This window comes from Mycoplasma sp. 1573, from assembly GCF_053851775.1.
Map to the genome: position 1 here is coordinate 173,015 of NZ_JBSQBG010000001.1, position 57,671 is coordinate 230,685.

The window sequence follows — 57,671 nt, forward strand, 5'->3', positions numbered from 1 at the left end:
CAAGTTAACTTAGAGCAACAAGAACAACCGAATACTGATAATAACACTGAAAATCCAACACCGCCAACACACAACGATACTGATAATCAAGGTTCAAACACTGAAAACCCTGATGCAAATAATCCTCAACCAGCACCAAATCCAGAACAACAATTTAAAGCAAGTGAAACATGAAGAAATTTTGTTTCTTGATATTCAAATAAGGATAATTTCAAGACTGAGATTACTAATCAAGAAAAGCTAACTAGTGCAATAAAACGTAAATATCACTTCTTCTTAAATGCAGCAAGTAATACAATTGCTTGATCTTCATCTAAAACTCCAAAACAAACAACTTTAGATAAAAATAATGTTGTTAACTTATTAACAGCTCTTCCTGAAAATGTTTTAATCAAAAACGATTCAGATACTGATAACAAATGATTAAATACTGAATACAATGATGAAACTAAAGAGTTAACCATTCTATTCCATGCATATATTCAAAATGAAGGAACAGAATATAAAGATGAGAGTCAAGAACCTTTAAGAATTAAAATTTCACTACCTATTGACACAAATGAATTCGACACTTGAGCTGTAGGAGCTACAAACGGATTCCAAGTGATCGAAAACAAAAAAGATTTTTTGATTTCTGAACTTCAAAAAGAAGGCAAATTATTCTACAACGAAAACACTCAAAGTATTTTCATTGTAGGCAAAAAAGACAATCCAAATAGTGGAACTCTTGCAACAGACAATACAGTTCTTGAACTAAAAACTAAACTAGATCCAGCTAATGATAGATATCTAGTTGTTAATGGCGGTGCAAAACAGTACACTAAGAAAACAAATAAAGAAACTGGTGAAGTAACATATTCTCCAAACAAGTTTATAACTTATGAATACGATCAACGAGCCGCTAAATTAACAATTCACTACACAACAATGTTTATGTTGCCAGGTGATAGAGAACCTAAAGTTTCAGAACAAAAAACTACATACGAAATCAACCTTACCTCATCTTCTGAAACTCCAGCTTCAGATACAAACACCACACAACCTTCAAATGAAGGAAATGAAAATCAAAATATCGAGATAAACACATTTGATGATTTTAAAAACAGTCTAAAAATTAATGCTCTTAAATTAAAAGATGGTAAGTTAGATGCACTGAAAAAAGCAATCAAAGACAATAAATTAGACTTATATTACTACTACCGTTCAGGAACAATCGTTAACAAAACCGGTAAAAAATTTGATACAAGAAATACCATCTTTGAGCTAGTTAATAAACCAACAAACAGTTACCAACTTGCTTCTCCAGATTCAGAGCAAGGCACAACAGAAGCTAATGGAAAACTTGAAACTGAAGTGGCCAACAACGTACTAACTATTAAATTTAAAGCATTAGAATACAAAGGAAAACAAGGCCCTCACAATGTTTCTGATGAAGTTTATACATTTACATTTAATTTAGGACAAGATTCATCTAATACAGAAGATAATGATTCTTCTTCAGGTTCTTCAACTGCACCTGAAACTGAAACTCCTTTAAATGAACAAGCTTACGAAACTTGAGCTAGATCATTAACTAGTGAAGATTTCACCCTAACAAGTGATACTGAAAAACTTAACCAAGCGAAAGAATTACTAGCAAAAGAAAAAGGAACAAGTATCCACTACGATCCCGATGCCCAAACACTATATTTCACAGAAGGCGATAAACCTACTGCTAAAAAGGCAGAAAAAGCTAACGTTCTACTGTCACTAAAACCAGAAAAACAAAACCAGTCAGGATATGTTTTAGCAAATGATTCCAGACCTATAAATGGAAAGAAAAAGAAAGTTCCTAACTATTATCTTTCATCAACTTATGATGCTGCAAACAGTCAATTAACAGTATCATTTAAAGCATTGAGTTCTGAGTCTAATCCAGAAGCTTCACAAAACAGTTACTCGCTAACATTTACCATTTAGTTGTATTTAACGCCCAATTTAGGGCGTTTTTTTTACTGAAAAAGCACTCATAATAACACACTTTTTTGACTAAAATGGCAAATATAATATAATTTAATTATGGAGAATTGTTGTTCTTCATTCAAACACAAGGAGAAAAAAAGTCTAAATGAAAAAAACTAAAAAATTTTGAAGTTTGATTTCAACTGTTGCCATAGCATCAGTATCGCTATTATCAGTTCCTGCTATTGCAGCTCAATGCAAGAACACAACTGAAGATCCTAAAAAATCTGAAACACCAGCCAATCCAACTCCTGAAACACCTACTCCAGCAACACCATCCACTGATGCAACCACACCAGCAACTCCAGTAGAAGGTTCAAATACTCCCGCTACTCCGGTTGAAACTCCGACAGTAGAAAATATTACAACTGCAGAGGAATATGGTAAATATGTATCAGAAAAAGGATATAAAGTTAAAGACGAAGCTGCCGGAAAAACACTATATGAAAAACTAAATGCAAACAAAAAACTTTGATATGAAAGAAACTCAAGATCAATTATTTGATCAGATGGTGATACGCCTGTTTGAAAAACCGAAGCGAGCGCTAATGCTGTATTAGTTTTACCCGAAGACTCATCAGTAAATCTAAATCAAAATGTTCAACTTGCTAACCCTACAGATCCAACCTACACTAATAAAAGAAACCAAACAGCTATCTCATCTCAAATAACATATGAATTTACAGACAGCAAGTTAACACTAAAATTTAAAGGTGCTAAATTCATTCCGAACGCTGCTCCAGAAATTGGTCAAACTGAATATTCAGTAACAATCGATTTAAGTGCTTACAAACCACAAACCACTGAATCACAGCCTTCATCAGAAGCAGCCACTACAACACCTTCAGAAACAGCACCAGCAACTACAGAATCTACAACAACTGCTTAATACAAATCAAACTCATTATTAAAAATAAAAGATCCCAAATTTGAAGGGGGTCTTTTCATAAATTACTTAGGAAGATAAAAAAATGAAACTCGAAGACAAAACAGCCATTTATTTTTCAAAGACAGCAAACATTTCAAAGACTTTTTATAATAACCAAATTGTAACTTTGCAATTTTTTCAAAGGGAAGACGATGTAATCCTGTGTGGAATGACAGAAGTTCTAAATTTGCTTAAAAAACATACAAATATTAATAATTATGCAATCAAATATTTGCCCGAAGGAAGCCATCTACAAAGTAAGGAAGTTGTCCTAGAACTGATTGGACCTTATCATGAATTCGGACTTTATGAAGGAATTATCGATGGAATTTTAGCTAGACAAAGCTCAATTGCAACTAATGCTTATCGAGTTAAAAAAGCAGCAGGAGAAAAAATAGTAATTTCTATGGCCGACAGAGCTGATCACTACCGTAATATTCGTTCAGATGCTAAAGCTATAGAAATAGGTGGAATATATAACCATGCAACAAAAGCAAGCGCGGTATCAAAAAAATCAAAAGTGTTTGGATCAATGCCACATGCTTTAATTCAAATGTCTAAGGGTGATTTAGTAAAAGCTTGTCAGTACTATACTGAACTTTATCCAAATGATAATTTAGTTGCTCTTGTGGATTTTCACAATGATGTTATAACTGATAGTCTAAAGGTCTTAAAAGTATTTGGTAAAAAATTATTTGCAGTACGTGTCGACACGTCAAAAAATATGAAAGATAAAATGTTTCAAGATAACGAGCAAGAATATGGAGTAACTGTTAATCAAATTAAAAGACTTCGTGAAGCCTTGGACAAAAACAATGGACAGCACGTAAAAATATATGTTTCAAGTGGATTTAATGTTCAAAAGATTGCTGAATTTGAGTCTCAAAACGCTCCAGTGGACGGGTACGGAGTGGGTGCTTCACTACTTAAAATATGAGTAAATTTCAGTGCGGATGCAACAAAATTGAATGAAGAGTTGATAGCAAAGGCAGGAAGGGGATATAATCCCAATCCAAAGTTAAAAACTTTTCGCTTGAGAAAGTAAATCCTTTGGATTATAATTTTTATGGAAATGAAAGAAAAAAACACACAAAAGTTTGTAAATTGCAGAACCTTCGTGGCCAAGTGTGCCATTGTGTTTTTAGTAATCCAAACCCACTAATGACGGCATTTTTGCCGTTATTTTTTTATTAAAAAAAAGGAAAGAGAAAATGAAAAAAACGAGCAAAACTAGGCTTTTTAAAATCTTAGGTGTATTGTTGGGAACTTCAACATTAGCTATGCCTTTTGTTGCGGCTCAATGTAATAATGAAATTGCAAACCCAACTCCAAAGCTAGGACAGTCTAACGACAATGATACCAATAATACTCAGGCCTTTGAGGAATGAAGAAGCAAATTAAATAATGCTTTTAAATTAAAAAAAGAGGATATTAAATCATTCACTGAAGCTTTAAGTAGAAACAAACAAGCTATATATAATCCACAAACACACACAATTGACTTCGTAGATAATAATCAATCAATATTATCTATTTCTCTAAAATCTGAGCTACTACCTTCAAATTCAAATTTCACAATCATCAGCTCGACGGACGACAGTAACAAAATCTTGTACGACTTTGATGTTGATACAAAAACTGTAACCTTTAAATATCGAGCAAAAAACAATTTAAACAATACAGTTTCGGTGGAAATTTACACAACTCCTATTAATCTACTGGATTACATAACAGAAGATGATATTGATATAGCATTAAAATCACTTGAGGAAATATTGCTAAACACTAAGGCTTTCCAAATAGAAGAAAATAAAGAAAAGCTATTGATTCAAAAAGTAAATCAAGAAAAAAAATTACACTACAACTCAAAAACACAATCAATTTATTACAAGGACAATGAAAATGATACATTGACTGATGAACAAGAAGAAACCAATAAGGTTTTGATTGTAAATCCATTATATGTAGATCTTTTTAAAGATGTTAAAATAGTTGGAACTGATTCAACTGCTGAAAAAATGACTGACAACATTGGTGCAGTTATCAATGAAAATGTCTTAACAATCAAATTCACTATCGCTTTGCAACACAAAGATAAATTAATTTTATCTAACATTGAAATTTCGAACAGTTTCGTTTTAAGTGAAAGCGACAATGTTGTAAAACCGGAAACAAAACCCGAAGAACCTAAACAACCTCAACCAGTTCCCCGACCAGACAATGATAAAAATGAAGTAATTCATGCAGGATTTGAAGAATATCAAAAAGAAGACTTAAATAACGTTTTCGAATTCGTTAATGAAGAAACAAAACAAGAATTAATTCAAGGACTTCAAAGTAATGAACATGCTGCCCTACGTTACGATTTTAAAGAACAAAGAATAGTGTTCGCTCCTAATGGATGAGTTGATTGAAGAAAAGAAAATAAAACATATTTAACACTGAACAAAAAACCAAGTGTTACTAATATTCAGTATGTAAATAGCGATTCTCCATTACAGAGCAACGGAAAACCAAACAGCATCATTAAATATGAAATAAAAGATAACAAATTGATATTAACTTACAAAGTCGTGCTTTATGATGCTAAAAACCAAATTGCACAAGTTAGTCCTGAACAATGAACAACTACTTTCAATTTAGAAACCAAAACAAGCAATGAACAAGAAAAACCACAACCTGAAAAACCAGTTGTAAATGAAGAAGAAAATAAGGAAGAAACAAAAGAAACTCCAAAACAATTAATGGCAATCGAAAACTTCTTTGATTATCAAAAAAGTCTAGAAGAAGACGGTTTAAGAATCATTAAAGACAAAAAAGAATATTTTGTTAAAGCACTAAAAGAAGGCTACACACTTCGTTATGATTACGTAGCACAAGTAATTTTAGCTATTCCTCAAAATGAACAACCTGACTGAAATAATTCAAAAGAAAAATATGGAGTTCTTGAATTTGTAAATAAACCAAAAGATACAAAATATCAAATTGCTAACGCAATTGATTCTATTGGTAAAAAGAATTCTCCAAAAGCAACAATTGACTATACATTAGAAGGTAATATTGCTACTCTTGAATACAAAGCAGCTCAATATAATGGAAGAAAACAAAAACCTTTAATTGGTGAAAAAGTGTTAAAATCAACATTTGATTTAACAAATCTGCCTGAGTATGCATATCCTAAAGAAGAATCTAAGGAAGAAGATACAAATAACACATTACCAACTGAAGAAAACACAAACACCGAAAACGGCCTTTCTGTTGAAAATAAACCTTCATTACTAGGTGGTACCTTAGTCTATAACAATAAAGATGAGTACTATAAATCATTAAATGGATTAGCAGGACAAAATTTAGTAAGCAACTTAATAAAATTGCAAAGCGATATTATTAGAGATAAAATGCCTAATGTTATTTGAAAAAAGGCCATTACAAGACCAAATTTAGCAAAAATTTTCAGCGACACAATGTTTGATGACGACAAGTCGATAATTGACATTTATTCAGAAAATCCAACAGGGGCAGACGCATACAAGTATGTATTAAGTAGTGGAGTTGGGTCTAAAGGCGAAGCTGGTGGATGAAATAGAGAACACACAATTCCTAAATCGTGATTCGGTGAGTCAAATAAGTTAGCAGCAGATTATCAACAAGTATGACCTTCAGATACATACTTAAATGCTATGAGAAGCAATTTCATTTATGGTGAAGTAAAAGACGTTAAATATATATCAAAAAATGGAACTAAATTTGGAAAAGACAGTAAAGGAAGAACGGTTTTTGAACCTATTGATGCTTTTAAAGGTGATATTGCAAGAATCTATTTCTATGCAGTAGTTTCATATAGTTCACTAAACAAAACAAACGGTCACGGTGCTAGTGTATTCACTGACCAGTTCCCTTTCTTCCAAAAAGATTATCTAGAAATGATGACTAGATGAGCTGCTATGGATCCTGTTGACAAGTTTGACGTCATTAGAAACCAAAGAACTTATGATGTTACTAACACAACTAGAAATCCTTTCATCGATTATCCTGAGTTGGCAAAAATTTTCACCAATGCAGAAGGTATTAAATTTGAAAATAAAGGAACAGCAATAGACGTCAAATAATAGAAGACTGAAAAAGCACACAAAATGAGTAGTTTTTACTCATTTTTTTGTTGATTTTCACATACTGCTCTATATAATTAAATAGTGCCCTTATTTTGAAAGGTACATACTAAATTTTGTTTAAGGATGATATGAAAAAAGTAAATAAATTCAAAGTTTTTATTAGTTCATTAGCATTGACTTCACTAACTGCTTTAGTGACCGCTGTTACAATTTCATGTGTTAATAAAAATCCAGAGACTGATAAAACTCCAGTTAAAAATCCCGAAACTACTCCAAAAGTAGAAATGGATTCTTTTTTAACTCAAGGTCTTAAACCAACATATGCTGCAAGTGACTATTACGACTCACTAAAAGATAAAAGTGGTGAAAGCCTTCTAAACGCATTAATCACTTTACAGGAAGAAAAGACTAAAAATTTACCTGCGAACAAGACTATAAGCCAAGTTGTTACTTGAGACAAGGTTGCAAAGATTTTTGTTGACAAGTATTATGAAAAAGATAATACATTATTAGATATTTATTCAGAAAACCCAACAGGTTCAGACCCTTATGAATACCCACTAAATTTCAAAGATCACAGTACTGGCGGTAGTGAAGGTTTAGGATTTAATCGTGAGCACACAATTCCACAATTATGATTCAATAGACAAGCCCCACTAGTCTATGATTTCAACATGGTTTGACCTACAGATATTGAAGTAAATAAAGACAGAGCAAACTATCCTTATGGTGAAGTTGTTACAGTTATCAAAACTTTTAGAAATGGATCTAAATTAGGAAAAGATAAAAATGGTAACACAGTCTTCGAACCCATTGATGCTTTTAAAGGTGACATTGCTAGAATTTACCTATATACAGTGGTTTCATACAGTAAATTAACTAAAACAGTCGACAAAGAAAAAAATGGAATTAAGGTATTTAGAGAAGACAATGTTTACCCATTCTTTACTGAAGATTATTTGAAATTAATGGTTAAATGATCTAAGTCTGATCCAGTTGATAAATTTGATGTAGACAGAAATAATACAACATACGAAGTTAATGGGAACGCAATTAGAAATCCATTTATCGACTACCCTTCACTAGCAAACTTGTTTATTGAAGCAAACAAAGACAAAGTATCAATTGACGTACAAGGAATACTTAAAGAACTTAATTAAAAACTAAAAAAAGAGGCCAGCTATTATGTTTTAGCTAGTCTCTTTTTTAGTTAACTCTAGATATAGAGATTCATAATCTGACACGTTAATTTCTTGTGGGCGAACTGTCAATTTGTAATTATTTTTCTCTATCGCTGCAATTATTTTGTTTTTATCATAATAAATCATTAAGTTGTTAAGAAGTGTTTTTCTTCTAAAAGCAAACGATTTTTTAACAAAATCGAAAAATGGTTCAGTCTTTTCTCAGTCAATTTTATTGAAATCAAATTCCACGACACTCGAAAACACTTTTGGTGCAGGAACAAAACAAGTGGGTGAGACATCAAAAAGTTTTGTTACCTTTGATAAATATTGACAGCAAACACTAAGTTTTGAATACTCACTTGAACCTGGATTTGCAGTGATCCTTAATGCTACGTCTTTTTGCATCATAATAATTGCTTTTTCGAATTTTTCAACATTCTCGAAAACTTTAAACAAAATATCAGAAGTTATGTAATAAGGGATGTTAGCAACCAAGATATTATTGTTTCCTATTTGTTCAAGATTAGCTTTTAAAAAATCTTCATGTTTGAGAATAAAGTTATCATCATTTATTTTGTTTTGTAGAATTTCTATCATGTCCTTGTCAATTTCAAAAGCAGTCAACCTTGCTGCCTTTTTTACAATTAATTCAGTAATTGCGCCTTGACCTGGACCAATTTCTATGACTTGTTTATCTTTAAGATCAACAGCATTTACTATTTTTTGGATTATGTTGTTATCAATTAAAAAATTTTGCCCTAATGATTTTTTTGCTTTAACTTGCATGTACTTTAAAAACTTTCTCTATATTTTCTTCAATTTGTTTTAGTAAGGTGGTTTCACTCACATTTTTCATAGCAGCTATAAATTTAGTTGTATACATAACGTAAGGACTAATGTTATCTTTACCGCGCATTGGAGTTGGTGCAAGATAAGGTGTGTCAGTTTCAGTAAAAATTCTGTCTATTGGTATCATTTTTACTGCTTCTTGTAGTGACTTGGCATTTTTGAAAGTTACTACTCCAGAAATTGAAAAATATACATTGTTTAGTCTCAATAATCTTTCTGTTTCTTCTGCATTTCCACTGTACGAATGAAACACAAAAGTTAAATCCTTATATTGCTCTTGGGACACAAATTGGATGGCATCTTCCATAGCATCGCGGATGTGCAACATAACAACCAAATTGTGTTTTCTCGCAACTTCAACCTGACTTTTTAAAGACTCTAATTGTATTTCTTTTGATGGAGTGTTGTCATAGTGATAATCTAGACCGATTTCACCAATTGCAATAATTTTTTTAGTTAAAAGTTTTTCGATAATTTCACCATCAATTGCACCATGTGACTCGTTTGGATGAATGCCGATTATGCCTCAAAGATTGTCAAATTTTTCTATCATTTTCACAACTTCTTTTGAACTAGGTTCATCTACTCCTACAAAAAACATTAATTTCATATTTTCTTTAAATCACGAAGAAATTACTTGCTCTGGATCCTCATAATATTCTAAAAATGGGTGTGTATGGACATCAAAGTATTTCATGTCAACTCCTTTATTACAAATTGTAATAAAATTATAACAACATAGATAGAAAGGTCTAGATATGAACAAAATAATTCGTTACAAACAAACAGAAAAAGAATTCAAAGAAATGGTGCAACACATTGCAAACGTGTGCGCCATCCCTTCGATTTCAGTGGCTGATTTAACTAGTCAATACCCTTTTGGTAAAGAAGTTGATAAAGTTTTAGATTATGTTTTAAATTTATCAAAATCTTTTGGTTTTCAAACCCACAAAGATAGTAAAAATCGTTATGGTTATGCACAAATTGGTAATGGTGAAACTTTAATTGGCATCCTATGTCACCTTGATGTTGTTCCAAGTGGTGACAATAGTCAATGAGAAAGTGAAGCCTTTAAGCCACTAATAAAAGAAAATGAAATATTCGGAAGAGGAACTTTAGATGACAAAGGGCCAACAATTATCACTTTGTATACTCTAAAATACTTACTTGACAATAACTTGGTGAACAAAAAGTACTCAATACGAGTGATTTTTGGACTGAGTGAAGAAACAACAATGGAAAGCATGAAATTTTATTTACAAGATTTTGGCGCACCAGATCTAGGTTATACCCCAGATGGTGAATGACCTATTATTTTTGCTGAAAAGCTTATTTTTGATTATGACTTAATTTTTAGCCAATATGATGATTTTGTACTTGAAGCAGGTGAGGTTTACAACCAAATTCCTGACGCCTTAAAACTACATTCAAATAGAGCAAAAGAAATTGCTAATTATTTCGACAAAAAGGATGTTATTTTAAAAAGTGATACTGAGCTAATTGTCAAGGGTGTGGCAGGACATGGTTCTACTCCTTATGCGGGCGACAATGCAATATTAAAATTCGTTAAAGCAATAGTTAAAAACGAATCACAAGCTCTAAAAAATGATTTTTTTAAATTCATGTTCAACAACTTCCAAAATAGTGATTTTTCAATGTCGAACATTTTTCAAAATTATCGAGATGACAGCGGGCTTTTGACATCAAATCCTGCTTTTTTAAGAACTTCCAATGGCCATGTTTCAATCGGTTTTGACATGCGTGTACCCGCTACTATCAAAGCTGATCAAGTGCAAAAAGACTTGCTTGAATTTTTAGACAAAAATAATTATCAATGTGAATTTAAAATGGTCGGATCTAAAAATGCAAAATATATTCCTAAAGATTCTTGATTAATTCAAACACTAATTCAAACTTATCGCGACTTAACAGATGATAAAGGTGCAGAACCAATAGCGATTGGTGGCGGCACTTATGCAAGAACATTTGAAAATTGTGTTGCTTTTGGTGCTACTACTAAAATGGAGCTAATGCATGCACCAAACGAAGTCTTCACATATGACGAAATGAAACAAGATTTAGAGATTTACATTAATGCCTTGATTAGATTGCAAAAAGACTAATTTGTCTCTCAATCCCAAAGAAGCGATTCAATATCGCTTTTTTTATTTCATTCAATTCGTTGATTTTCAAACAAAGAAACAAAATTTTGAAGATGTTTTCTATCTGTTTCGTGTGTCAACATTTTTTTGGCTTTTTTAAAAGAAACAAACTTAGCAGCCAAAGATTCAGTTGGATTTCTTTTTGCTTTATTGCTGTTGCTGGTAGCTACAAATCAGTACACAAATTTCATAATATCTGGTTGAAGGTTGTATTGGCTGATCGCAAATTTTTCTATTAATTTAGCATCAATATTTGCCTCTTCTTTAGTTTCTCTTGTTGCTGCTTGATAAGCTTTTTCACTACCTTCTAGATGTCCTTTTGGAAATCCTCAGGCCTTATTTTTGTTTTTGACTAGTAGAATCTTAGGTTTTTTAGCCAAGAAAACACACAATGTACCAGCACTTTTTTCTATCTTCATTTTCTGTCCTTTGAGTTCATATTGTTATTTTAAAATATACACTCAATAAGTTGTTTTTTAACCAAAATAAGTTAAAATTTTATGTATGACAACAAATCAACACTTAATAAATGCCGGTGAAGTATTTGGTTGATTTGCAGCAGTTGTTACAGTCTTATTAGGAGTTCCCCAATTAATCAAACTTTTAAAAGAGAAAAGAACCGGAAATGTTAGTTTTGTTTCATTTTGAATCTTTTATTTCGGTTTATTTGCTTGAGTAGTTCTTGGTACATTTTTACCAGGATCACTTTTACAGACTGCTGTAGCAAACTTAATTTCAATCATTATTTATTCATTCACAGTTTTTTATTTATATTATTATCAATACGACCATAGTGGGTCGAAAAAACATTCAAAAGCAAAGTTGTTTAATGTTTCAACAATTCTAGGAGTTTTTGTTTTAGCCTCAATTGCAATAACTATCTTGTGTGTTCTAAACGATGAAAGAATTAACAAAATTGATGTTACAATCAAAAACACAGCAGTTTCAACAATTCTAGGTGCCATCGTACCAGTGTTTACAACCTTTGCTTTCATGCCACAACTTATTCTTAGCTTCAAAAATAGAGATTTTGGTGGTGTAAGTATTTATATGATCATGCTTTTTGTTTTCAATAACGTTTTTTGAATCATTTTCTGAGCTTCAAAAATACACATTTTACAAGTTGAAAACAAGTCAATTTTACCTATTGTTATAGCTACAGTGTGACAATCAGCATCACTAGTAATTTATGGAATTCAAATGATTTTCATGTTAATAGACAGATGAAAGAAACCTTTGGCAAAAAGTCATAATTAAATTTGTTATAATAATAAAGCCTAATTTTGAAAATATTTTTTAAAGGGCTGCCAGCAATGGCAGGCCTTTTTACACTTTTAAGGAGCGGTAATGATAGAAAAATTAAAACAAGAATTTGTTAATGTAGTAAGTAAAGTATATTGAGAAAATCGTGAGGGCCAAAAAGTGCTAAACATTGAGCTGAATGTGTCAGATTTTGAGCAGGTTCAAGAAATAAGTGCACAAATCAATACTTTTGTTGATGCTTTTGACTCAGAATCTTTTGTTTTAGATATTTTTTCAAGCGGAAATAATTTAACTATTACAAAAGATGACCTAGAAAAATACGTTGACCAAAAAATAGTTTTGTCATTGTCAAAGCCATACCTTAATGAGTATAAAATAGTCGTAAAATTAGTTGAAATTAAAGAAATGCAATTATTAGCAATTAAAAATAACAAAGGAAGAATGCAAAAAATTCTTATCGATAAAACTAACATTACAAACATTGAAAAGTTTATAGATATTAAAAAATAGGAGACCTTATGTCAAACAATTTTTATACAAAATTATCGGATTTGTCAAATATTAAAAACATTCCTGAATCTGAAATTCAAGAAATGGTAAAAGACTGTATTACCAAGATTTTTGAAAAGAATTTTGATGCAGATGCAGAACTTGAATTTATTTTCGACCAAAAAAATAAAGAATTTAAGTTAATCAACCACACAAAATACGTTGTTCCAAATGTTGATAAAAGTCACTTGAGTGAAGATGAAGAAGGTTATGAACCAAGTTGTGAAATTCCACTGTCTGAAGCTCGTTTAATCAATCCGAATGCACAAGTTGATGATATTATGAGTCAAGAAGTTGACTTTGATCGTTTTTCAGGAAAAACTTATACTCAAATTCGTTCACTATTTTTACAAAGCATTCGTGAATGAGAAAAACAAGCAGTATATCGTAAATACTTCCCAAAAATTGGTGAAATTATCAAAGCAAGATTGGAAACCAAGACATCCAAATCTTACTTATTTGTTTTGGAAGATGGGACTGAAGCGTTCATGCCTAAATCAGGAAATTACATTCACAACGTTCCAGTAGGAACTATTATGGATGTTGTAATTATTGATGTTTTAGAAGAGTCTAAGAACGCACAAGTAATCATCTCTGGTTCTGAAAGAGCAATCCTAGAAAAAATTCTACGTGAAGAAATTCCTGAACTATCACAAGGAATTGTTGAAATCGTGGACATTGCTAGAACATACGGAATTAGATCGAAAATTTCAGTGCGTGTGGCCGAAGGTCAAGATGCAAGCATTGATCCGGTAGGAACAATGATTGGACCAGATGGAAATAGAGTTCAAAGTATTGAATCAAAACTTAATGGTGAAAAAGTCGAAATCGTTGCTTGAAGTTCTGACATTAAAAAATACATCATTAATTCTTTGACACCAGCAAGAGTTATTGATGTTGTTAGAAATGAATCACTTGATACTGAAACAATGCAAGCTTTTGATGTAATTGTTCCAGATCGCCAACACACCCTTGCAATCGGAAGAAAAGGAAACAATGTTATTTTGGCTGTTGAATTAACTAAGTCAAAAATCAATGTTATTTCACAGAGTATAGCTATTGAAAATGGAATTCATTTTGAGTGAAACGGGAACATTACACAAGAAGAAGTTGAACAACTTGAAAGAGGACACAGATTGAAAGTTAGTGTTCCTACTAAAGCTTCTGTTCAAAAGAAATCACAAAGAAAATTCGAAAACTTCAACATTGACAAAATGTGAGAGTCTGAAATTGCTCAATTCCACTCAGAAATGGACAGCTACCAAAATGATGACTTTGAGAAAGCATTGATGGAAATGAATGCTAACACAGATTTCATTAGCGACGACATGATTAAAAACTATCTAGATGAAATGCAAAATGAAGAAGAATCAATGGTGCTAGATGAAAAAGAAGATAGTGATGTTTACTCAAAACAAAAACAACAACCTTCTGAAGATTATGAAAAAATTACCAAAACCAAAATGAAAGACTTTAAAGTTGACAAAGATTTAGCTAGTGGTCTTGAAAACATTAACTGAGACGACGAGGACTGAGATTAACATTGAAAAAAGACACAGTTTTACGCAAAAATTGCGTTGACAATAAAGTATATAGTGCAAACTCAATGTTAAGATTTGCCAAATTTAAAGATAATACGTTTCATTTTGATCCTGAACATAAATTAGGAGGTCGAGGAGGATATTGTTTAAACGACGAACAAACTATTAATACAATGTTTAGTCGTAAATACCTAAATCGCGCCTTTAGAATGAACATTCAACAAGAAATTTATAAACAACTAGAAGAAGAGGTGAAAATATGGCTTGCAAAACAAAAAGAAAATCAAATTTAGAAGACGTAAAAAGTCATTTAAAAAACGCTGAAATAAAGTTGCAAGATGGTGTTTTTTACTTTACTGGACCAATGACTATTTCGGACTTTAGTCAGTCAATATCAATCAAACCAAATGATGTTATTATGCACTTTTTCAAAAAGGGTATTGCTAAAACGCTGAACACATCATTAACTGAAGAAGAAATTGCTGAACTATGTTTAGAATTTGACTATGACTTTGTCAAAAGTGAAAATGTTAACGCCCAAAATGTTGTTGACTCATTGGTTATTAGTCATGAAGGGGCTAAACTTACACAACGCCCACCGGTTGTTACAATAATGGGGCACGTTGACCATGGGAAAACCACACTGATTGACAAAATTAGAAACTCAAATGTTATCTCAACTGAATTTGGGGGAATTACTCAACACACTGGAGCATACCAAGTAACACACAACAATTCAAAAATCACTTTCCTTGACACACCAGGACATGAAGCATTTACTGAGATGCGTTCAAGGGGTGCTAAAGTTACAGACATTGTAGTTTTAGTTGTTGCTGCAGACGATGGGGTAAAACCACAGACAAAAGAAGCGATAGCACACTCAAAAGCTGCTGGAGTTCCAATGATTGTTTTTGTTAACAAGATGGATAAGCCAAATGCTGATGGTGAAAAAGTTAAAGCACAACTTTCTGAAAATGATGTTGTTTCTGAAGAATGAGGAGGAGATGTTCAATTTGTGTATGGTTCTGCTCTTCAGGGTAAAGGAATTAACGAATTGTTTGATGCTATTTTTGTTTTAAGCGAAATGTTGGAATTAAAAGCTGATTTCGACCGTGAAGCAATTGGAACAATAGTTGAATCGCGTTTAGATAAAGGTAAGGGAGTGGTTGCAACAGTTATCGTTGAAAATGGTACATTGTTAACTCGTGATTTTATTGTTGCTGGTTCACAATATGGAAAAATTCGTTCAATGACAGACAGCGAAGGAAATGAAATTCAAAAAGCAACCCCTGGTATGCCTTGTGTTATTACTGGACTAAACAAAAACCCTTCAGCTGGGGACAAATTTGTTGGACTGAGCGACGAAAAATATGCTAAAAAACTAGCTGAAGAAAAAGCTTTTTTAGATAAGCAAAAAGAATTAAGCGAAAAAAATGTTGTTGTTGCTGATGGTGACAAAAAAATCGTTAACGTAATTATTAAAACTGACGTTCAAGGGGTGGCTGAAGCAATTAAAAGCGCTCTTTCAAAACTGGGAAATGATGAAGCAACTTTAAACATTATCCAAGCATCAAATGGGGATGTAACAAAAGCTGACGTAACACTTGCTTCAACATGTAACGGAATTATTTATGGTTTCAATGTGTCGATTAATGAAAGCGTTAAATCTCTTGCAGATCAAAAAGGTGTAGAAGTTAAATTACATAATGTTATTTACAAGATTGTTGATGAATTGGAAGCAAAACTAAAAGGGTTAAAAGAACCTGTCTATGAAGAAAAACAAATTGCTGAAGCAATTATTTTACAAATTTTCTACTACTCAAAAGTTGGAAACATAGCAGGATGTAAAGTGTTATCAGGGCAAGTAAAAGCAAATTCCAAAGTCGAAGTAATTAGAAATAATAAAGTTGTTTATAAAGGTGTAATTGACTCACTGAAAAAAGAAAAAAATGATGCAAAAACCGTTGATAATGGGTTTGAATTCGGTACCCATATCAAAGATTTTGATATGATTAAAGTAGATGATACATTAAAATTTTACGAGGACGTATTAGTTGAAGATGAATAAAATACAACACGAAAGAAAAGAGTCATTGCTAACTCAATTGGTAAGTAATGCTCTACTAGAACTTAAAGACTTTGATGTGACAAATGTTGCAATCAATGATGTGGTATTATCTAATGATGATCAACATGCAAAAGTGTATGTGACTTTGTTCAAAGACAAAGAAAGATACTATGAAAAATTGCAAGCAATGACACCTTTTATAAGAAGTGTCGTAGCTCAAAGTTGAAAATATTACAAAGTTCCACAGTTAATTTTTTCTTTAGATACAGTGGAACCTAAAGCACAAAGAATCGAAAAGATTTTGGCAGAAATCAAAAAAGAAAATGAATAACAAGTTTGATGCCATCGTTATTGGTGGCGGTCATGCAGGAATTGAAGCAACTTATGCGTTGGCAAAACGCAATCTAAAAGTTGCTTTAATTTCTTTAGATAGAACAAAATTGGCAATGATGCCTTGTAATCCTTCAATTGGTGGTTCAGCAAAAGGAATAATAACAAGAGAAATCGATGCCCTTGGAGGAATGCAAGGGTATTTTGCTGATATGGCAATGATACAAATCAAAATGCTTAACACATCAAAAGGTCCTGCTGTATGAAGCTTACGGGCACAAATTGACAAAGATAAATACTGCCAAATCATTTTAGAAGATATTCAAAATCAACCTAATATAACCTTGTTTGAAGATTTAGTAACTGACTTAGTAGTTGACAATGGTGTTTTAAAAGGTGTAATAACTCAAGAACATGGTGCTCTTTATGCAAACGCTGCTGTTATGACTACTGGTGTTTACATGAATAGTCGAATCTTGCAAGGAGATGATGTTAAACAATCAGGTCCTGACGGACAAAGAACTGATGTTAACTTGAGTCAAAATTTAGCAAAATATGGTTTCAGAATTCAAAGATTAAAAACTGGAACTCCTTGTCGTATTTACACAGATTCGATTGATTTTAGTCAAGTGGAAGAAGAACAATTAGAAGAAAATGAATTAAGTTTTTCAACAAGAAGTGGAATCAAGTTAAACAAGCAAACATCTTGTTGGCTGACACATACTACTGAGGAAACAAAAAAAATCGTTTTGGAAAATTTAGACAAATCAAGTATGTATTCAGGACTTATTGTTGGAACGGGACCAAGATATTGTCCTTCATTTGAAGATAAGATTGTTCGTTTTCCGGAAAAAATTGGACACCACATCTTTTTCGAACCCGAAACTAATCGCGGTGACATTATGTATATTAATGGACTTTCAACATCTATGCCAGTTGATGTACAAGATAGAATGATTAGAACAATACCTGGTCTAAAAGATGCTAGAGTGCAAAAATATGGGTATGCCATTGAATATGATGCAATTAACCCTTTAGATCTAAAAAGAAATCTTGAGACTAAACTAATACAAGGATTTTTTAGTGCTGGCCAACCTAATGGAACTAGCGGTTATGAAGAAGCAGCTGCGCAAGGTCTAATAGCTGGAATAAATGCTGCTAACTACATTCAAAATCGTGAACCTTTATATCTGGATCGTTCAGATTCATACATTGGAGTACTTATTGATGACTTGGTCACAAAGGGGACAGCTGAACCTTACCGTATGTTAACTTCTCGTGCTGAGTATCGCTTGTTACTAAGAAATGATAATGTTGATCAAAGGTTATCAAAATACGCTTATGAAAACTCAATGATTTCAGAACAAAGATATAAAGAAATAGTTAATAAATATCAGCTTATCGAGAATAAAATTCAAGAACTTAAAAATACGTTTGTAGGTTCAACTTCAGAACTAGGTAAAAAATACAATGTTGAACATGGACTTAGCTATTTAAAACTATTGGCACGTCCAGAAGTTGATCCTTATGATGTTGTTGGAAATTTCCCTTATATCAACGAATTAACTGTCAATGTGCGTTTGTTTGGATATATTGAAAAACAACAAACTCAAGCAGCAAAAATGAAACGTCTAGAAGAATTAAAAATACCTGAAGATATAGATTATTTTAAAGTTGAAAACTTGGCATACGAAGCAAAAGAAAAATTATCAAGGGTAAGACCAACAACCATTGGTCAAGCATCAAGAATAAGTGGAATTAATCCAGCAGATATTCAAATGTTAATGTTCCACATGGACCAAAAGAGAAAGAAAAATGAAGCTTAATTTGATTTGTGTAGGTTCTTTAACTGGAGATTTTCAAAATCTTTACGACTCTTATTTAAAAAAGTTAAAATTTTTTACAACTGTTAACTTGATTGAAATAAAAGAAGTTAAAGAAGATAATATTGAATTGAAAATTAAAAAAGAGACTGAAGCAATCTTGGCAAAAATTCCCAAGAATAGTGAGATATATTACTTTAGTTTACAAGGCAAACAATATAGTTCTGAGGAGTTTGCAAAAATAGTAACATCGAAAGATAATATAACCTACATAATAGGTGGCTCGAATGGAGTGGATGAGAGCTATTTTGACAAGAAAATAAACTTTTCTCCTATGACCTTTCCACATCAACTTTTTAGAGTAATGGCAATTGAACAAATTTATCGTTCTTTTGCTATAACAAACAACATTAAGTATCACAAATAATCGCGTGATACTTTTTTTATTTTCCGACTCAAATAATACTCATTTTGAGTACTTTTTTACCGGTAGAGTATAACATTAAAAATAGTGACAAAAGTCCATGTGAAACAGTTTGTATGTTGGTTGTGGTATAATTATGAAGCCATGAGAATGATAACCTTGTAACCTGGTCAGGATGGAAACATAGCAGCCATATCGAGAAGTGTTGTGTCTTGTGGTTTTTTATTTAAAAGGAGCAATATGTTTTTTATAAACAAAGCCTTAATTCCATTATTTAATAAACCACATCATTTTGTATTGCTTTATAAAAACCCGGAGATCGCAGTGTGAACTCAGTTGTATCGAAAAGACGCATTTGACAAAAAACCTGAGTGAACAACTCTTGAAGAATTTGTGCCTAATGCTAGTCAGTACGATAAAGAAAACTTTACCAATTTTTACATTGATCCTTCATTTTTCTTTGTAAGTGGCAGTGAAATTTTTGATAAAACTATTTATCCCGACAATGACTGAGACTTTAAAAAAGAAGAAAACAACTACATAGGTTCGCAATTAGTTGTAGAGTTAATGAGATCATTTTTAAACTCATTGGCTGAAAATGAACCAAGTGGATGCATAGTGTTTTATGAACAAGACGTTCAATCGAAACAATTTGAGATTAGACCATATTACATGTGTATAAATGTCGAATTAGCGCAAAGAGATCGTCAAGAAATAGAAAATCAAACTGAAGACAATAAAGAAATTTTTACTAAATTTTTAGACCAAGTTTTTGAAAAAGAAATTGTTTCAGCAAATGAAATTTGACAAACAAATCCTAACGTTCAAACATATAAGGCGAGATTGAAACTTTACACACAGCACTTTATAAAAATAGCTCAAAAAACAGTCAAATAATTTTATTAAATTAGACACCGTCGCTTATGCAAGTGTCTGATTTTTTTTTTTTTTTTTGCAGTGTAAGTTTAATAATAACTTGTATAAAAAAGATTTACGTAACCCCATTTGGTTAATAAAAAAGCATTTAGACACAATTGATTTCTAAATGCTTTTTGATCTGAATTTTACTTGAAATACAAATTACAGATTTCTAAGAATTTGTTTTTTTGCTCATCCTCTAATTTTGAATAACAAACAGAAAGAAGGAATTCTAGTTTTTCCTGGGCTGTTATCTCGCTTTTTCATTCATAATAATTTAGCTGATAGAAAACTAAAACAAAAAAGTCGAAAGTTCTAATTGACAATTTGGCTTTTGTTTGTTGTGAGTGAATCGAAAAATGCAAATTATTCATTGTTAGCTGTATTGTCTTTTGTTTTTTTCCTCATGATCAATTTGTTCTAAATAGAAAAGGTAGACTAGGATTTTCTTTGTTTAAAATTTTTTCATTCAAATCTCTAACATTATTGATATTTATTTTTGATATTACGTGATTTCTATTTATAAGTCTGTTCATTCTTAAAAAAATAAACAAGAGAATAAACCAGAATAAAGGAAACAGCAAAATATAGATTATCAATAAAGTATTTGTTAAGATTTCGCTTTCTTCAGAATTAAAGAATTTAATAGTTCAATAAACCAAAGGAATTTCTAAGATCAAAAGTAGAAAAGTAAACAATAAAAACTTCATAAGGCTTGCTTTTGCTATTTGTTTGCTAACTCAAAAACTTTTTCGTTTTGATAAATCTAACATTCTTCAGGTTGGTAGCTTATAAAAATTTATTCCTTGAATTATGAGTATGCAACCCAAAGCATAAAGTGTTATAAGATTATAATTCATTATTTTTTTCTTCCTTTTCGCAATTGATAAGATTTCTACCAATCATCTCAATCGGAACTTTTATATTTAAATAATTTAATATTGTTGGAGCAACATCGCATAGTGATCCATTACCAAGATTTATATTTTTGTCACTTGTAACAAACATGACAGGAAAAGTAGTGTGCTTTGTAGCTGGTTTATTGTTTTCGTCTTCAGTTAGTTCAGCATTTCCGTGATCTGCAGTTATAAATCAAGTGATATTTTTATTGTTTTCAACGTAATCCAAAATTCTAGCAAATTGAGTATCTAAAATTTCTATTGCTTTGATTGTGGATTGTAAGTTCCCTGTGTGTCCTACCATATCAGGATTGGCATAATTCATAACCACAAAATCAGTATTTTCTACATTTTCCAACAATCGATCTGTGATTTCTTTAGCTGACATTTGTGGGGCATTAGCATAAGATTCCACTTTTAATGAAGGAACCAAAATTCTTTGTTCTAGTGGGTATTCAACGTCTTTTCCACCATCAAAAAAGAAAGTAACGTGTGCATATTTTTGAGTTTCTGCTAGTCTTAATTGTTGTATTTTGTTCTTAGCTAAAACTTCACCTAAAGGAGAATTTACTATCATTTCTTCAAATGCAATTTGAGTATTCAAACCTTCGTATTTCATCATCGATACAAAATTGTCAATTTTTACTGCATTCTTTGGAATGTAATTGTAAAGATCTGAACCAATAAACATATGTGTTAATTGTCTTGCTCTATCTGGTCTAAAGTTAAAGAAAATTATTGAATCTGAATCACGTATGAACTTTCCATTTCTGTTTTGTGCAGGAATAAAAAATTCATCATAAATATTTTTACTATATTGTTGCTGAATATAGCTATTTACATCATCATAAGCATTACTGCATTCACCCACTAAAGCATCAAAAGCCTTTTGGTTGCGATCAAACATTTTGTCACGATCCATTGCATAAAAACGGCCACTAATTGAACTTATTGGATAACCAAATTGATTACTTAATTTTATTAGCGTGTCAAGTGAATTTTTTATTGACTGAGGTTTTGTGTCACGACCATCTCCAAAAATATGAATAGACACGTTTTTTAAACCTTTTTGGTGTACTAGTTTCATTAATTCAAACAAATGTGTGTCAAGTGAGTGAACTCCACCATTACTCAACATACCAATCAAATGCAGTGTTTTTTGTGTCTTTTTGACTGATTCAATGACATCCAAAAAGACTGAATTATTTTTAAATTCTCCTGTTTCTATTTGATTATTAATTAAAGAAAGTCCTGTGTAGACAATACGCCCGGCACCGATATTTAAATGTCCTACTTCACTATTACCAATTTGCCCTTCCGGCAAACCAACAAATTTTCCTGATGCTTGCAAGATCGAATTAGGATACTCACTTAGTAATTTATCAAAAGTAGGATGCTTAGCTAAAGCAAAAGCGTTACCTTGCTTTTCCTTTCTTATTCCTAGTCCATCAATTATTGTTAAAATGATTTTTTTATTGTTTTCCATATAAAAAATTATAATAATTAAAACATTGTAAGTAAAGGAATTTTTATGAATAAAACAATCAATATTTGTAACGAAGAAATAAATTATTTCATTGAAATTGATGACACAAAACCTTATGTTCTTTTTATTCACGGATTTGGCGATTCATTGAATATCATGCGTTCAATTGAAAGAATTCCTAATCGTGATTTCAATATTGTTGCTTTAGATATGCCTGGATGTGGTAAAAGTAGTTGAAACACTCGGCCTTTGACTTTAGAACACTATTTCGAAGTAGCCAAGACATTTATAAAAGAAGTTTTAACAGACAAAGAACTATACATTGTTGGACACTCGCTAGGTTGTTTGAGTACGTTATATTGTTTAAAACACACACATGCTAAATATGGATTATTAGTTGCTCCAGCACATTATGTTCTAACCAAAGCAAGAAAAGAGTTCGGATTGAAATTTTTAATCCCTAAAACAACAGAAGATGCAATAGAATCCTATCTATTACTGAGTCACAAATATCAGGAACAAATGAAAAGAAGTGCAAATATGTATGCTACTAGTGTGGTTGATAAAGATCAAACTCGCTACAAAAAATTTGGATGAATGATAGAAAACCAAATGTTAAATCTAGACTATACATATAATAACTATTTCAATCTTTTTGCTGGCGTTGATAATTACAAAATAGTAAGTGGTGATAAAGATTACTTTACTAACATATATGAAATTTCTTTAGTTGCTTACCAACAAAATAAAGAACTAACAATTCTAAAAGGTGCAGGTCACGCGGCCTTTTTAGACTCAGGACAAGAAATCTATGAGCAAATAGTAAAAATGACAAAAGAGCACTAAAGACTGGAAAAAAGACACAGAATTACCTTCTTTTGTTCTAGCTACAAACAATATAATCAAAAAAGATTTTCTTTTTATTATAATTTAAGTAAACAAGGGTGCTCGAAAGGGCTGAGATTATACCTATAGCTGATCAGGATAATACCTGCGTAGCTCGTTTCTCAATTTTATACAAGTATTGCACTCCTGTTATCAACGGGAGTTTTTTATTTCCTTGTTAGCAAAACTTGTTTGAGAAAAGGTAAATTTTTTTATCAATATTTTTAAAGGAATGCAAAATGACAAAATTCAAAAAGGCCATTTTTTCTCTACTACCTTTAGCTGCTTCAATAGCTGGAATTAGTGCCGTTTCAGCTGCGTGTGACAACACTGAAATTGACAAATGAGACAAAGACATTACTATCAATGTCAGTTGAATCAACGACGGATGGCAAGGAACAGAAGCAGAAAAAACTTATGTTTCAAAATTGACAGAAGAATTTAACAAGTTAAAAAATGCTGATGAGGAAACAAAACAGTTTCCAGACGTGAAATTCAAAGTTTCTCAAGGTGAAGTGGGGATTGATGACTTGAAAGCAAACAAGGCAAATGCTGACATTTTTGTTGCTTCTTATGCTAAATTTGCAGATTCACTATCAGATAAAAGCAATATTGACACAAACACCTTGCCTGTGGTGGGGCAAACAGCAACATGAAAATTCTCATGAACAATTGGTGATAATACTGCAAGATATACTGATGGTTCTGAATCTGACCCACTAAGAATTCAAGCTGAAAACGAAAACCAAATTCAATTAGCTAATAGTGATCTAGGTGAATATTACACTTGAGATGCTAATAATCCTAAGTACAAGTGAAATGGTTCAGTTTACAACATTTTCTACGACAAATCAAAAACTGACTTCACTTTCTACTACCGTGGTGCAATCTTAATGAGTGGAGATGATGCCCAATTAAAAGCAATTAAAGATGCTTGAGACACAAAAGACTTTAACAAATTTATGAGTTATGGTCTGGTAGTCGGAAAAACAAAAAGTGCTGGAAAATATAGATTCCAAGTAGCCTTGCTTGCAAAACACTTTGGTAAAACTACAGAAGAAGTAAACAAAACAATTCTGACACTGAAAGAAAACAACAAAGTTAAACAAGGTGATGCAAGTGATTTACTAGGTAAAAATGGATTTAATATTGCTTTTGATGATGAAGGTTCATTCAACTGAACAAAATCAGATGGTTCTAAATTTAAACCAAGTGATGCTAATGCTAAAATTCGTGTTTTAACATTGACTGAGGCAGCTCCATATGACATCATTTTAGGAAGAAAGAACTTGAATCCAGTACAAGCAAAACTAATTGCTAAAGCACTTTCTTCAATCAAAGGTGAAGAAAATACACTAGGAGTCTTCACAGGATACAACTACTTCATGAATCCAAAGAATTTAGACTTGTATAAAAAATTATTTGATATTTATTTAGCAGCCAGCGATCCAACTAAGACAATCACTGACATGCCATCTGTAAAAAGTTATGAGTAAAAACAACAAGTTTATCGAGTTCCAGAATGTTAGCTTAAAGTATCAAAATACTAATCAAACAATATTGCAAAACTTAAACTTCAGTATCGATGAAGGCGAAATGATAGCAATAATCGGTCACTCTGGTGTTGGTAAAAGTACTCTATTCAAAGCATTTGTCAAAGCAGTACAAATTACTGAAGGAGACATTTTCATCAACGGCAACTCATTTAATTCTTTCTCTAAAAAACAACTAAAAAGCTTCATTAAAAGTATTGGTTTTTTGACACAGAAAGCAAACTTGATAAACACAGACACCGTTTTTAATAATGTAAAAAAGTCAGCTGTGGATTTTAAAAATCCCTTCATGGCTTTTTTTAGTTTATTATCAAGAAAGCAAAAGGTTGAAATATTTTCAACTTTAGATAAATTAGATATTCTTGATAAAGCATTCTATCGTGTTAGTGATCTAAGTGGTGGGCAACAACAAAGAGTTGAAATTGCAAAACTTTTAATTCAACATGCAAAATTAATTCTTGCTGATGAACCAACATCTAGTTTGGATAATGCTACATCTAATGAAGTCTTAACAATGCTAAAAGAAATCAATCAAAAAAATAAAACTACAATTCTGGTGAATATTCATGATTTGAGTATGGTAAAAAAATATTTCACTAAACTTATTGTTTTACAAAAAGGAAAACTAGTTCTATGAGACTCAACAACCAACATCAGTCTAAGCGAAATGAAACAACTAGTAAACAAAACTACTTAAAATTTGTCTATCGATTATTTTTTTACTATGTAGAATCACCAAAAGCCAAAACCACAAAAAAAATTCGTCCGCTTTGAATCCACATTGCCATTTTTATTGCTCTTGCATTTATTATCTTTCTTTTTTCACTCAATAATTACTCATTAAATTACAATAGTTTTTCTGTATTCCGAGAAAATGTGAAGAAAATTTTCACCTTTTCAAATGTTTCCGACTTAAATGGTTTTGACCAAAATTTGGTCAAGTTAACTTTTAAATATTTAGGAACAACCCTACAATATGCACTCGCCGGAACATTCATAGGTTTTGTTGCAGCAATCATTTCTGCTTCGTTAAGTTCTAAAAATTACAACAACAAATATGTCTCATTCTTTGCTCGCTACTTTGTTTTATTTTTAAGAAGTATTCCAGAAATTGTTTTTATAACTCTTTTCAATCTTTCTTTTTATAGCAAATTAGCCTTGATATTAATATTTTTATGATTTAGCTGGCTGTGATTACACAAATATTTTATTGAAGCTATTGATAACTTAGATAAAACCCCTTATTACATTGCTCGCCGACAAGGAAAAAGCCACAGTAAAGCATACTGTAGTGAAGTTATGCCAAGATTATTTAACAGGTTCATGTCTCTTTATTTATATAGTTTTGAATCTAACATGCGTTGAGCATCACTGCTTGCGGCTTTAGGTGCTCCTGGGATTGGTCAATTGATTTATCACAGCACCGAATTAACGCAAAACATGAGTCAGTTAGGTATCCCATTAGGCATCCTGCTGTTAGTAGTTATTGCATTAGAGGTAATTAATTTAGTACTTAAAAAACATGTTTTTGAAGTTAAATCCAGAGACATTAAAACACGCAATTACAATCAATTAGCAAAGCAATGAGACTGAAGATTACTGATAAAAACACTGATTTTTATTTTCAGTATAGCTATTGCTGTATGATCTTTTGCTACAATCAACTTACAGAAAATGACTGCTTCAGCAACACTTTCTAACTTTTTAAAAAACATTTTTACTCCTGACTGAAATATTTTCGAAAACGTTTTAGAGCCAAACTTTTTTGAAAGTAATTTTGGGATGTTAGTACAGAGCTTAATGTTAGCAGTGATGACATTGACAATAACACTCGTTCTTTCTTTTGCACTAGCACCTTTTGCAACAACAAGACTTTCGAAATCAGGCTCAGTTTATTGCTCAAAGTTTTTCATTGCATCACTAAGACTCATTCCAGAAATCATTATTTTCTTTATTTTTAAACCTATTATCAACGATGCAACAACACTTATCATTTTCATTTTAGGAATATGTTCGATGGGCTCATTCACTAAACAATTTGCGGAAATGATTGACAATGTCGATGAGGAGATTATTGCTAATTTAAAAATGCAAGGCTGGTCAAAATCAAAAATTTATTTCAGATATGTCTTGCCTAGTGTCAAAAAAGATTTAGTTAGTTTAAGCTTATTCTACTTTGAAAACGCCTTTAGAAATATTATTACATACAGTGCAATAGTTGGTCAGAATATGATAATGGGTTACAAGATTTCTAATCTATTAAATGAAAGAGGAACTCATTTATCTAAAGCGGCAGCAATTATGTGAATAGCAACGGCAGCCATTTTTGCAATCAATATTTTGAGTGAAATTATAATTTGAAGAATTAACACTATTAGCTATGACATAAGCTACTGACAAAAATTAAAAATTATGTTCACTAAAAAAAGCCACTCTTTTGTAAAAATAATAAAATTGAAGAGAGGTAAACATGAATAAGTACTGAAATTTAAATAAAGGCGACGAAATCAGAGTAATTGCCCCTTCAAGAAATCTTAATTTAATAGGTAAACCTAACACTGACCTTGCTATAAAAGTACTAGAAGAAATGGGCTTCAAAGTAACTTTTGGTAAAAATGTTTATGAAAACGGAAGACGTTTTTCATCATCTATAGAAAGTAGAGTTAATGACATTCACGAAGCCTATCAAGACAAAAATGTTAAATTGATTTTAACAGTTATAGGTGGGTTCAATTCTAATCAATTACTGCCTTACTTGGACTGAAGTTTGATAAAAAATAATCCAAAACCTTTGTGTGGATTCAGTGACATTACTGCCTTAATTGTGTCAATTTATGCTAAAACTCAAAACATTAACTTCTACGGTCCTCATTTTAGTAGTTTTGCAATGATTCAAAATTCAGAGTTCATTAAACAACAATTTAAAGAAATGTTTTTAGAAACTGACGAGCCATTCAAAATGAAAGAGTCAGACAAATGAAGTGACGATATGTGATTTTTAGATCAAGAGAACAGAGTTTTTGAACAAAACACGAAAAGATTTGTTATTAATCCAGGAATAGCACAGGGAAAATTATTTGGTGGTAACTTATCAACCATTGCCTTAATAAGAGACACGGAATACTGACCTGACTTAAATGATGATATGATTTTCTTCACTGAATCAGTTTCGGCATATTCTTATGATGAATTTGAAAGAATGCTAGTATCATTAACACAATCAAAATGATTTAAAAACGTTAAAGCTTTAATGATCGGAAGAATGCAAAACGGTTCAAAACTGAGTCTTGAGGAAATCAAAGAAATTATCGACAACATTGATGTGTTGAAAAACATTCCTGTTATTGCCAATTTAGATTTTGGACACACAATGCCACTAAGTATTTTACCTGTTGGTTTAGAAGCTAAACTTGATACAAGTAAAGAAGATTTTCTAATTGTCGAAAGATAGAATTATCACTCATTATGAGTGATTTTTTTATTTTTCTTTTGAGAAATTAAGAAATAAAAAACACTCTCATTTGAGAGTGTTGATCACGTTAATGATATGGCTGCCCTTGTTAGATTCGAACTAACGCATGGCGGTACCAAAAACCGCTGCCTTTCCGCTTGGCTAAAGGGCAATTTATGGTGGGAGGGGAGGGATTCGAACCCCCGAACCGTAAGGAAGTGGGTTACAGCCACCCGCGTTTGGCCGCTTCGCTACCCTCCCATTTCTATTGCTTTAATAATTATACACAATTTTAATTTTTTGTGAAATTTTTTGTTCATAAAGAAAAATAGCCCCTAAAGGCTATCTCGCTAATTATCAAATGTTGACTCTTTTTTCTGGAGACATATACATTGGATCGTCTTCAGTAATATCGAATTCTTTGTAAAAATCATCCATGTTTGCAAGTTGTATATTTGCTCTTAATTTTGTAGGAGCATGAACATCGGTTTGAAGCAAGTTTTTAGCAGTTTCCAGTAAATATTTTGCTCTTCAAATAGTTGCATAATTAATCATAAACTCTTTAGCATTAAAATCTTTTTCTAATTTAGCTGCTTCATATGCACAAGCAACTCCACCATTATCAGCAATGTTTTCACTGACAACTAGTTTTCCATTACATTTACCTGCAAAAGTTTCAACACCATCAAATTGAGCAATGATTCCCTGTGCCTTTTGTTCAAAGTTTTTTCTATCTTCATCAGTTCATCAATTTACCATGTTTCCATTTTCGTCGAAATTTGCACCATTATTATCAAAGGCATGGCTAATTTCGTGAGCAATAACAACACCAATTCCACCAAAATTTTGTGAACTAGTTTGTTCTAGTGAATAGAAAGGAGCTTGTAAAATAGCGGCTGGAAAAACAATTTTATTTTGAGTCGGACTGAAATAAGCATTAACTTCACTAGGAGACATTGATCATAGTTTGTTGTTTGAATCTTTATCTACATTATTTAATACTCACGCTGTTTTAAGTTCAACAAAATTTAAAACGTTTTCCAGTAAGTTTGAACCCTCTTCATATGTTTTAGTTTTCATTAAATCATAGTAAGATTCAATTTCATCAGGATACCCAATTGACACTTCCATAGTATCTAATTTTTTTAGTGCCATATTGATTGTATCTTTTGACAATCAAGTGTTTTTTGCTAGACGTTTTTTGTAAATTTCAATCATGCTTTTTGTTAAGTGCTCAACGTCAGCTTTGGCTTCAGGACCAAAGAAATGCAAACCATAGTAAGTTCCTACTGGCATTTTGAAGAATGATAAAGAACTTAGTAATGCAATTCTTTCTTGACTTTCAGCTTCTTTTGAACCGGTAAATGCTCTTCTGAATTCACCAGCAATAATTCTTAATTCATCAGAAAGATAAGCTGAGTAACTTACCAATGTTGCGATGTATAATCTTGCTTTGTAATTTTCAAAATTATCATCAGATAACAATGTATCAATTTCATTTACAAACTTAGGATATCCAACAACAACCATTTCAGGTTTTTTGTTAATTGTTTGTTCAATTAACTGAGCTAAATTAACTTTTGAAGATTTAGTTTTAAGCTCTTCAAGTGCGGTTGGATTGTAAAAATTAGTGTAAACAGCTGCGTATTCAGGCTCTATTGATAAAGGTAATAAAGTTTTGTCGAAAGCAAAGGCTTTTTGTACCATTTGTTTTGCATCTTGTTCGCTTTTGCCAACAAAAGCAAGCAATTTAATAGCCATTTTTTCATATGCATCTAATAGTTTAGTTTTTCTTTCTTCTTCTTGGTAAGGTTTAGTTGAACCCAAAATCAAGCTGTTTGGAAAAACAAATAGAACTTGTTTTTTCGAATTTTTGAAATCTGCTTCTACATCAAATTCAACCGGAACATACAATCCTTTTAGAACAAGTAAACGATAATTCTCAAAAACATCTTTAAATGAGTGCAATTTTTCAATTTCAGCAAGTAAAGGTAAGATTGGTTTTATTCCTAGTTCTTGACGCTTGTTTCAATCTAAAGACATTTTAAAAAACTTAACAAAATTTTGAATTTTAGAGTCATTTGGAACTGATTTTTCGTCATTTTTTCAGTTAAAAAATAACTCTTTTAGCTGTTCTTCAACTTTGTCGTAGATGTCAACAAATGAACCGGCAGATGTACGATCAGGCTTGATTTGAGTTTTTTCCATTCACTCTTTGTTTATTTCTTCATAGAAGTCAATTTTAAGTTTATTGGCATCGTATTTTGACATTATTATTTCCTTTCTTCATCAACTAATTCTTTCGCTTTTTCTAAAGCCACCGACAAGAATGTAGTAATTCCACGGTTTTGCATTGTTGCTCCATACAGTCTATCTACTCTTTCCATTGTTCCTTGACGGTGAGTAATAACTATAAATTGAGTATCTGCTTTCAGTTTGTGCAAGAATTCAGCAAAACGAATAACGTTAGCTTCATCAAGAGCAGCTTCAACCTCATCCAAAATACATAGTGGCAGCGGTTTAGCTTTAAGGATAGAGAATAATAGAGAAATTGCAATTAGCGCTTTTTCTCCCCCTGAAAATAGTTTTAAATTTTTGATTGATTTTCCTGGTGGTTGAGCAATGATGTCTAAGCCTGAATCTAGAAGGTTATCGGGTTCAGTAAAACGAATTTCAGCCATACCCCCACCAAACATCTTGTTAAAAACATACTTGAACTCATTATTGACCAAGTTGACGGTGTTCTTAATCTTAGCAATGATCATTTTGTCCATTTCGTCAATAGCTTGATTAATTTTGTTTACTGCTTCAGTTAGTTCATCTTCAGTTTTCTTGTGAATGTCATAACGTTCTTGAACTTCTTTTACTTGCTCGATTGCTTGAAGGTTAACATTACCTAGCTCTTTGATTTCTTGTTGTAGTTGAAGAACAATTTTCTTAGATACTGAATAGTCAATTTCTGGGTTGTAGTATTCTTCTTTAGCAACTTCAAATGTTAAAGAATATTGTTCACTTAAACGTCTTGCAGCTTGTTGAATAATTGCTTCGTTTCTTGTTTTTTCAATCGAAACACGGTTAAATTGCTCGCTTTCAAAACGATATTTGCTGTCTAATTTTGTTTTCTTATCAATAATTAGATTTAAACGTGCATTAACAGCATTTTGGTGCTGCTTTGTAGTTTCTAAAAGTGCTTCTTTTGCGCTTTTTTGACTAGCTAAAATTTCTATTGACTCAACGAAATTGATATTTTCATTCAGTTGTATTTTCTCTTTTGCTAGTGCTTCATAACGAACTGTTAATTCATCAAATTCTTTTGTGTCTTTTAACACGTTTTCATTGATTTTAACTGCTTCAATCATTAATTCGCGAGCAGCACTAGTATGTTTGTTGTACTGTAATTCTAATTCTTGTACTTCAGTCTCGAAACGCGTAATTTCTTCTTCAATATTTGGTAGTAAGTCTTCAAGTTTTTTGATATTTTCATCTAATTGGAAAACGTTGTTAGTTTGTGGTGCTTGTCCTCCAGTAATAACCCCACCAATACGAATGATATCTCCTTCAAGAGTAACAATCATGTATCTTTTTTCAAGAAGTTGTGAAATTTTTGTTGCTTCATCAATGTTATTAGCAAGGATGATGTGTCCCATTAGAAAGCGTTTTAATTTATCAAATTCAGGTTTAGTGTTAATAAAATCCGCAAGAACTCCCACAAATCCAGGGTGTGTTTTTGCAACTCTTATATGGTCTTCACGAATACTTCTTTCACTAATTGAAGCAAGGGGGATAAATGATGTTCTTCCACCTTTGTTTTTCTTCAAGAATTCAATTGCTTCAACAGCTGTTTTGTCATCAGTAACAACAATGTTTTGAAGTGCATTAGCTAAAACCACTTCGACAGCTGTTGCATATTGAGATGGAACTTCTAACAGCTGAGCAACTGTTCCTTTAAAACCTTTAAATAAATGTGAGTGGTCTAAGATTAATTTTGTTGCACGAGCAAAGTTTAGACCATTATCTTTCATATCTTTAAGGTTGCTAATTCTTGCTTGCACATCACTTCTTTGCTTGTAAACAACAGATCTTTTGTTTTTTACTTCATATATGTTTTCACTAAATTTAAGTGCTTGTGAAGATTCTGTTTGTGACTTTTCTTTGTAATCTTTTTCTAATTGTTTAAAGCTGATAATTCTAGCATTAAGTTCTTCAATTCTTGCTTTTAGTGTTGAAATTTCTTCTTCTTTCGAAACATTAATTTTTCCTTGAAGAATTCATTCTTGTTGTTGTTTTGTGCCTGCATCACGAAGTTTTAGATTAACAATTTGTTCACTAATTTCTTCAATTTCTGAACGCAATTTTTCAACTTCGGAATCAACATTGGTTCTTTCTTTTGAGACAACTGTTGCTTCATTTTCTAAAGCTTTAATTTCGTCACTTAATTGTTTAAGAACTTCTTCACCTGCTCCGTTTTCATTTTGAATTTTTGAATTTTTGTTTTGTGCTTGGTCAATTTCGTGAACTAAAAGACTGATTTCTACATCTTTCAATTGGTTGCTTTTTTCAATGTATTCTTCAGCTTTTGAAGCTTGTCTTTTTAGTGGAGTAAGTTGCTTATCTAATTCTTGAACTTTAGCTGCAATAACATTCAGTGATTCCTCAGTCTTTTGAAGCTTACTTAGTGCTTCTTTTTTTCTTGTTTTATACATGCTGGTTCCAGCCGCTTCTTCAAAGAATTCTCTTCGTCTTTCAGGAGTAGCTTCAGCAACATCGCTAATAGTTCCTTGGCTAATAATAGCTAGCGAAGATTTAGAAATACCAGATTGCATTGCAATCTCTTTAATATCTTTCATTCTTGCTAGTTCGCCATTGATGTAGTACTCGTTTGAACCTTTTCCACGGTTAAGAACACGGCTAATAGTGAAGACATCGTGTGGAATATTTACTGCTCTATCACTGTTGTCAAAAGTTAAAATAACTTCTGCTCTTTCCATTGGTTCTTGACTCTCAGAACCAGCAAAAATAACATCACTCATTGTGTCACCACGTAATGCTTTTGAGCTAGTTTCTCCAAGAACTCAACGAATAGCATCATTAATATTACTTTTTCCTGAACCATTTGGCCCAACAATAGCAACAATTCCTCCGTCAAATTTTAGAGTTACACGATCAGCAAAAGATTTAAATCCATGTGCTTGTACTTCGATTAATTTCATATTAAACTCCTAAACTTTCTAAAGCGTGAAGAGCAGCATTTTCTTCAGCTTCTTTTTTACTCTTACCTTCACCCGTTCCATAGACAGTTTTATTGCAAAAAACTTTCGAAATAAAACCATTCTCATTGGCAAGAGTTTCATAGTGAATAGTTTTCTCAGCAGATTGCATATATTCTTGAAAAAGTGACTTAGGATCTTTATTTTCTTTTTTAACTAATTTATCAAGAGCAGGATAAATAGTTTTTTGTAAAACTTTTTCTACACCATCAAATCCGATTTCTAAGTAAATTGCAGCGATTAAAGACTCAAAAAGGTCAGCATTAGCTTTCTTAGAATCTTTTAATCCTGTTGCTCCTTTTGAGACACGCAATAAATCAAACAATTTTAACTCGTGACTTATTTCGGCAATGAAATTAGTTTTGACTGTGGCAGCTCTAAGTGTTGTTGCTTTTCCTTCAGTCAAACTCTGAAAATGATTGAATATATACTCAGTAACTTTTAGTTGTAATACTGCATCGCCCAAAAACTCGTGGTATTCATATGATTGCTTTAATTGATTTTCATTTGCAAAAGTGCTATGAGTAAAAGATATTACGAAATTGTCTCAATTTTTGACTTTATTAGCATCAATATCAAAATTACTCAACAAATTTGATACCTTAGTTTTAAATTCTTCAAAAGTTCAATTATTCATTTTGCTCCATGGTTTGTTTAATTTTATTTACCACGTCATTTTCCAAGGCTAATTTAATTTGATTTAAAGCACCTAAAAAAGCTTTTTCATCACTCGCTCCGTGTGACTTTAAAACTATCTTATCAAGACCAACAATGAAGGCTGAACCAACGTTCCGATAATCAAATTTTTCTTTGATTTTGTAAAACGGTTTACGCAAAATTAAAGCACCAATTTTAGTGAAAAAGTTTTTTGTAATTTCTTTTTTTAGCAATCTTCCAAATGTTAAAAAACTTGTTTCCATAGTTTTCAAAACCATGTTTCCTGCATAACCATCAACTATAACAACATCACAAATATCCTTGAATAAATCTTTTGGTTCCACGAAACCAACATATTCATAATTTAATTTTTCGAGCGTTTTAATTTGTTGATTTGCTTCTTTAGCTCATTGTGGTCCTTTATAGTCTTCAGAACCAATGTTCAATATTCCTACACGAACTTTATTGTTGTTAAAAAGTACTTTACTAAATTCAGAGGATACACTTGCTCACTGAGTCAAATATTCAGGTTTTGTGTCTAAATTTGCACCAACATCAAGCAACAATCAGTGCCCGTCAATTGCTTTTGGTATCATTGGCATAAAAGCGGGTCTAGAAACATTAGGAAGCCTCTTGATTTTTAGCATAGCCATTGCCAAATACGAACCGGAATCCCCGCTGCTTAACAATGCTTGTGCATCACTGTTATTTAAGTAATTAATGGCATCCAACATTGATGAAGGCTTTTTAATAACATCGCGAAGGTTATCGCTTTTTTCTAACAAGATTGGCGAGTGATGAAACTCAATGTTTGTTGCTAAAGGTTTGTTTAATTGTTTCAAAATTGTTTCATCACCAAATAGAACTAATTTAAATTGCGGATTCGCATTAGCAAAAGAATTTGCTGCTTTCAAAGCTTCTAAACTTCCATTATCATTGTTTAAAATATCAAAAACTATTTTTTTCATATTTATTATTCAACACTAATGTAGTAAGGGTAAAGTGCCTGTCCACCAGCATTGATTTCAACTTCGATTTCATAATTAGTTTGAATGTAATTTTTTAATTCTTGTGCGTCAGCTTCACTTGCTTCCTGACCGTAGAAAATGTTAACAATTTCGCTATCATCATCAATCATTGAGTCAAAAAGACTAATAGCAGCTTGATTATGCGTTTTATGAGTTGAAACTACTTTGCCCTTTGAAATTGCAAGATATGAACCTTTTTTAATCTTAACACCATTCAATTTAGTGTCTTTTACAGCATAAGTAACTTCAGCGGTTTTTACTGAACGAACTGCATCTTTCATATTTTCTTCATTATCTTTAGCACTAGAATCTTCATTAAAGTTTAAGGCAGCAGCAAGTCCTTCCATTTGGTTTTTAGTTGGAATAATAACAATATTTTTCTTACCACTAATTTGCGAAGCTTGTTGTGCTGAAAGAATGATGTTTGAATTATTTGGAAGAATGAAGACAGTTTTAGCATGAATTTTTTCTATTGCTTTAAGAACATCTTGGATTGAAGGGTTGTTAGTTTGTCCTCCTTCAATTACAATGTGTGCTCCATATTCTTTGATTAAATTTGTAATACCTTCACCAGAGTTGCATGAAATTAATCCACATTTAACTTGGATTTTTTCATTATCTTCAGTTGTTTTTTTGGCTTTTTCAGCATTTTCTTTTGACTTGTTTGCTTGTTGAGTCATGTTTTCAATCTTGATTTTAATAAACTCACCCAATGATTGCACTGAATTTAAAATATTTCCAGGTTTAATTGCATGAACGTGGACTTTTAAATATGAGTCATCTTGAACGACAACAATTGAATTTCCATGTTTTTCTAATTTTTTAACCAAGTAATTTTTATCGAAACTATGTGGTTTTTGTAATTCAACAATAAATTCAGTACAGTAACCAAATTCACCATCAAAAACTTCATTGTCATTGATAAATTTATTAATGCTGTCAGTGCTTTCTTTCTCTTCAACAGGATTTCCAGATAAGTATGCTGAAATACCTTCAAAAATCTTAACTAGACCTTCTCCTCCTGAGTCAACAACTCCAACTTCTTTTAAAATTGGTAATAGTTCAGGGGTTTTATCACAACTTTGACGAGCGTATTCATAAGCTTTGCTAAAGACATTAGAAATTTCGGCCGAAGCCAAAACATTTTTAGCAAGTTGTTCGCTAGTTTCACGAATAACTGTCAAAATTGTTCCTTCAACAGGTTTTAAAACAGCTTTGTATGCTGTTTCTTTTGCTGATTTAAATGCTTGAACAACTTCTGATGCTGTGGCTTGTTTTTTATTTTTAAATTCGTTAGCAAAACCTCTAAATATTTGTGAAAGAATGACTCCCGAGTTTCCTCTAGCACCCATAAGCATATTTTGTGCAACTAAGTTAGCAACGTAACTAAGTTCTTGGCACTGACTATCATCTATTTGCATCAAGGCGTTTCGCGCTTCTTGGATTGTTGCATTCATGTTGGTTCCAGTGTCTCCATCAGGAACAGGGAAAACATTCAATGCGTCTACTTGGTTTTTATTGTTACTTAAATTGTTTGCCGCGGATATAACTGCATACTTTCAATCTTTTCCGTTAATAGTCTTCATTATTCAATACCTCTAATAAAAATATTCAAATTTTGCAAGCTCATTTTTTGTTTTTCTAATCGATAGATAATTCTTTGACTAATTTCATCCGCTAGTCCTTTTACACTAACGCTTGAAAGAATTATCAAAGCAATTTTGATGCTTACTTGATTTTCGTTAATGTTGATTTCAATTCCTTTGTCAAAATCATTTTCTAATGTAGTTGCAGGTTCATCAAAATTAAGCGACGAAAAGCCTATAACTCCTACAACTCTTGATACAATTCCAGTGATTTGTTCTTTGATGTCTACTGTTTTCATATTTGAGAATTATACCACACCTCCTTTTTTCTGTTAGGTATAACCTAACAAGCTTCCTAAAGACTCAAAAACAAAAACAAGTGCCTTTTTGTGTTAAAATAATACATATTATTCGAATAATCTATACGTAAAGGAGTTTTAAATGCCAGGAAAAGATCAATTAACCGGTAAAAAAGCTCTAAGCGGTAACAAAAGATCACACGCTCTAAACGCTACAAAAAGAAGATTTGATCTAAACTTACAAAAAGTTACTGTCTTAGAAAATGGGCAAAAGAAAACATATCGTGTTACTGCAAAAACTGCAAGAACATTGAAAAAATATGGACTTACAGCTTAATTAAAATTCATGAAATGATGTGTCGCTTAGGCGGCATTTTTTATTGCTTGTATAATTAGAAAATATGGAATTAAATAACGTGATTAAATTTATTAATTTTTCAGGATCTTATACTAGTTCAAAGTCAGCACAACTCCACAACATAAATACAGAAATTCAAAAAAGTGATTTTTTAGCAATTATTGGACCTTCAGGAGCAGGAAAAAGCACTTTTTTAAATGCTATTTTCAAAGAATTAAAGTCAGTAAGTGGAGATATAGAATTTGAAAATATTTCAATTTATAAAATGACTAAAAAGCAACGCAAAAACATGCTAAAAAATATTGCTTATTTTTCACAAGAAAATATTCTGATCGAAAATGATACTGTGCTAAAAAGTATTGCTCGTGAGTACTTTTTCAGTTTTCTGACTGCTAAAAGGTTTGATAAAATAAATTCAATTTTAAAAGAATTGAATTTAGCAGACAAAAAATATGAGCCCATTGCTAAATTGAGTGGCGGACAAAAGCAAAGACTGCAACTAGCAAAGCTATTTTTAAAGAAAAAAGATCTTTTTTTAATTGATGAACCGACAAATAATTTAGATATAAAAATGAGTGATCTTTTTGTTGAAAAATTGCAAAAATTACATAGCGAACAAAATATAACTATAGTGGCAATAATGCACGATATCAGTCTTGTTAAAAAATATTTCAAACATTATATCGCTATAAAAAATGGCACAATTTTCAGCCAGGGAAAAGTTCAATTATTATCTGAACAAGAGATTCAAAAAATCTTCGAGTAATATTTCAAAAGCAGTCATTGACTGCATTTTTTGTATCTTTTTACTTACTTTTTGTCTCTCAAGAGATTGAAAATGCAAAGCAATATATTAAAATTTAAATAGTTAAAATAAATATTAATTACTTAAGGTTCAAGAATGGAAAAAATATATAAAGATTCAATTATTTTCGGTATGGATAATTCTTGAGAATTAGCTCAAGAAATTGGACAAATTTTAAATATTGAGGTTCAAAAGCCAAAAAAAACTGTCTTTAGCGATGGCGAAAGAATGATTTCTAGTGAAATAACAGTAAGAAATTTAAACACTTACGTTATTTGTAATACTGGTTCACCAGTTAACGATAACTACATGGATATTTTGATTTTTATTGACTCGCTAAAGAGAGCAAGTGCAAAAACTATTAATGTTGTTATGACTTACTATGGCTATGCACGTCAAGATAGAAAAGTAGACGGAAGACAACCAATCAGTGCCAAGTTAATGGCCGATTTATTACAAACTGCTGGAGTCACAAAACTTATTACTGTTGACTTGCACAACTCATCGATTCAAGGTTTTTTTGATATTCCTCTAGATGATTTAAAAGGACAATTAATTTTTGCTGAAGAACTAAGAAAACGCGAGCATAAATTTACTGTTACTAGCCCTGATCATGGTGGTGCTGTTCGTGCACGTCAGTTGTCAGAAATTATTTCTCATGATGTGCAAATTGCAATTGTTGACAAAAGAAGAACTGCTCCAAATGTGAGTGAAGTAATGGGAGTTTTAGGAGATGTTAATAACAAGAATGTTGTTATCATCGATGACATTATTGATACAGGTGGAACAATCATCAAAGCAGCCCATGTTTTAAGAGAAAATGGCGCAAAACAAGTTATAGTCGCTGCTACTCACGGAATATTTTCAAAAGGTTTTGAAATGTTTGAAAATGATGATGTTATTAGCGAAGTTATCATCACTAATTCGCTAGCAACAGAACACTTAAAAAAATTCAAAAAAATCAAAATTCTTTCGCTTGGTTTCTTATTGGCTCATGTTATAAAATCAAACATTGAAAGAAAATCAATAACAGGAATTTATAATGCTTTCAAAACAGGAAACTTCGAAGATTTTTCTTAATTATTTACCCAACTTAAGCAACGATCAAATTGATAAACTTTATCAATATTATGAAATGATTGAAGAAAAAAATCAAGTTATGAATTTAACTGGTTTCACCGATGAAAGACTAGTCAAAGAAGGCTTGATTGAATCAATTTTACTGCTTGAAAAAGCTTTCGACTTATCTGAAAATAAAGTTTATACTCTTGCAGATATTGGTGCAGGAGCTGGTTTTCCTAGTGTACCTTACTTAATAGTAAATAAAGATAAAGTAAAATTGAGCGTAATCGAGCCGATGCAAAAACGATGTTTGTTTTTAAAGGAAGTATCACAGAAATTAAATCTAAATATTGAAATAATAACCAAACGTGCCGAAGACGTAAAAGACAAAAAGGAATATTTTGATTTAGTAACAGCACGCGCAGTTACAGAATTAAAGAAACTTTTAGAAATAAGCTGTCAGTTAGGAAAAATAGGTTCACAACAAGTTTTTATTAAAAGTAAAAATATTAATCAAGAACTACAAGATTCAGAAAAAATAATAAAAACACTGAAAATAAACACTGAAATCAACACTTTTTACTTTGAAAACACCCGTGAAAACAACTTGGTGAAAGTGTATAAAAAAAATTCAGCCCCTGAGTCTTATCCTCGTCCTTGAGCAGTCATTAGCAAAGAAAAATAATAATTTTAGATAGAGTTTCAAAAAACTCTATTTTTTTGCATTTTTTTGAATTTTGCTAAAATATTATTATTTATTAATAATAAACACCAAAAGAGGTAGACATGATTCGTTTGTTAAAAGAGGTTTTTAAATCACTTTCTAAGAACAAGATTACAGTCATAGGTTTGACAATTCTAATGTTTATAACTTGTGGAATTTTTACACTTCTATTTGACGTTAAAAAAAGTTATACAACTACTCTTAAAAATTTCTCACAAGTTTCTAGACAGCAAGATTTAACTGTTGACTTAGACGTTAACCCTTCAGGAACTGCTCCTAATGAAGGATATAGTCAAGTTGATGATAATGGTAATACAACCACTCAACCAGATATATATGTTCCTGAAGAAAATACAAGCTTCAATTCAGTTGAACGTAATTTAAACATCCCGACTGAATATATGAACTACTTACCACTTGAAAAATTAACTAAAAACTCAAATGATAAAGGTTCATATGTTGATACCGAAAGCTTTCAAACCTGATTTTGAAATTCTTTAAGGGGTAACAGAAATGTGGTTTTTGATTTTGAAAACAACAAAATCAAATTTTTAGATAACGAAGTTGCTAACTTATACAAAGTTGTTGATAACGAATATGTCTTGCAAAAAAGCAAAACAACAATTGATAAAAATACTCAATTCAAATTCATTAAACCTTTTAAATTAAGTGATATTGCCAAAGTAATAAACACTTCCGGTGACGACTATGTTAAAAAAGACGACTATCTAGTTAACCCTGGTGATTTATTTATTAATCCTTTTACACAAGAAGCTACTTTCGATATATCACAATATCAAACTTGAGATTTGACTGAAAATGTGCTAGTTATTAGTGGAAGCAATGTTTTAAAATCATTAGGTTTTGTTGAAAATAATGGTCGTTGATACTTTAGTAATAGTGCAAAAGATTTAAGTTTTAAAAATAAAGATGACATAACAAAAAGAGATATTAATCCTAATGCTGTGTTAAATGATACTTTCAGCTTAACAAATTATTTTTTGGACAATAATTTAAAAACTTTAGAATTCAACAAAAATGCAACGAAAACTTTTTCAAGTAATGATGAATATACAATTCCAACAGATTGAGTTCAAACAGTTGAAAAGAAGACTGAATTTATTCGTCGTAATTACAAGCTAAATTGAGACTACAACAAGCAAGAATCAAAATCAAATTGAACCGGAACATATTTAACTTACATAAGCCAAATTTACAATCAAAATAACAAGCAACTTCCTAAAGATATTAAAGAATTTAGCTATTGAGTAAAAAATATTAGTACGAGAAGATCAATAGGTAACAATCCTTTTGGTTCTTGAAACTCAGTTTTAGAAAACATTTCGCCAGAAGATACTACTATCAAACTTGCAACGAAAAATAATCATCCTACTTCTTTAACAAAAGACACAATCCGCGAAATAGAAGGCTATGACGATAACTGGACCACACTTGCTAAAAATCAGTGATTTAAGAATATTTCAGACACATCTATTTTGCAGCAAAAAAGAAACAACATAAGTTCAGGAGCAAGCAAAATTGCTCAAAACAGCATTATTGATGAGGTTATTTCTAAGGCAGGCCTAGAAAATGTTGGATTAAGAAAAACTATCACTGTCGATAATATTAATGATGAAGAAAATACAAAGACAGTTTTCCACTTTATTAATACCGGTGATCGTAACATGGTTGTGGATGGAGTTAAACAAAATGTTGGAAAAATGTTTAATGAACAATCAAATCCTTCAATTTTAAACTCATCAATTAATCCTCAAAATTTAGATGAATACTTATTGGTAAAAGATGAATCTAAAAAAGATAGAATTTACAAATTACCTTCAATTTATGCATCTTCAATCATCACATACATTTATCGTGGATATACTCCAGATCCCGCTTATTTAGATGTTAATGTGTTGTTTGAAAATTACACTGACTACTATCCAGAAACTAAAATTCCTTATCAAAGAGCAGCAAAGATAGTGACACTGACTTCGGAAAAAACAAACACTATTAATGTGCAATACGGAATTACAAAAGCACCTTCAAAAAGTGGTGCAACAAAATACATTATTCTGGAACTAAAAAATGTAAATGGTCAAGAGATTTGACAAAAAGCACTATTTTCAAACCAGTCTTCTGAATTAACCATTGAACAGTTAAGTGATTTTTTAATTAAGAACAATTTAACAATTAATGCAAAAATTGGTGACAATGGTTGAGCAAAAATTGACAGTGTTTATAAAAACTCAACATCTTTACCGTTACTAGTTGGGTCAGTTGACTCAAACGCTGTTGAAGATATTACTCAAAATAACTCAATTGGAGTTTTAATTAAACAAATTAAAGATGCTGTTTTATCTACTCAGTTATCAAAAATAATTACTGAGAATCAATTAGATAGAATTCTTTACTCAGGACAACTGGCTGTAGAAAAAAATAAATTTCACAACCTTCTTGCCACAGGGAAAACTAACGACCAAATTGTGCAACTTGTTATTTTTGACTGACTATATAATTTAACTCAGCCACTGAATATTGATGGTGTGACTGTTGCAAATACTAATGGAAATGCCTTCATTTATTCAATCTTTAACAATATTATTAATTACATTCGTTCTGAGTATCAAAAACAAGCCACGGACGAACAGAAAAGACAATATTTGAGTGACCAATTGAACTCAATTGAGTCTTTAATCAGTAGTTTTACCGGCGCAACTAACGGATTGTTAGGCAACATTATTCCGAACTTTAGACTTGGAGACTTGACTTGATACATTAAAGATTTTGAAGCGCTGTTAAGCAGTGTTAGTCAATTGATTAGCTCACTAGACTTTATTAAGTTTTCAACCTTAGTTCACAATTGATATCAACAACATCCATACAAAATTTATTCAAACCCTAATTCTGAATACTGAATCCTTTCAAATGAAGAAAAATTAAACTTCTTGCTACAAAGTTTTGATGAATTAAAGCTAAAAACAGCACTGAAATCTTTGGTTTCACAGATAAATTTCAACGCATTGTTAAATCCGTCACAACCGCATAGTATTTATCAACTAATTGTCAAAAGTTATGTAGATGCAGACAAAGAATTGAGTACCGCAAACAGAAACTCGATTAAAACACTGTTTGAAAAATTTAATGCTTACAAAGACGGCTCAAAAGAACCTTATAGCAATGTTGCTGAAGGTTTAAACGAATTAATTGATTTATTTTCACTGAAAAACCTAACTCAATCATTCAATTATTTCTTAGCAAAAAACCTACACAAAATTGAATTGGTAATTGGTTCAATCAGTTTCAAAAATAATTACACAAGAACGATTAAACAAAACGAGTTTTTAGCCTCTGTCATTGCTTCAATTAGTCAAGTGTCAGAACAGTCAAATACTAAATCAGTCAATAAATTCAAACAATTTAAAGAAGCACTAACAACAATTTTCAACTTATCAAGCGCAACCTACAAACCTATTGACTTAATCGGTTTACAGCTTCCTGCCGAAGATAAAAATAAAATATCAATTACTGATGTAGGACTATTTAGTCTATTAGGTTTTGCCAAAAAAGATTCAAAAACTAGTTATGTTGACAATTCTATAGGTGCTTACGATTTAGACAAAATGTCAGCATTAAGAAATAAAATCGCACAAGGAAATAGTGACTTAACAATCGAAGAAACTAATTTCTTGTCTTCAGTCGTACAAGTTTCAAGTGCCGATTTTAATGATTTAGCTAAAGTAGTAGTTAAACTTGATAACTATATTAATCTTGTTAAAAAACTAAAATTACAAAACTACAGCTTAACAAGCAATCAAGTTAATTTAACATTTAAAGACGACGTAACCAAACAAGTTAAATCTTTTGGAGACTTAGCTTATCGTTCAGCTTTATTAAACCCACAAGATCCAGTCTATGACGGTTACTTTAAGCTTCTTTACAACAACATTAGTCCGCTTTTAAAACAATTTATGGCTAATGACACAAACGGAACAATCAATCAGGAATTAGTACTGTTTTCACCATGAATTAGTTTGGCCTACCAATTAAGGAATTCAAGATCTGAAATTTCATTAACTGATGTACAAAAAATTCTTTTAAACTTATTTGAATTTGCACAAAGCCAGGACGTAAAAAATATAGTTCTAAACTATGGTGCGGTTGCTAACCCTATTCCTTCATTTGGTTCAATATTAGGAGCGGATGAAAACAATAATGCAACTAAACTAAAAATCAGCTATGGATTAAGTGACAATCTTGCCACAACTCAACAAGTAATTAATGCAAACATAATTGATAAATTTATTGCACAATTACCAGTTAATTTGCAAACTAATAATCAAATTATCAAACAAGTATTAAGTGATAACATTTATCAACTAGTTCAACAATTTAGCTTGATTAATTCTGCAACTATTTTCCCTACATTCTTTGTTCAAAGTCAAAAAGAGTTTCTAAATAGTTTTATAAAATCAAATGCTTCTACATTAGAACCTTTAGTTGTTAGCGATTATGAATTAGACATTCTTTATCGCGATATGTTGGCTGCTACAAAATTATCAAAAACAGTAAGCATTTTTGGTCTAAACAGTGCAATTTTAAACCCTTACATTGCTCTAAGTTTTCCACAAATTTTACTATGATCAGCTATTACTGAAAAGACTAATGTCGGAAATCTAAAATACATCTTGGATAATTTACCAAACACAATTGAAACAATGAGTCTTGATCAGCTTGCTAAGATGCTTGAACCTTTATACTTTGCTCCGCTTGATAAAAATGCCGGAACAAATGAATCTGAAGGAGATAAAAACATTGAACTTGACGTTTCATACTTAAACTGAATAAGCGCCAAAATTAGTAGTTTTAATAACAATAATCCAGTTATTTTTGGCCTTAATATTAATGACATTTTCCGTCATGTTTTCTACTCAGCCACAGGAAATATTGTTATTAATAACTTAATTGTTTACTCAGATTCTGCTTCATATTTAGCAAAAGTTAATAATGCTTTCTTAACAAAAAATAACAAGGAAGTATACAAAGGCGATCTAAGTAAATACTTATCTAATCCATTTTTAATGGCTCAGTTTGTCTCACAACTAGATCCAAAATACAAGATTGTAATTAACTCGCTTGAATACGTAATTATTGGTGATGATATTTCTGCTGACTACTTGTACCCAGTAATTAACGAAGAAAACTTACAAGTCGACACTAAGAAGCAAGCTCTAGTTTATGTTAATGAAGATGGATTTGACCGGGTAGTTAGTGCCTATCCTACATTTGCTATTAAAAAATATTTACTAGTTGATACAAATGGTGATAAGAAAAAAGCGGCTACTCTAAAATCAGAATTCAATAATTTCATTCGTTCTATTTCAACAAATATTTCTGACAAATCATACCTAGCAGAAGAGCTAGATCCTTTAAACCCTGAACGTAGTATAAGAATTAAATTGATTAATTCAATCATTACTGCTATTGGCGCTGTGCAAACGTTCTCTATTATGATTTTGATCATATTAGTAGCAATCAGTGTTTATTTCATTATTAGACGCTATATTAATGTTAGAAACAAAGTTATTGGTATTTTAAGAAGTCAAGGATACCGCTCAAGAGAGATTGCTTTTGCCTTTTCGAGCTTCTGTTGATTGAGTACATTTATTGGTGGATTATCAGGTTACATAGTAGGTCACTTTGCTCAACCTGCAGCCTTTAGAGTATTCTCTTCATACTGAACCTTACAAACTACAATCATTGGTTTCAACTGATGAACTTTATTGGTTACAATAGCAATTCCTATCATCACAACATCAGCACTAATCTTCTTAATTACATACTTATCAATGAGAATTAAACCGATTGAAATGATGTCTGGATTGAGTGATTTACAAATTGGTCCAATCGCTCAAAGAATTGCGGTTTCATTCAGAAAATTACCGCTTAAATCACGTTTTGTGGCAATGTTAACACTAAATAACTTCTGAAAATTATTCTCATTATTTATTTCATTTGCAATTACTGCCTTGATAACGATGTTCAGTCTTTCAAGCTTTAACGTCTTTCCTAAATCAATTAATAGAACATATCAAAACCGTAGTTACACCTACAAAATGGACTTAGAAACACCAACAACTGAAGGTGGACCTTATGCTCTATATAACAAGAATGATTTGGAAGACCTATTATACATGCCAGATGATTTGAGCGCTAGTGCTTCTTCGACTGAAAAGAATCAAAATGATTACAACTCTCCTTACTTCTTTAAACCTGGATACACATTTAACACTGACGTTGTAAACAAACCTTTTGCTCCTTCAGTGCTAACTAAATCAAGTTTAGACATTGCTTTAGACACTTCAGTAGAATTATCACCTTGAGACATTGTTTATGCTTCATTGCCAGAAACTCAAAAAGCAAGAGTTGTACAAATCTTTAAAAAAGCTTCAAGTGATATGATGTTGACTCAATTTATTTGAAATGCAAACACTAAGAAGAGAATCACTGATGTTGACGAATTCTACAAAACATATGATATGTATGGTGAAAACGGAATTTACGCAACTGCTACAGAAAATAATAATGCGCCAAAAGTTTCTTGATTCTTGTATCAAAGAGCAAACCAAGATTTATCTTCAAACTCAAATGAAATTGGTAAATTCGTCTTCATTGAATATGACAAAGAAATAGAAACTTACAAAAAGGCAATTATTATCAAAACGGACAAGGTTAGAGTTTTATACCGTGACTTTTTACTAAATGCAAGTAGAAATGGTAAATATACCGACTTCTTTATGTCGTTTGGCGGAGTATTATGAAACGATAATACTAATGAAAAATACTCTTACGCTAAAACAATATTTAGAAATCAAAATATCAATGTATATGGATACAAAGATGATTCTAAATTCGTTACTTTAGAAAATCAAAAAGGTAAAAATCTTTTATCACTAATTAATACTGATTTTGATTTCAACGTAAGTGATGAAGAATTTAGCAAAAATACTCTACCAATCATCATTAACAACTTATCTGCAAATAAATACAACTTGAGTATAGGTTCAGTCATTGAAATGCAAGTTACAAACAATATTAATCGTTTTGTTAGTCAAATAGTGCATTCTCCAGTTGTAACTAAATATCATTTCAGAGTAGTAGGAATTAACAACACTTACATCAACAATGAATTCATTACATCGAAAAAAATTGTTGACAAAATTACTGGTTTAGACAAATTAAGTACTGCTTTCCAAAATGCTATAATGAGTGAATTAAATGCTCTTGAGGCTCGTGCTAGTGATGAACAAACTAAACAAAATTACAGAAAATGATATATGGATCATTATGAAGCATTCAATGGTATTTTGTCAAGTGATCCTATGCCATATCAAACAACATCTTCATTAACTACTTATTCTTCAAGTGGTTATTGGGGAGCAATACAGACTTATAATGCCAATACAGCTGGTGATAAGTCAGTTACTTCATTCTTCAAAAAGCTGTTTGTTGGATATCAAAATGCAGACGGACAAACTACAATAAAACCTATGTTCCAAGCAACTATTGAGTCATACAATGCAATCAATAATGCAAATGAAGATTGACAACAATTGCTTGCTCAGTTCTTGAATGTTGATGAAAAAGAAGTAAAAGACATAAACTATAACGGAAAAAACAACTACCATACTTGGGGAGATGAAACCTTAGAATCAAAACCTATTGCTAACCCTGCTTTCCGTAAGAATATGATTGACGCAATCAACAAGTTCTATGCTGCTGAAAATTCAATCTATGGAAAAGACATTCTATATGCAGCTTCAAATAATGTAAACTCAAAAGACATTGAGGCAGGATTTATCGAAGAGATTTCAAAAACTATAACAAGTATCACTGTTGCCTTTGTTGTTATAAGTTTCATTGTGTCAATAGTTATCTTGATTATGATTACTAACTCAATGGTTTCAGCAAACGAAAGAAACATTGCAACATTTTCAATCTTAGGTTATACATCAAAAGAAAAAATTTATCTTTTCTTCTTCAATTACATACCTGTTATCTTGATTGCTTCACTATTAATGATTCCAGTCACACTGGCCTTAATCGCTGGTTTCCAGGCCTTCTTGATTGCCACGAGTCAAATGGTACTGCCACTGACACTTTACTACTCAACTATTCTCTTAAGTATTATTCTTGCACTGGTTGTTTTTGCAGTCACATCAATCTTTGCTTGAATTGGATTAAACAAAATTAAACCTATTTATCTATTGAAAGGAAAATAATGTTTGGGCACAAAAGTAAGAAAAATAAAACTGATAACGAAAATCAAGTCTCAAAACAAGAATTACGCAAAATTATCAAAGCTAACAATACGCCACGTTCAAAAGATAAGTTTAAAGACGAAAAAAACACTGATGATAACATTGTTGAAGTAAGAAATGTGCGTAAATCATATGTGTCAGGAACAAACGTTACAGAAGTCTTAAAAGGTGTAAGTTTCGAAATTAAAAGGGGAGAAATTACAGTTCTTTTTGGTAAATCAGGTTCTGGGAAAAGTACCTTACTTAATTTAATAAGTGCTTTAGATAGACCGACAGAAGGACAAATAATTGTTAATAATGTAACTCTTCCTTATCTTTCTGATGCTAAACAGACTTTATTTCGTCGTAAAAACATTTCGTTCATTTTCCAAGACTATAACTTATTACAAAATTTAAATTCATACGATAACGTTGAAACAGGAGCTCATTTACAAACTGATAAAAGCAAAAGAATGGATATTAAGCAATTATTTGTAGATTTCGATCTAGAAAATTGTATGTACAAATATCCTTCGCAAATGTCGGGAGGACAACAACAACGGGTATCAATTCTTAGAGCTTTAGCAAAAAACTCAGAAATAATAGTAGCTGATGAACCTACAGGAGCTTTGGATGAAAAAACTTCTTTGGTTGTCCAAGGTATTTTAACTAACATCAATAAAAAATATAATTCAACCATAATTATTGTTAGTCACGACCCGGATATAGCAAAAATGGCTCACAAAGTTATTTATTTAGAAAACGGTTTAATTAAAAAAATTGACATTAAAAACCCAGGAGAATAGTCAGAAGCTAAGGTATATTAATACCTTAGTTTTTCTTTATTTTTTCAATAAAAACGAGTGGGATTTATTGTGTTTTTTTGAGTAAAAAATACCAAAAAATCACTCGAAACGAGTACTTTTTATGAAATGTTAAACCTGCTATAATATCAGTATGATCGATAGTTATAACGCAAATGAAACAGTAATTATACTTCAGACTCTTGGACAAATTCTTTATCCTAAAGAAATAAAAGGCTTTGAAAGATTTATAATCCCACGTTATCAAAGAAGATATTGTTGAACTAAGACGCAGTGAGAATCCTTAATTCTAGACATATTTAATAATAAAAATTTATTTTTAGGAATTTTAATATTTCAAAAAATATTTAAAGAAAAAACTTTCGAACTGAGTTATGTTTTAATCGACGGTCAGCAAAGAATAACAACATTATGATTATTGTGGCAAGCTCTTTTGAGATACGAACCAAAGCAACCAAAAAGCGAAAACCGGATAAAAATTGACAAAAGCATGCTTGAATCAAGAAAAATTCGTTCAATAGATTTTGTTAGTAAGTTGGACTCAGTTTTATTCGAGAAACTAGAAGAATTATTTGATGAACAAGAAAGTAAACAAAATATCAAAAAAACAGAAGAAAACCTTTTTTACAAAAATTTCGTTAGCTTAAAAACATACTTAAGTGATTTTTTGGATACTCAAGAGAAATTTGATCTTTTTGTTGATAATTTACTTAATGCAAAATTTGCTACATGGTCAGTTGGTGATGAAGAAGATGTGCACAAAATTTATTCAACTATCAACACAAGTGGAGTGAAATTAAAATCAATTGATTTGGTCAAAAATTTTCTTGTGACATTAATTAAAGACCTTGAAAAAGCAGATAGTTTATTCTTGGATTACTGACCTTGTTGAGAAGAACAAAAAATAGATTTGACTAAAGTTATAAGAACTTTTGTTTCGTACGAAAAACAAAGCGTAATTAATGAGTCAGAAATTTACAAAAATTTTAAAGACTGAGCAAATGATGTTGTTGGAAATGAACCTTCAAATGCAGAAAAAGTTTGAAATGAAGTAGATCGTTTTCACAAAAAAATGATGAATCTTTACTCGAATAGTTTAAGTAACGATAAGCTCATTAAAGAAGAACTTGATACTTATTTAAAATTACCCGGAACAAGTGCTGATAGTTTTCTTATCGAGCTTTTAGGTTCAAAAGTTGAAAATAAAAATCGGTCTTCAGAAATAAATATTATTAAGTGAACTAATTCATTTATAGCAAGGGCAATAATTAAAAACATTAGTATTTCAGTTATCAATTGAGCTTTTGTAAGCCTATATCAAAAGGTAGAGAACCACAACAAGCAAAATAATTTCCCAACATTTTATGATGCTTTTAAAGATTATTTGAAATTACACCCATTTGAAAATGTACAACTTGCTAGTGATGAAGAAATAAGAACAAGTTTTAGAGATGATAATTTTTACTCAAGAGACATAAAAAAGAGCTTGGTAAAATCATTTCTTTATTTATGAGAAAAAGCTAAATCAAAAGAAATTGCAGAGCTTTCAAGCAATTTATCAATTGAGCATATAGCACCACAAAATGCAAAAGGTAGCAATTGAATTGATCTTTTTGGTTCAAACGATGTGTATTCATCATATTTACACAAAATTGGAAATTTGACATTGACAGGACATAATACAGAATTAGGTAATCTAGATTTTGAGTCTAAAAAAGCTATACTTAAAAATCGAGAAAAAACTAAATTCTTGTTAATAAATGAGTACGTAATTAAGTGTGACACTTGATCAAAAGATCAAATTAATGAAAGGTCGCAAATAATGGCAACTAAATTCATTGAAATGTTTCCATATCAAAACATTGGTTTCTCAGCCCAGAACGAAAACATTCCAGAATATAAAAACTTGTTATCAAATGATGATGTGAATACACAAAGTAAAGACATTTTCCTAAATTCAATTACTGCTGATAGCAGTGTTTTGAATGAAAGCAATAACATCGATAAAACGCATATTTACATTAGATTTAATGATGTGCCTAAAAAGGTTCTTTCACAAAAATAACATATTCTCAAATTGCCTTCAATGATTCTAAAATTTGAAGAGATGATAGACAATACTCTAGCACTCGTACTTTTTACAAAGACATAGTCAAAAAAATATATGAAAATTACCCAGAAACCTTACACAAATTAGCGGAAAAAAGTACAACACGGAGATACAGGAACACTCGCAATTTACATGAGTTTAAACATAATAGATATTATCGTTTGAGTGATGATTTCATTGTCGATCAAGACTTAAGGCAAATTGATCAACTCCATGTTATTAGTGACATCTTGAAAGCATGCGGTGCAGATCTTGTTAATTCTTATGTAAAAGTAGAAACTAAAGATAAAGGTGAGTAAAGCTCACTTTTATTTTGCACAAATTTGACAACGTTGAGTATTGCTATAATTTAGATATGAGTAAAAATAAGAATTTAAATACATTCAAACGCTCAGTCAAAGATATGCTAGATAAAGAAAATAAGCTAGAACTTGTAATTCCTAGCTATCAAAGAGACTATTGTTGAAATAAAAAGAATTGTCGACAATTAGTTATTGATATAAAAACAAATAGAAATCTTTTCATTGGTATCACTATTGAGCAAAGCATGTCCGTTTATGATAGAGTATCGCAAAAAATAATAATTGACGGACAGCAAAGAATCATTACTTTATTTCTTATTTTTTTGGCACTCAAAAAGATAAGCAAATCATATAACTGCGACATCAGTGGTCTTGAGTGGTATAAAGAAATAAAGTTTGATAACTATTTAGAAACTCCTAAACTCGCAAGCTGTGACAAAAAGACTCAGTCTGGTAACTATAATCAGTTTGCTCAAAATTATGAGAGTATTCTCTTTCTCTTGAAAAACTCGATATCAAGCAAAAAAGAATTTGAAGAATTTTTAGATAACTTTTTCAATGTTTATTTCATTGTTTGAAATGTAGATGATATTGACCAAGTACACAGAATTTATGAAACCATCAATACCCGTGGAGTTAATTTAACAAACGTTGATTTAATTAAAAATTATCTTTTCATGAATAAGAGTTATGACGATGAAAAATTCAGAAAATATTGATTAGAGTGAGCTAAATGCCCAGTTGGAATTGATAAATTATTAAAAAACTTTTTAACTTATGTCGACGACAGAATTTATTCCGAACATGAAGTATATGAAGCGTTTCAAAAATGAAATGCCAGAACATATGAAAAAACGAGAAGCATTGATTCTGTTTTGCAACAAATTAGTGAATTTCAAGATTTATATCAAGATTTGATTGATCAACAAAGAATAAACTCAAAAGAAATTAGACAAAAAATTGAGATGTATAAAACACTGCCAGGAAGTTATGCAGATGTTTTCATTCTAAAAATATTAAAACAACATAACTTACATCCTGAAGCATTACCAGAAAATGAAGTAATTGATATCTTAAATTGAACCATATCAATAATAGCAAGAAATATCTTGATAAAAACAAGCGCTTCAAAGATTAGAATTTCTTTTGCCAGTTTATTTAAAAAGATTGAAAACACTAAAAATTTACACTCATATTTGAACTTTTTCCAAACATTATTAAAAGAAACAAATGATATTAGTTTTTCACTTTCAATGCCATCAAATGACAAAATACAAGTGATTTTTAGAGAGGAAGATTTTTATAATAATCAATCATTAAAAAAATGAGCTAGAGGATTTTTATTCTTTTTAGAAAATAGAAACAAAAAGGAAAAAATTGAGGATTCAGACAAAATTTGAATTGAACACATAATGCCCCAAAGACTATCAAAAGCATGAATTAAATCGTTATCAGAAAGTGACGTGAAGAATCACAATTTTATAATGGATAGAATTGGAAATCTTACCTTGACTGGTTACAATCAACAAATGAGCAATAAGCCTTTTCAAGAAAAACAAGTTATTTTAAGAGATAAGAACCTATCGAAGTTTTACACCATACATGAATCTGTTATAAACGCTAAGGAATGAAATAGTAGCATGATTGAGAAGAGATGCTTATGACTTTATGACAATTTCATTGGCATTTTTGAATATATAACAATTACAAATTTATTAGTGCAAAATGAAGAACAACAAAAAGAAATCTCTTTTTACACTTAAAAAACCTATTGATTGTAGCAGAAAAAAACCTATTTCGTATCTAATTCCTTTATCAAATAATCGAGTATTGAAAAGTAATGAGTTTACTAAAAATTGAACAAAATTGTTTGAATTCTTAGCTAAGGAACTATATAATTTGTATCCAAATGAATTGGAAACATTTGCAGCCGATGATGATGTAAAGAATTTCGCAAACCAAACAAATGCAACTTATGCAGCGGGAACTAAGTGACATAAAATAAGTGATAAGTTTTGAATTAATACACATTCTGACACAAACAATAAAATAATAAGACTTTCAAATCTTTTAAATGTTTGTGGAGTTGACTTGGACAAATGCATTATAAAAGTCAAGTAGTGGCTTGGTATAACAACTGAATATAAGTTTCTCGATAAAAAACAAAAAACTCAGTCCTTGGACTGAGTAATTTTATATTTTTGCCAAAAGTTCATTAATTTTTTGTCAGTGGTCTGAGTTTAAAAAATCATTCTTGATATTTTGAATATCTTTTTGAAAGTCTTCGTGTGAAATGTTGTTAATGTCATTGATTTTAGATTCTAGGTCCTGAAGTTGAGCTTCAATTGTTTGAACTTTTACTAGTACTTCTTTATGTTCGCCCAGTTTGTTTTTTACTTCTTCTAACAGCGAATTAATATCTAACTTCATTTTTGCAATAACGTTATCTTTTGCTATGTCATTTTTAAATCTTGCTATTCAGTAAATATTTTCAATACTTAAGTTTACATAAGCGTGTGTATGGAATTTGTTTATATTTGATGAGTTATTTACAAAATTATCTAAATCTCCAAGAGTATTAAGTTTATTTGCATCAAATATATTAGTTTTTACGTATTCATTTATTCGTTTTAGAGATTCTTCGCTTGATGAGTATCCGCTTGTATCTTGTTTGTTTTGTTGTGCTGTAAATAGAAGCCTTAGATTCAATAGTGCTTGTGATAATTCATTGTTTTGCTTAAACGAACTTTGATTAATAAGTAAGCTATTTATTTTATCTTCAGTCAATACTAGCGTGCTTTGAGATTCTTGATTTACGTAGTACATTTTTGAAAACATTTCACTTGATTTAATTTCAGCAAGTTTTGTACCATTATCAGAAAGATTAACTCTTAGAAAATATTTTCTTTTAACATTGTCTGCTTTTTGAATTAAATCTGAATCGGAACCTTTTACAGTCAATTGGAGATCATCAATGCTTCTACTTAACGAATCGAATGAGTCTACAAACTTTTGTGTAAGAGTGCGATATTTTGTATTTATTTGACTGATTTTTGTTAAATCTTCACTCAACAAGCGATAATTTTCAGTCAATTGATTTACTATTTCTGTTTTATCTTCCTTTGAATTTTCATTGTCACAACTCATTGCTAAAACAGGTATAAATGCAGCAAGGGGAACTAAAGAAAATAGTGTTAAAAATTTCTTTATTTTCATCTTAACTCCTAATTAATTTCTTTTTTTAAAAGGACGATTCCATTTTTATCAACAAATTGAACTACTAGTTTATAGTCTCTATTGTTTTCTTCAAAACTCTTAACTTTTAAATGATTTACTCCAGTATGAATGTCACCTTTTTGAGTTCCTATTGCATACTGTAAAGAGATTATGTTTAGTCAAGTTTCGACAATTTTAGTTTCGTCATCTCAACTTAAGTCATTTATGTTTTGTTTCATTGTGTGCGCTTGTTGTACGCTATAGATTGCGATAGCCTTAAATAAAGAGCTATTTGCAAAATCCACAACACTTATTCCTTCAAAGTCAGGAACTTTAGCGATATTTTGCAAATCATATTCATACAAGTCTGTGCTATCCACAAGCTCAAGATCTGGGGTGTATTGTTTTAACTCTTGAAGAGTTTTTAGATTTTTGATTAAACCTTTCATTTTGTGACCATGATCGTCAAATGCACTGCTTAATCATCAATAATAAACTTTTGAACCATCTAATTTTGTTACTTCGATTTTAATTTTAAGAATTTGGTCAGTGTTATAGTAACTTGTCAATTCACTAGAAACAAAGCGATAAGATTTATCTTCATTTTTTTTGTATTCAGGAACGGGAATATTAATGAAATGATCGCCTCAATTGTTTAATCAATAATTAAATGAACGAGCACTGAAAAATTCTAAACTATCAATAGATTTTACAATGTAATTAATGTCATAAAAACCAAAAATGTTTTTGTTAAATGTTAGCAAAGGATTGACTAAATATTCATTAAATAAATTATCCATGGAATCATCTAAATCTTGTCCTACCCCAAATATTGCATCAGTTTTGTAGTCTCTAAATGTTGGAATGTAAAATACTTTTTTAGTATTTTCGTCTCTTAATATATTTTTACCATTTGTGTCGTAAACCTTTGAAATACTGAAGCTTACTAATTGATCTTCAGTGTTTTTTCAGTCAATTTCGATATCCTTAATGTCAAGATAGAAAAAATTCAAGTAAGCAAGTAAAACGGTTTTGAAAAACTGTTTTTGTAATTCTTGTTTTATTCAAGCTTGCGATCTAATTCAAGAAAACTTATAAAAGATGCCACTCATAAATTGTTTTGACAGCACGCTATTAAAATATGAATTTGAATTAAGATCACCTATGATTTTCAAAATTATTGTTTGGATATCAGCAAAAACTTCAAGATTTTCACTATTATAGTAAGTATTGTATTTGATAGGCAAAATAATTTTTAGTCATGACTCGTAATTAGTAACATTTTTTACATCTTCTTTGTTGTATTGAGTAAAAAAGTTATTAATATCCATATAGCTTGAAGGTTGTTTTTGTTTTGTTATGTATGCCTCGTTAACAACTTTTATTTCATTACCATCGGCATCACTAATACTCTTTTTTCTTGTTTGCTGAACATTGTAAGAACGATTAAGCAACAAGTTATCAGTTTTGTTGTCATGTAAGAAAGGTTTATAGTTGTTAAAGATCTTGACTTGTTTGTCATTGAAATTTTTCAAAAATTCTTGGCTCACAACTTTTGAGTCAAAATCTGAAGCTCTAAAATCTTGCTTCAAACCCTTAATAATTACAAAAGTTGACACACTTGCTAGAACAGTGGTGGTCAGTAAAGCGGCAATAAATCATTTTTTGGATTTTGTCATGTTATTTTTCCTATATAATTAAACAATATCTTAAATTTTACAAAATAAAAAGTACATTGGTTATAAAAAATTAGGAAATTTTCAGACTGTATTTGACAAAAAAAATATAAGGAAAGGTAAATAAAAAATGTTTTTTACACAGTCAACATTCAACAATAATTATGGTTTAACAATTTTTGTTAACCTTCTTCTTTACATTTTGATATTGCTATTAGGACCAATGATTATTTCATTTTTAGTTGGACTAGTCAAAAAAAATGTAAAAAGCTCTAAGATGATTTATTTATATGCATTTAGCGCCGGAATGTTTTTAATGATAGGGGCACTAGGATTTATGAAAGAATCATCAACAGGATTAGAAACTTGATTTCACTCGAGCGATCAAGGAAAAAGTCTAACCGGGGGCAGTTCAGCAAAAGAACAACTTTACATGGCTTTAATTATGGGAATAAGTTCATTTGTCGGTTTGGGTCTAGTAATAGGCTGAAGATTTGCTATGGTTAAATTAAGCAAAGAGGAAGTTCATAAATCACACACTGATCACAACCACTCAGATCACTTTATTTCTTTAACTGATATAGACAACCCAAGAGCAGCTTGAGTAGCAATTTTCATGCTATTGAGCCACAGAATTATCGACGGTATAGTTTTAGGATATAGTGTTTTTCAATTCACTAGTGACGACTATACCAACCCAAACATATCATTGATAGTTACTTTTAATATTCACATTTTAATTGAATCTCTAATTATTTATTACAGACAGTTGCAATATGGACAGACTCGTTGAAAAGCACTTTTGTACAATTTCTACACAATGTTATTAATCATTCCAGTGATGTTTATTGGTGCTTATAGTGGTCCTTTATTTCTAAAATCTGGTTGATTATTACCAGCATTACAAACTCTAGCTGGAGCAGTAATTGTTTTTACTTCAGTCTTTGAACTAATTCCTGAATTTATTCACGCACGCAATGACAAACCCAAAGTTGTGTACCTAACATTTATTTCGTTTAGTTTAAGTATTG

44 protein-coding genes, 2 tRNA genes and 1 other RNA gene (2 of these 47 running past the window's edge) are annotated in these 57,671 nt (G+C 31.0%); 32 read left to right on the forward strand and 15 right to left on the reverse strand.

All coding sequences use genetic code 4. From position 1 onward, the window contains the following. The 5 genes from ACWXVT_RS00680 to ACWXVT_RS00700 form a co-directional block, all read left to right on the forward strand. Positions 1-1,959, forward strand: the final stretch of a protein-coding gene (locus ACWXVT_RS00680) for a hypothetical protein (protein WP_455967671.1). It extends 2,034 nt beyond the left edge of the window; 1,959 of the gene's 3,993 nt are visible here — the last part of the coding sequence; its start codon lies beyond the left edge, outside the window; it ends in the stop codon at positions 1,957-1,959. Positions 1,960-2,107: 148 nt separating this feature from the next. Beyond that, complete coding sequence (locus tag ACWXVT_RS00685; RefSeq protein ID WP_438341476.1) at positions 2,108-2,890, forward strand: hypothetical protein; 783 nt, start codon at positions 2,108-2,110, stop codon at positions 2,888-2,890. Positions 2,891-2,972: 82 nt separating this feature from the next. Further along, on the forward strand, positions 2,973-3,974 hold the full coding sequence (locus ACWXVT_RS00690; RefSeq protein WP_438341475.1) for a nicotinate phosphoribosyltransferase: 1,002 nt from the start codon (positions 2,973-2,975) through the stop codon (positions 3,972-3,974). 166 nt (positions 3,975-4,140) lie between these two features. Next, a complete protein-coding gene (locus ACWXVT_RS00695; RefSeq protein ID WP_455967672.1) occupies positions 4,141-7,038 on the forward strand; it encodes an endonuclease in 2,898 nt (965 codons plus the stop codon). 131 nt (positions 7,039-7,169) lie between these two features. Beyond that, positions 7,170-8,201, forward strand: a complete 1,032-nt coding sequence (locus tag ACWXVT_RS00700) for an endonuclease (RefSeq protein WP_455967673.1) — start codon at positions 7,170-7,172, stop codon at positions 8,199-8,201. A 30-nt stretch (positions 8,202-8,231) separates the two neighbouring features. Here the strand turns inward: ACWXVT_RS00700 and rsmA are convergent, their stop codons facing one another. Then, positions 8,232-9,011, reverse strand: a complete 780-nt coding sequence (gene rsmA / locus ACWXVT_RS00705; RefSeq protein WP_438341472.1) for a 16S rRNA (adenine(1518)-N(6)/adenine(1519)-N(6))-dimethyltransferase RsmA — start codon at positions 9,009-9,011, stop codon at positions 8,232-8,234. Then, positions 9,001-9,771, reverse strand: coding sequence for a TatD family hydrolase (locus ACWXVT_RS00710; protein ID WP_455967674.1), 771 nt, complete (start codon positions 9,769-9,771; stop codon positions 9,001-9,003). The genes rsmA and ACWXVT_RS00710 overlap by 11 nt, the downstream gene beginning before the upstream one ends. 61 nt (positions 9,772-9,832) lie before the next feature. Here ACWXVT_RS00710 and ACWXVT_RS00715 point away from each other — a divergent pair, with 61 nt between their 5' ends. Beyond that, positions 9,833-11,197 carry a Sapep family Mn(2+)-dependent dipeptidase gene (locus tag ACWXVT_RS00715; RefSeq protein WP_438341470.1) on the forward strand — a complete coding sequence of 455 codons (1,365 nt, stop codon included), beginning with the start codon at positions 9,833-9,835 and terminating at the stop codon, positions 11,195-11,197. On the opposite strand, the gene ACWXVT_RS00720 is transcribed toward ACWXVT_RS00715, so the two are convergent. Next, positions 11,194-11,655, reverse strand: a complete 462-nt coding sequence (locus ACWXVT_RS00720) for an NUDIX domain-containing protein (protein WP_438341469.1) — start codon at positions 11,653-11,655, stop codon at positions 11,194-11,196. The two genes, ACWXVT_RS00715 and ACWXVT_RS00720, sit on opposite strands and share 4 nt — an antisense overlap. An 85-nt stretch (positions 11,656-11,740) precedes the next feature. Here ACWXVT_RS00720 and ACWXVT_RS00725 point away from each other — a divergent pair, with 85 nt between their 5' ends. From ACWXVT_RS00725 to ACWXVT_RS00770, 10 genes are all read left to right on the forward strand, one after another. After that, positions 11,741-12,493 (forward strand): PQ-loop domain-containing transporter, encoded by a 753-nt coding sequence (locus tag ACWXVT_RS00725; RefSeq protein WP_438341468.1) that lies wholly within the window; start codon positions 11,741-11,743, stop codon positions 12,491-12,493. A gap of 90 nt (positions 12,494-12,583) precedes the next feature. After that, on the forward strand, positions 12,584-13,009 hold the full coding sequence (locus ACWXVT_RS00730; protein WP_438341467.1) for a hypothetical protein: 426 nt from the start codon (positions 12,584-12,586) through the stop codon (positions 13,007-13,009). A gap of 8 nt (positions 13,010-13,017) precedes the next feature. After that, entirely contained in the window at positions 13,018-14,589 is a 1,572-nt protein-coding gene (gene nusA, locus ACWXVT_RS00735) for a transcription termination factor NusA (protein WP_455967675.1), read from the forward strand. A gap of 2 nt (positions 14,590-14,591) precedes the next feature. After that, on the forward strand, positions 14,592-14,882 hold the full coding sequence (locus tag ACWXVT_RS00740) for a YlxR family protein (protein ID WP_455967676.1): 291 nt from the start codon (positions 14,592-14,594) through the stop codon (positions 14,880-14,882). After that, positions 14,849-16,657 (forward strand): translation initiation factor IF-2, encoded by a 1,809-nt coding sequence (gene infB, locus ACWXVT_RS00745; RefSeq protein WP_438341464.1) that lies wholly within the window; start codon positions 14,849-14,851, stop codon positions 16,655-16,657. Before ACWXVT_RS00740 ends, infB begins: the two co-directional genes overlap by 34 nt. After that, positions 16,650-16,988, forward strand: coding sequence for a 30S ribosome-binding factor RbfA (rbfA, locus tag ACWXVT_RS00750; protein ID WP_438341463.1), 339 nt, complete (start codon positions 16,650-16,652; stop codon positions 16,986-16,988). The genes infB and rbfA overlap by 8 nt, the downstream gene beginning before the upstream one ends. After that, positions 16,981-18,813: a tRNA uridine-5-carboxymethylaminomethyl(34) synthesis enzyme MnmG gene (mnmG, locus tag ACWXVT_RS00755; RefSeq protein WP_455967677.1), complete on the forward strand. Its 1,833-nt coding sequence runs from the start codon at positions 16,981-16,983 to the stop codon at positions 18,811-18,813. The genes rbfA and mnmG overlap by 8 nt, the downstream gene beginning before the upstream one ends. Further along, positions 18,803-19,237: a 23S rRNA (pseudouridine(1915)-N(3))-methyltransferase RlmH gene (locus tag ACWXVT_RS00760; protein WP_438341461.1), complete on the forward strand. Its 435-nt coding sequence runs from the start codon at positions 18,803-18,805 to the stop codon at positions 19,235-19,237. Before mnmG ends, ACWXVT_RS00760 begins: the two co-directional genes overlap by 11 nt. A 131-nt stretch (positions 19,238-19,368) precedes the next feature. Next, positions 19,369-19,465, forward strand: an RNA gene (gene ffs / locus ACWXVT_RS00765) — signal recognition particle sRNA small type. Positions 19,466-19,474: 9 nt separating this feature from the next. Continuing rightward, positions 19,475-20,131, forward strand: coding sequence for a hypothetical protein (locus ACWXVT_RS00770; RefSeq protein ID WP_438341460.1), 657 nt, complete (start codon positions 19,475-19,477; stop codon positions 20,129-20,131). A gap of 167 nt (positions 20,132-20,298) precedes the next feature. On the opposite strand, the gene ACWXVT_RS00775 is transcribed toward ACWXVT_RS00770, so the two are convergent. Together ACWXVT_RS00775 and gpmI are read right to left on the reverse strand one after the other, a co-directional pair. Then, a complete protein-coding gene (locus ACWXVT_RS00775) occupies positions 20,299-20,526 on the reverse strand; it encodes a hypothetical protein (protein ID WP_455967678.1) in 228 nt (75 codons plus the stop codon). Between the two features lie 475 nt (positions 20,527-21,001). Further along, the gene (gpmI, locus tag ACWXVT_RS00780; protein ID WP_438341458.1) at positions 21,002-22,537 is read right to left on the reverse strand and encodes a 2,3-bisphosphoglycerate-independent phosphoglycerate mutase; all 1,536 of its coding nucleotides are present in this window, start codon (positions 22,535-22,537) and stop codon (positions 21,002-21,004) included. A 45-nt stretch (positions 22,538-22,582) separates the two neighbouring features. Here gpmI and ACWXVT_RS00785 point away from each other — a divergent pair, with 45 nt between their 5' ends. From ACWXVT_RS00785 to ACWXVT_RS00805, 5 genes are all read left to right on the forward strand, one after another. Further along, positions 22,583-23,383, forward strand: coding sequence for an alpha/beta fold hydrolase (locus ACWXVT_RS00785; protein WP_438341457.1), 801 nt, complete (start codon positions 22,583-22,585; stop codon positions 23,381-23,383). A gap of 278 nt (positions 23,384-23,661) precedes the next feature. Further along, entirely contained in the window at positions 23,662-24,918 is a 1,257-nt protein-coding gene (cypl, locus tag ACWXVT_RS00790) for an ABC transporter thiamine pyrophosphate-binding lipoprotein p37/Cypl (protein WP_455967679.1), read from the forward strand. After that, entirely contained in the window at positions 24,911-25,672 is a 762-nt protein-coding gene (locus ACWXVT_RS00795) for a phosphonate ABC transporter ATP-binding protein (RefSeq protein ID WP_455967680.1), read from the forward strand. The genes cypl and ACWXVT_RS00795 overlap by 8 nt, the downstream gene beginning before the upstream one ends. A gap of 179 nt (positions 25,673-25,851) precedes the next feature. Continuing rightward, positions 25,852-27,453: a PhnE/PtxC family ABC transporter permease gene (locus ACWXVT_RS00800; protein ID WP_455967681.1), complete on the forward strand. Its 1,602-nt coding sequence runs from the start codon at positions 25,852-25,854 to the stop codon at positions 27,451-27,453. Continuing rightward, complete coding sequence (locus ACWXVT_RS00805; RefSeq protein ID WP_455967682.1) at positions 27,446-28,426, forward strand: S66 family peptidase; 981 nt, start codon at positions 27,446-27,448, stop codon at positions 28,424-28,426. Before ACWXVT_RS00800 ends, ACWXVT_RS00805 begins: the two co-directional genes overlap by 8 nt. A 97-nt stretch (positions 28,427-28,523) precedes the next feature. Here the strand turns inward: ACWXVT_RS00805 and ACWXVT_RS00810 are convergent. The 8 genes from ACWXVT_RS00810 to ACWXVT_RS00845 all read right to left on the reverse strand — a co-directional run bounded on the left by ACWXVT_RS00810 (position 28,524) and on the right by ACWXVT_RS00845 (position 37,263). Further along, positions 28,524-28,598: transfer RNA gene (locus ACWXVT_RS00810), tRNA-Gln, on the reverse strand. Positions 28,599-28,603: 5 nt separating this feature from the next. Beyond that, positions 28,604-28,687 (reverse strand) — tRNA-Tyr (locus tag ACWXVT_RS00815). A gap of 93 nt (positions 28,688-28,780) precedes the next feature. Beyond that, complete coding sequence (locus ACWXVT_RS00820) at positions 28,781-30,697, reverse strand: M13 family metallopeptidase (RefSeq protein WP_455967683.1); 1,917 nt, start codon at positions 30,695-30,697, stop codon at positions 28,781-28,783. 2 nt (positions 30,698-30,699) lie between these two features. Further along, the gene (locus ACWXVT_RS00825) at positions 30,700-33,636 is read right to left on the reverse strand and encodes an AAA family ATPase (protein ID WP_438341451.1); all 2,937 of its coding nucleotides are present in this window, start codon (positions 33,634-33,636) and stop codon (positions 30,700-30,702) included. A gap of 1 nt (position 33,637) precedes the next feature. Continuing rightward, positions 33,638-34,330, reverse strand: coding sequence for a ribonuclease III (rnc, locus tag ACWXVT_RS00830; protein WP_455967684.1), 693 nt, complete (start codon positions 34,328-34,330; stop codon positions 33,638-33,640). Then, positions 34,323-35,318, reverse strand: coding sequence for a phosphate acyltransferase PlsX (gene plsX / locus ACWXVT_RS00835; RefSeq protein WP_438341449.1), 996 nt, complete (start codon positions 35,316-35,318; stop codon positions 34,323-34,325). Before plsX ends, rnc begins: the two co-directional genes overlap by 8 nt. A gap of 5 nt (positions 35,319-35,323) precedes the next feature. After that, a complete protein-coding gene (locus ACWXVT_RS00840; RefSeq protein WP_455967685.1) occupies positions 35,324-36,964 on the reverse strand; it encodes a DAK2 domain-containing protein in 1,641 nt (546 codons plus the stop codon). Continuing rightward, complete coding sequence (locus ACWXVT_RS00845; protein ID WP_438341447.1) at positions 36,964-37,263, reverse strand: Asp23/Gls24 family envelope stress response protein; 300 nt, start codon at positions 37,261-37,263, stop codon at positions 36,964-36,966. Before ACWXVT_RS00845 ends, ACWXVT_RS00840 begins: the two co-directional genes overlap by 1 nt. 142 nt (positions 37,264-37,405) lie before the next feature. Here ACWXVT_RS00845 and rpmB point away from each other — a divergent pair, with 142 nt between their 5' ends. The 10 genes from rpmB (at position 37,406) to ACWXVT_RS00895 (ending at position 53,869) form a co-directional block, all read left to right on the forward strand. Next, complete coding sequence (gene rpmB, locus ACWXVT_RS00850; protein WP_438341446.1) at positions 37,406-37,600, forward strand: 50S ribosomal protein L28; 195 nt, start codon at positions 37,406-37,408, stop codon at positions 37,598-37,600. Between the two features lie 64 nt (positions 37,601-37,664). Continuing rightward, positions 37,665-38,387: an ATP-binding cassette domain-containing protein gene (locus tag ACWXVT_RS00855; protein WP_455967686.1), complete on the forward strand. Its 723-nt coding sequence runs from the start codon at positions 37,665-37,667 to the stop codon at positions 38,385-38,387. A 135-nt stretch (positions 38,388-38,522) separates the two neighbouring features. Next, entirely contained in the window at positions 38,523-39,506 is a 984-nt protein-coding gene (locus ACWXVT_RS00860) for a ribose-phosphate pyrophosphokinase (protein ID WP_455967687.1), read from the forward strand. Next, entirely contained in the window at positions 39,469-40,173 is a 705-nt protein-coding gene (gene rsmG, locus ACWXVT_RS00865; RefSeq protein ID WP_455967688.1) for a 16S rRNA (guanine(527)-N(7))-methyltransferase RsmG, read from the forward strand. Before ACWXVT_RS00860 ends, rsmG begins: the two co-directional genes overlap by 38 nt. A gap of 101 nt (positions 40,174-40,274) precedes the next feature. Beyond that, the gene (locus tag ACWXVT_RS00870) at positions 40,275-48,494 is read left to right on the forward strand and encodes an ABC transporter permease (RefSeq protein WP_455967689.1); all 8,220 of its coding nucleotides are present in this window, start codon (positions 40,275-40,277) and stop codon (positions 48,492-48,494) included. After that, complete coding sequence (locus tag ACWXVT_RS00875) at positions 48,494-49,318, forward strand: ABC transporter ATP-binding protein (protein ID WP_455967690.1); 825 nt, start codon at positions 48,494-48,496, stop codon at positions 49,316-49,318. The genes ACWXVT_RS00870 and ACWXVT_RS00875 overlap by 1 nt, the downstream gene beginning before the upstream one ends. Before the next feature lie 151 nt (positions 49,319-49,469). After that, entirely contained in the window at positions 49,470-51,401 is a 1,932-nt protein-coding gene (locus tag ACWXVT_RS00880; RefSeq protein WP_455967691.1) for a DUF262 domain-containing protein, read from the forward strand. A 206-nt stretch (positions 51,402-51,607) separates the two neighbouring features. Beyond that, complete coding sequence (locus ACWXVT_RS00885) at positions 51,608-51,745, forward strand: hypothetical protein (RefSeq protein WP_455967692.1); 138 nt, start codon at positions 51,608-51,610, stop codon at positions 51,743-51,745. A 56-nt stretch (positions 51,746-51,801) separates the two neighbouring features. Continuing rightward, on the forward strand, positions 51,802-53,511 hold the full coding sequence (locus tag ACWXVT_RS00890) for a DUF262 domain-containing protein (protein ID WP_455967693.1): 1,710 nt from the start codon (positions 51,802-51,804) through the stop codon (positions 53,509-53,511). Next, positions 53,474-53,869, forward strand: coding sequence for a hypothetical protein (locus ACWXVT_RS00895; protein WP_455967694.1), 396 nt, complete (start codon positions 53,474-53,476; stop codon positions 53,867-53,869). Before ACWXVT_RS00890 ends, ACWXVT_RS00895 begins: the two co-directional genes overlap by 38 nt. 72 nt (positions 53,870-53,941) lie before the next feature. On the opposite strand, the gene ACWXVT_RS00900 is transcribed toward ACWXVT_RS00895, so the two are convergent. After that, positions 53,942-54,964 (reverse strand): hypothetical protein, encoded by a 1,023-nt coding sequence (locus tag ACWXVT_RS00900; protein WP_455967695.1) that lies wholly within the window; start codon positions 54,962-54,964, stop codon positions 53,942-53,944. An 8-nt stretch (positions 54,965-54,972) separates the two neighbouring features. Then, entirely contained in the window at positions 54,973-56,643 is a 1,671-nt protein-coding gene (locus ACWXVT_RS00905) for an MAG3240 family lipoprotein (RefSeq protein WP_455967696.1), read from the reverse strand. 127 nt (positions 56,644-56,770) lie between these two features. Here ACWXVT_RS00905 and ACWXVT_RS00910 point away from each other — a divergent pair, with 127 nt between their 5' ends. Continuing rightward, a protein-coding gene (locus ACWXVT_RS00910; RefSeq protein WP_438341435.1) for a ZIP family metal transporter crosses the window boundary here: on the forward strand, positions 56,771-57,671 show its 5' portion. It continues 110 nt past the right edge of the window; only the first 901 of its 1,011 coding nucleotides appear in the window; the start codon lies at positions 56,771-56,773; its stop codon lies beyond the right edge, outside the window.